Consider the following 52,404-nt stretch of genomic DNA (forward strand, 5'->3'; position numbering starts at 1 on the left):
CGTCGGCGTGCTGCTGCGCGGCATCGACCGTGAGGGCGTGGAACGTGGCCAGGTGCTGTGCAAGCCGAAATCGGTGAACCCGCACACCCATTTCGAAGCCGAGGCCTATATCCTGACCAAGGAAGAGGGCGGCCGCCACACTCCGTTCTTCGCGAACTACCGCCCGCAGTTCTACTTCCGCACGACGGACGTGACCGGGACCGTGAAGCTGCCGGAAGGCACCGAGATGGTGATGCCGGGCGACAACCTGAAGTTCGAAGTCGAACTGATCGCCCCGATCGCCATGGAAGAAAAACTGCGCTTCGCCATCCGCGAAGGCGGCCGCACCGTCGGCGCCGGCGTCGTGTCGAAAATCCTGAAGTAAGCACTTCGGGAAGTATTTCGGGGGCCCGGCTGGTCCGGGCCCCTAATGCTCTTGTACTACGGATCCGCGCGGTGTAATGCCGCGCCTTCCGCTGACGACGGTTCGATGCAGGCCGAGCATGAGGCCCGGCCTGCCTCTCAACCAAGCCCCTCTGAGAGGCATACAAATGCAAGGTACCAACATCCGCATCCGGCTGAAGGCCTTCGACTTCCGCGTTCTGGACGCCAGCACGCAGGAAATCGTGAACACGGCCAAACGGACCGGCGCGCAGGTGCGCGGCCCGATTCCGCTGCCGAACAAGATCGAGAAATTCACGGTTCTCCGTGGTCCGCACATCGACAAGAAGTCGCGCGACCAGTGGGAAATCCGCACGCACAAGCGCCTGCTCGATATCGTCAACCCGACGCCGCAAACCGTGGACGCGCTGATGAAGCTCGATCTGGCTGCCGGCGTCGATGTCGAGATCAAGGTCTGAGGAGGATCCACGGATGTTGCGCTCTGGTATTATCGCCAAGAAGCTGGGCATGACCCGGCTGTTCCTCGAGGATGGCAAGCAGGTCCCGGTGACCGTGCTGCAACTCGACAATCTGCAAGTCGTGGCACAGCGCACGGCCGAGAAGGATGGCTACACCGCCGTTCAGCTGGGCGCGGGCACGGCCAAGGCCAAGCGGACCACCGCCGCCATGCGCGGCCACTTCGCCAAGGCGAACGTGGCCCCCAAGCGCAAGATCGCCGAGTTCCGCGTGTCGCCTGACGCGCTGATCGGTGTGGGCGAGGAAATCACTGCTGACCACTATTTCGCGGGTCAGTTCGTGGACGTCGCCGGTGTGTCGATCGGTAAGGGTTTTGCCGGTGCGATGAAGCGGCACAACTTCGGCGGCCTCCGGGCCTCGCACGGCGTGTCGGTCAGCCACCGTTCGCACGGGTCGACTGGTCAGTGCCAGGATCCGGGCAAGGTGTTCAAGGGCAAGAAGATGGCCGGTCACCTCGGTGCCGTCCGCGTCACGACCCAGAACATCCAGGTTGTCCGCACCGACAGCGACCGTGGCCTGATCATGGTCAAGGGTTCGGTTCCGGGTTCGAAAGGTGGTTGGGTGACGGTCAAGGATGCGGTGAAGAAGCCGCTTCCCGAGAACGTGATCCTGCCGGCCGCGCTGCGCAGCCACGCCGAAGAAGCCAAGCGTCTGGCCGAAGAAGCCGCTGCCGCTGCTGCTGCCGAGGCTGAAGCCGCCGCCGCCGCCGCTGCCGAAGCCCAAGCCGCTGCCGAAGCTGCTGCCATGGCCGAAGCGGAAGCTTCGATCCAGGCTGACAAGGATGGCACTGCGGATCAGGCTGACGAAGCCGCATCCGACGCGCCGGAAGGGGACAAACAATGAAACTCGACGTGATCAAGCTCGACGCCGGCAAAGCTGGCCAGATCGACCTGTCCGACGACATCTTCGGTCTCGACCCGCGCGCGGACATCCTGCACCGCGTCGTGCGCTGGCAGCGCGCGAAGGCACAGCAGGGTACCCACTCGACCCTGGGCAAGTCCGACGTGTCCTACTCGACCAAGAAGATCTATCGCCAGAAGGGCACCGGCGGCGCACGCCACGGTTCCCGCAAGGCGCCGATCTTCCGGAAGGGTGGCGTCTACAAGGGCCCGACCCCGCGCAGCCATGCGCATGATCTGCCCAAGAAGTTCCGTGCCCTCGGGCTCAAGCACGCGCTGTCGGCCAAGGCCATCGCGGGTCATCTGATGATCCTCGATGACGCGGTGATGGCCGAGGCCAAGACGGGCATGCTCGCGAAGATGGCCAAGGAGCTTGGCTGGAAGCGTGTGCTGATCATCGACGGCGCCGCCGTCGACGAGAACTTCGCCCGTGCCGCGCGCAACATCGAAGGCATCGATGTGCTGCCGTCGATGGGCGCCAACGTCTATGACATCCTCAAGCGTGACACTCTGGTGATCACGAAGGCGGGCGTCGAAGCACTGGAGGCTCGCCTGAAATGAGCACGAAACCCGAGCACTACGACGTGATCGTCAAGCCGATCATCACCGAGAAAGCCACCCTGGCCTCCGAGGCCAATGCCGTGGTGTTCCAGGTGCGGCGTGACGCGACCAAGCCGCTGATCAAGGAGGCCGTCGAGGCCCTGTTCGGCGTCAAGGTGAAGGCGGTCAACACCACCATCACCAAGGGCAAGGTCAAGAAGTTCCGCGGCAAGATCGGCCAGCGGAGCGACGTGAAGAAAGCCTATGTCACGCTCGAGGCTGGAAACACCATCGACGTGGCCACCGGCCTCTGATAGACAGCGCCGAATCTCGCGGCCCCGGTTTTCCGGGGCCGCGGATCATTTACGAAACCGGGTCAGGGCGTCTTCGGACGCTGGGGCCCAGAAGCTGACGGAAGACAGAAAGCATGGCACTCAAGTCGTACAAACCGACGACGCCTGGCCAGCGAGGGCTGGTTCTGATCGACCGTTCGGAGCTTTGGAAAGGTCGTCCGGTCAAGTCCCTTACGCAGGGTTTGACCAAGAATGGCGGCCGGAACAACACCGGACGGATCACCGCGTTCCGCATTGGCGGCGGCGCGAAGCGTCTTTATCGCATCGTCGATTTCCGTCGCCGGAAACACGACATCCCGGCGACCGTGGAACGGATCGAGTATGACCCGAACCGGACCGCCTTCATCGCGCTGATCCGCTACAACGACGGCGAGCAGGCCTATATCCTCGCTCCGCAGCGTCTGGCCATTGGCGACAGCGTGATCGCTGGCGCCAAGACCGACGTGAAGCCGGGCAACGCGATGCCGTTCTCGGGTATGCCGATCGGCACCATCGTCCACAACGTCGAGCTGAAAGCCGGCAAGGGTGGCCAGCTGGCCCGCGCCGCTGGCACCTATGCCCAGTTCGTCGGCCGTGACGGTGGCTACGCCCAGATCCGCCTGTCCTCGGGCGAGCTGCGGATGGTGCGCCAGGAATGCATGGCGACGGTGGGGGCTGTTTCCAACGCCGACCACTCGAACCAGAACCTCGGCAAAGCCGGCCGGACCCGCCACCTTGGCAAGCGTCCTGCGGTTCGCGGTGTTGCCATGAACCCGATCGACCACCCGCATGGTGGTGGTGAAGGCCGGACCTCGGGTGGTCGTCACCCGGTTACCCCCTGGGGTAAAGGGACCAAGGGCAACAAGACCCGCAAGAACAAGGCAACGGACAAGTATATCGTTCGTTCGCGCAACGCGAAGAAGGGGCGCTGATCCATGGCACGTTCTATCTGGAAGGGCCCCTTTGTCGACGCTTACGTCCTGAAGAAGGCCGAAAAGTCGCGCGAGTCTGGCAAGTCGGAAGTGATCAAGATCTGGTCGCGCCGGTCTACGATCCTGCCGCAATTCGTCGGCCTCACCTTCGGCGTCTACAACGGGCAGAAGCACATCCCCGTTGCCGTCACCGAAGAGATGATCGGCCAGAAGTTCGGTGAATACTCGCCGACCCGTACCTATTACGGCCATGCCGCCGACAAGAAAGCCAAGAGGAAGTAATCGCCATGGGTAAGGAAAAGAATCCGCGCCGCGTGGCGGACAACGAAGCACAGGCGATCTCGCGCATGCTTCGCACCTCGCCGCAGAAACTGAACCTCGTCGCCTCGATGATCCGCGGCAAGAAGGTCGAGAAGGCGCTTGCCGATCTCACCTTCTCCAAGCGCCGCATCGCCGGTGACGTGAAGAAGTGCCTGCAGTCGGCCATCGCCAACGCCGAGAACAACCACAACCTCGACGTTGACACGCTTGTCGTCGCCGAGGCCTGGGTCGGCAAGAACCTGGTCATGAAGCGCGGTCGCCCGCGTGCCCGTGGCCGGTTCGGCAAGATCATGAAGCCGTTTTCCGAGCTGACCATCAAGGTCCGGCAGATCGAGGAGCAAGCATAATGGGTCAGAAGGTCAATCCGATCGGTATGCGCCTCCAGGTCAACCGCACCTGGGACAGCCGCTGGTTCGCTGAATCGAAGGACTACGGGAACCTGCTTCTCGAAGACCTGAAGATGCGCGACTTCATCCATGACTATGCCAAGCAGGCCGGCGTCTCGAAGGTCATCATCGAGCGTCCCCACAAGAAGTGCCGTGTGACCATTCACACTGCGCGTCCGGGCGTGATCATCGGCAAGAAAGGCGCGGACATTGAAACGCTGCGCAAGAAGCTGGCCGCGTTCACCAAGTCCGAGCTGCACCTGAACATCGTCGAGGTCCGCAAGCCGGAGCTTGACGCGCAGCTGGTGGCCGAGTCGATCGCTCAGCAGCTGGAGCGCCGCGTGTCCTTCCGCCGTGCCATGAAGCGCGCCGTGCAGAACGCGATGCGCATCGGGGCCCTCGGGATCCGTGTCAACGTCGGTGGCCGTCTTGGCGGCGCCGAGATTGCCCGGACCGAATGGTACCGTGAAGGCCGCGTGCCGCTGCACACGCTCCGTGCCGACATCGACTATGCGCTGTCGGAAGCCACGACCCCCTATGGGATCATCGGCGTCAAGGTCTGGATCTTCAAAGGCGAGATCATGGAACACGACCCGCAGGCCCATGACCGCCGTCATGCGGAAGCGCAGGAAGGGGCAGCCCCCCGTCCTCCGCGCCGCAACGATCGCTGAGGAGTAACCAGCTATGATGCAACCGAAACGGACCAAGTTCCGCAAGCTGCACAAGGGCCGTATCCACGGCGAGGCGAAGGGCGGGTTCCTCCTGAACTTCGGCTCCTTCGCGCTGAAAGCCACGGAACCCGAGCGCGTCACGGCGCGGCAGATCGAAGCGGCTCGCCGCGCGATCACCCGCCACATGAAGCGTCAGGGCCGGGTCTGGATCCGGATCTTCCCGGACACCCCGGTCACCTCGAAGCCCACCGAAGTTCGGATGGGTAAGGGTAAAGGCTCCGTCGACTTCTGGGCCGCCAAGGTAAAACCGGGCCGGATCATGTTCGAGATTGACGGCGTGGCCGAATCTGTGGCAAGGGAAGCTCTCCGCCTCGGCGCGAACAAGCTTCCGGTCATGACCCGGATCGTCGCCAAAGAGGACTGGTAAGGAATTTAGCTTGGACCCCCGGTTCCGCCGGGGGTTCTGGTTTTTGTTGGAAAAGCGTCGGCCCGGGGCCACCTGGTAGTCCGGCGACTTCTGATGAGAGGATGAGGCGCATGAACGCCCAAGAACTGAAGACCAAGACGCCCGATCAGCTCCGCGAGGATCTGGTTGCGCTGAAGAAAGAAGCCTTCAACCTGCGTTTCCAGCAGGCCACCGGCCAACTCGAAAACACCGCCCGCATGCGTGTCGTCCGTCGTGACGTTGCCCGCGTGAAGACGGTTCTGAACCACAAGGCCGCGGAAGCGGCGGCGAAGTAAGGAGCACGCACATGCCCAGACGTATCTTGCAAGGCGTTGTGACGAGCGACAAGAACGAGCAGACCATCACGGTTCTGGTCGAGCGCCGCTTCAAGCACCCGCTGCTGAAAAAGACCGTTCGTTCGTCCAAGAAGTACCGGGCGCATGACGAGGCCAACCAGTTCAAGACCGGGGATGCCGTTCGTATCATCGAATGCGCGCCGGTCTCGAAATCCAAACGCTGGACCGTGGTGACCGAAGCCTCTGCTTGAGGCGCACCACGTTCCAGTTCTGATCGAAACCCTGGGGCAGCCGCCATGCGGTGAAGTCCCCAAAGGTCGGGAGAAACCAAATGATCCAGATGCAGACCAATCTGGATGTAGCTGACAACTCCGGCGCTCGCCGAGTTCAGTGCATCAAGGTTCTGGGTGGTTCCCACCGCCGCTACGCCAGCGTCGGCGACATCATCGTGGTGTCGGTGAAGGAAGCCATCCCGCGCGGTCGCGTGAAGAAAGGTGACGTCCGCAAGGCCGTCGTCGTGCGCACCGCCAAAGAAGTCCGCCGTGAAGACGGCACCGCGATCCGTTTTGACCGCAACGCTGCCGTCATCCTGAACAACCAGGGTGAACCGGTCGGCACGCGTATCTTCGGGCCGGTGGTGCGCGAGCTGCGCGCCAAGAACTTCATGAAGATCATCTCGCTTGCGCCGGAGGTGCTGTAATGGCTGCCAAACTTCGCAAGGGTGACAAGGTCGTCGTTCTGACCGGCAAGGACAAGGGCAAGCAGGGCGAGATCGCCAGCGTGAACCCGAAGGCCAACAAAGCCGTCGTCGAAGGCGTCAACGTCGCCATCCGTCACGTCAAGCAATCGCAGACCGCCCAGGGCGGCCGCCAGCCGAAGGCCATGCCTATCGAGCTGTCGAACCTCGCGCTGCTCGATGCCAACGGCAAGGCAACCCGCGTCGGCTTCCGCATGGATGGCGACAAGAAGGTGCGCTTCGCCAAGACAACCGGGGAGGCGATCTGATGCTCGACGCAACCACCTATACCCCCCGCCTGAAGGCGATGTACAAGGGCCCGATCCGCGACGCCTTGAAGGAGGAATTCTCCTACAAGAACGGCATGCAGATCCCGCGGCTCGACAAGATCGTGCTGAACATGGGCGTTGGTGAAGCCGTCAAGGACACCAAGAAGGTCAAGCAGGCTGCCGAAGAGCTGACGCTCATCGCCGGTCAGAAGGCTGTCATCACCAAGGCCAAGAAGTCGATCGCCGGCTTCCGCGTCCGTGAAGAAATGCCGCTTGGCTGCAAGGTGACCCTGCGCGGCGACCGGATGTATGAATTCCTGGACCGTCTGATCACCATCGCACTGCCCCGCGTCCGCGACTTCCGCGGCGTGAAAGGCACAGCGTTCGACGGCCGTGGCAACTATGCCATGGGCCTGAAGGAACAGATCGTCTTCCCGGAAATCGACTTCGATAAAGTCGACGAAGTTCTGGGCATGGACATCATCATCTGCACCACCGCGAAAACCGACGCGGAAGCGAAAGCGCTGTTGAAGCAATTCAACATGCCTTTCAACAGCTGATCGCGGGAGGAGAGAAACACATGGCAAAAGTTTCCATGGTCGAACGCGAGAAGAAGCGCGCCAAGCTGGTCAAGCAATATGCCGGCAAGCGCGTCGCGTTGAAAGCGATCATCGAAGATCAGTCCCGCCCGATGGAAGAGCGCTTCAAGGCGACTCTGAAACTGGCGCAACTGCCCCGCAATTCGTCGGCAACCCGGCTGCACAATCGGTGCCAGCTGACCGGCCGTCCGCATGCGTATTATCGCAAGCTCAAACTCTCGCGGATCATGCTTCGTGAACTGGCCTCGTTCGGCCAGATCCCGGGCATGGTCAAGTCGAGCTGGTAAGGAGGCCCGGACATGTCGATGAACGATCCTCTCGGCGATATGCTGACCCGCATCCGCAACGCGCAAATGCGCGGCAAGTCCACCGTCAAGACGCCGGCTTCCAAGCTGCGCGCCTGGGTGCTGGATGTGCTCAAGGATGAAGGCTACATTCGCGGCTATGAAAAGCAGACGGCGGCCACTGGCCTGCCGGAGCTGGAAATCAGCCTGAAATACTTCGAAGGCACCCCGGTGATCCGCGAGCTGAAGCGTATCTCGAAGCCTGGCCGCCGTGTTTACATGTCGGTCAAGGATATCCCGAGCCCGCGTAACGGCCTCGGTGTCTCGATCGTCTCCACGCCGAAAGGCGTCATGTCGGACGCAAATGCACGCACTGCCAATGTTGGCGGCGAAGTGCTTTGCACCGTGTTCTGAGGAGGGCAAGATGTCTCGTATTGGCAAAAAACCGGTCGAGCTGCCCCAGGGGGTTACCGCCTCCATCTCGGGACAGACCGTCGAAGTGAAGGGGCCGAAAGGCACCCGCAGCTTCAAGGCGACCGACGACGTTACCCTAGCCCTCGACGAGGGCAAGCTGACGGTGACTCCGCGCGGCACGTCCAAACGTGCCCGCCAGCAATGGGGCATGTCCCGGTCGATGGTGTCGAACCTCGTGACCGGCGTGTCCACGGGCTTCCGCAAGGAGCTGGAGATCCAGGGCGTGGGTTACCGCGCTGCTGTCGCCGGCAACGTGCTGAAACTCTCGCTCGGTTATTCGCATGAAGTGAACTTCGAGGTGCCGGCCGGTGTGACCGTCACGACCCCGAAGCAGACCGAAATTGTGGTGGAAGGGATCGACCAGCAGCTGGTCGGCCAGGTCGCCGCGAACATCCGCGAGTGGCGCGCTCCCGAGCCCTACAAGGGCAAAGGGATCCGCTACAAGGGCGAATTCATCTTCCGCAAGGAAGGCAAGAAGAAGTAAGGGGCGCAAGAAATGGCGAACAACAAGAGAGAGCTGTTCCTCAAGCGCCGCCTGCGCGTCCGGAACAAACTTCGCAAGCTTGCGAATGGCCGTGCCCGCCTGTCGGTGCATCGGTCCAGCAAGAACATCAGCGTGCAGCTGATCGACGACGTCAAAGGTGTGACGCTTGCCGCAGCCTCGACCCTGGAAAAAGACCTGGGTCTGGTTGGCAAGAACAACATCGATGCGGCGGCCAAGATCGGCGCGGCAATTGCCGAGCGCGCGAAAAAGGCCGGGGTCGAAGAATGCTATTTCGATCGTGGTGGTTTCCTCTTTCACGGGAAGATCAAGGCTCTCGCCGACGCTGCCCGTGAAGGTGGCCTGAAGTTCTAGGAGACGGATATGGCAGAACGTGACAACCGCCGGGACAATCGCCGCGACGACCGTCGTGATGAGAACCCGGAATTCGCCGAACGTCTCGTGGCAATCAACCGCGTGTCGAAAACGGTAAAGGGCGGCAAGCGCTTTGGCTTCGCAGCGCTCGTGGTGGTCGGTGACCAGCGCGGCCGCGTGGGCTTTGGCAAGGGCAAGGCCAAGGAAGTGCCGGAGGCAATCCGCAAGGCAACCGAACAGGCGAAACGCTCGCTGGTTCGTGTGCCGCTGCGCGACGGCCGCACCCTGCACCACGACATGGAAGGTCGCCACGGCGCCGGCAAGGTCGTGATGCGGACGGCAACCGCCGGTACCGGCATCATCGCGGGCGGTCCGATGCGGGCCGTGTTCGAGATGCTGGGCATTCAGGACGTGGTCGCCAAGTCGATGGGGTCGCAAAACCCCTACAACATGATCCGCGCCACCATCGATGGCCTGAAGCATGAAGCCAGCCCCCGTCAGGTCGCGCAGCGTCGCGGCAAGAAAGTGGCTGACATCCTGCGCAAGCCCGAGGCCGCGGAAGCGGTCGAAGCGTAAGGAGCGCAGATCATGGCAAAAACCATCGTCGTCAAACAGATCGGCTCGCCGATCCGTCGCCCGGCCAGCCAGCGTGCAACGCTGGTCGGTCTCGGCCTCAACAAGATGAACCGGACCCGCGAGCTGGAAGATACCCCTTCCGTCCGCGGCATGGTCAACGCGATCCCGCACCTGGTGCAGATCATCGAAGAACGCGGCTGAGGCTGCGGGGTTCGCCCTGCAACCCGTCCGGAATGGAAGCGCCCCGGCCTGCCGGGGCGCTTTGCGTTTGGCAAGAGCTTTTGCGCGCGAAATCTGTTAACACTCGTTAACGCTAAGCCCTGCGGAGGAGCCCAGATGCCCCATTCGACGCGTGTGCTGCTTGCTGGCCTGTGGATGGCCATCGGTGCAACTCCCGCCATGGCGGTGCCGGTCTTTACCGACGGGGTCACCGTCGAACATGGCGGTGGCTGCCGCAAAAGCTCGCCTCCCGGCCAGTGCTGCCATATGCAGACCTCGACCGGCACCGTTCACTGCCACTAGGCTTGATTGCGAACCCCGCTGCGTCTATACGCGCCCGGTGGCGGTTCGCCCCCACGAGAATCAACAAGAAACGCCGTGTGCCCCCATCCGTCGCTGGCGGGGGTCTTCCGGCATAGGAGATAGCGACATGAAACTGAATGAACTCCGCGACAATCCCGGCGCAGCCAAGAAGCAAAAGCGCGTGGCGCGCGGCCCGGGTTCGGGCAAGGGCAAGACCGCAGGCCGCGGTATCAAGGGCCAGTCCTCGCGTTCGGGCGTGGCGCTTGGCGGCTACGAAGGCGGCCAGATGCCGCTGTATCGCCGCCTGCCGAAGCGCGGCTTCACCAAGCCGAATGCCAAGCATTATGCGGTCATCAACCTGGGCCTGATCCAGAAATTCATCGACGCAGGCAAGATCGACGCTTCGGTGGAAATCACCGAGGATCTGCTGGTCGCGTCTGGCCTCGTGCGTCGCAAGCTGGACGGTATCCGCGTTCTGGCCAAGGGTGAGGCGACCACCGCGCTGAACCTGTCGGTCACCGGCGCGTCGAAATCGGCGATCGAGGCGGTCGAGAAGGCCGGCGGTTCGCTGAAAGTGTCGGCACCCGTGGCGGCAGCGGCTGAATAAGGTGTTGTGGGCGGCTGGTGTGCCGCTTACATAGACCTCAAGTTTTTCCAGGCGCCGCCGACCGGAAGACCGGTTCGGCGGCGCTGTCCATGAAAGAGACCGGACATGGCATCTGCTGCAGAGCAAATGGCGGCGAACCTATCCTGGGGCGCGCTCGGGAAGGCGACCGATCTTCGCCAACGCATCTTGTTCACCATCGGCCTGCTGATCGTCTATCGCCTTGGCACCTATATTCCGGTGCCCGGGATCGACGGTTTGGCGCTGCGTCAGTTCATGGACGACGCAGCCGCGGGCCTTGGCGGCATCCTGACGATGTTCACCGGCGGCGCGCTTGGCCGGATGGGGATCTTCGCGCTGGGGATTATGCCGTATATCTCGGCCTCGATCATCATCCAGCTGCTGACCTCGATGCTGCCCGCGCTGGAGCAGCTGAAGAAGGAAGGCGAGCAGGGCCGCAAGAAGATCAACCAGTATACCCGCTACGCCACGGTCGGCCTCGCGCTGTTCCAGGCCTGGGGTCTGGCCGTCAGCCTCGAGGCGGGCGACCTTGCGCATGACCCGGGGCTGTTCTTCCGGCTTTCGGTCGTGGTCACGCTGGTCGGCGGCACCATGTTCCTGATGTGGCTGGGCGAGCAGATCACCGCCCGCGGCATCGGCAATGGCATCAGCCTCATCATCTTCGTCGGCATCGTGGCCGAGATCCCGGCCGCCATGGCACAGTTCTTCAGCCAGGGCCGCGCCGGCACCATCTCTCCGATCGTCATCATCGGCGTGATCCTGATGGTCGTTGTGACCATCGGCTTCGTGGTGTTCATGGAACGCGCCCTGCGCAAGATCCATATCCAGTATCCGCGGCGCCAGGTGGGGATGAAGGTCTATGACGGCGGGTCGAGCCATCTGCCGATCAAGGTCAACCCGGCGGGCGTGATCCCGGCGATCTTCGCCTCGTCGCTGCTGCTGCTGCCGACCACGATTGCCACCTTCTCGGGTGGGCAGACCGGCCCGGTGATGTCGACGATCCTTGCCTATTTCGGGCCGGGGCAGCCGCTCTACCTGTTGTTCTTCACGGCGATGATCGTGTTCTTTGCGTATTTCTACACCGCCAACGTCGCTTTCAAGACCGAGGATGTTGCCGACAACCTGAAGAACCAGGGCGGCTTCGTGCCCGGGATCCGTCCGGGCAAGCGCACCGAGGAGTATCTCGACTACGTGGTGAACCGCGTTCTGGTTCTGGGCTCGGGCTACCTCGCCCTCGTCTGCCTGATGCCGGAAATCCTGCGCTCGCAACTGGCGATCCCGTTCTACTTTGGCGGCACCTCGGTGCTGATCGTGGTCTCGGTGACGATGGACACGATCAACCAGGTGCAGTCGCATCTGCTGGCCCACCAGTATGAAGGTCTGATCGAGAAATCGCAGCTGCGCGGCAAGAAGCGGCCCGGCACCAAGAAGCCGCCTGCGCGGCGCTAAAAAAACGGCGGGGGGACAAGCCAATGGTCAACATCATTCTTCTGGGGCCTCCGGGCGCCGGCAAGGGCACGCAGGCCCGCCGTCTGGTCGAAGAGCGGGGCATGGTGCAGCTGTCGACGGGTGACATGCTGCGCGAGGCCCGCACCAGCGGCACCGACATGGGCAAGCGCGTTGCCGAGGTCATGGACCGCGGCGAGCTTGTCACTGACGAGATCGTGATCGGCCTCATCGAAGAAAAGATCGCGGCCGATACGGGGCAGGGCGGGGGTTTCATCTTCGACGGCTTCCCGCGCACCCTTCCGCAGGCCGACGCGCTTGGCGCGATGCTGACCCGCATGGGGCAGCGGCTGGACGCGGTCATCGAGATGCGGGTCGAGGATGAGGCGCTGGTCAGCCGCGTCTCTGGCCGCTTCACCTGCGGCAATTGCGGCGAGGTTTACCACGACGAAACCCGCCCGACGAAGGTTTCCGGCACCTGCGACGTGTGCGGGTCCACCGATCTGCGCCGCCGCGCCGATGACAATGCCGAAAGCCTCAAGCAGCGGCTGATGGAATATTACAAGAAGACCTCGCCGCTGATCGGCTATTACTATGCTCAGGGTGATCTCTTCACCGTCGATGGCCTCGCCGAGATCGAGGAGGTCGCCAGCAAGATCGCGGGCGTCCTGGCGCAATCCGCCAGCAGCTGACCCCGGGGCCGGCATCGCCGATCCCAGGCTACCTGCCTTGACGGCACTGAAAAATACCTCTAGGTCACGGCGTCTCGTAAGAGAATCGTCTTGATCCGGCGGAATTTTCTTTTCACCGAATCAGGAAGACCAGATGCGGCCCGGTGGCACGATGCCTTCGGGCCTGCGTTGTGAAAAAAGGTTCCGGGGCTACGGAACCGCAACGAAAGGACAGAACGCGTGGCACGTATTGCTGGCGTAAACATTCCCACCTCCAAGCGCGTCCCGATTGCGCTCACCTACATCACCGGCATCGGCAATAACATTGCCGAGCAGATCTGCGAAGCCGTCAGCATCGACCGCACCCGCCGGGTGAACGAGCTGTCGGACGCAGAAGTGCTGGCGATCCGTGAGTATATCGACGCCAACATCACCGTGGAAGGCGACCTGCGTCGTGCGACCACGATGAACATCAAGCGTCTGATGGACCTTGGCTGCTACCGCGGCCTGCGTCACCGCAAGAACCTGCCGGTTCGCGGCCAGCGCACCCACACCAATGCTCGCACCCGCAAAGGCCCCGCAAAGGCCATCGCCGGCAAGAAGAAGTAAGGGGAGGGTTCAGATATGGCTCGTGACAAGACCCGCATGAAGCGGAAAGAGCGCAAGAACATCGCCGCCGGCGTTGCGCATGTGAACTCGTCCTTCAACAACACCAAGATCCTGATCTCGGACGTGCAGGGCAACGCGATTGCGTGGTCCTCCGCCGGCACGATGGGCTTCAAGGGCTCGCGTAAATCGACGCCCTATGCCGCCCAGATGGCTGCCGAGGATGCCGGCCGCAAGGCGCAGGAACATGGCGTGAAGACGATCGAAGTGGAAGTCCAAGGTCCGGGTTCGGGCCGCGAATCGGCGCTGCGTGCGCTGGCCGCCGTTGGCTTCAACATAACCTCGATCCGCGACGTGACCCCGATTGCCCACAATGGCTGCCGCCCGCCGAAACGCCGCCGGGTCTGACAACCAGTTGCAAGCCCGGGCCGCGCGATCCAGCGCGGCCCGGGTTGCTTTCGTTTTTATCCTCGGGCGTTCCGGGCAAGCGGACATGGGTCCGGAACAAGTATGGAGGCAGAACGCATGATCCACAAAAATTGGGCCGAACTGATCAAGCCCGCGCAGCTTGACGTGAAGGCTGGCAATGATCCGGCCCGCAAGGCAACCGTCATCGCCGAACCGCTGGAGCGGGGCTTCGGCCTGACGCTCGGCAACGCGCTGCGCCGGGTGCTGCTGTCCTCGCTGCAAGGCGCGGCGATCACCAGCGTGCAGATCGACAACGTGCTGCACGAGTTCTCCTCGGTCGCCGGTGTGCGTGAAGACGTCACCGATATCGTGCTGAACCTCAAGGGCGTCGCCCTGCGCATGGAGGTCGAGGGTCCGAAGCGCCTGTCGATCTCGGCCAAGGGGCCCGGCATCGTCACCGCCGGCGACATCTCGGAATCGAATGGTATCGAGGTCCTGAACAAGGATCACGTGATCTGCCACCTCGACGACGGTGCCGACCTCTTCATGGAACTGACGGTCAACACCGGCAAGGGCTATGTCGCGGCCGACAAGAACCGTCCGGAAGATGCGCCCATCGGCCTGATCCCGATCGACGCGATCTACTCGCCGGTCAAGAAGGTCAGCTACGAAGTGCAGCCCACCCGCGAGGGCCAGGTGCTGGACTATGACAAGCTGACCATCAAGCTGGAAACCGATGGCTCGCTGACCCCCGAAGATGCGGTGGCCTATGCCGCCCGCATCCTGCAGGACCAGCTGGCGGTGTTCGTGAACTTCGACGAGCCGGAATCGGCCACCCGCCATGACGTGGAAGACGGGCTGGAGTTCAACCCGCTGCTGCTCAAGAAGGTGGACGAGCTGGAACTGTCGGTGCGTTCGGCGAACTGCCTGAAGAACGACAACATCGTCTATATCGGCGATCTGATCCAGAAGACCGAAGCCGAGATGCTGCGCACCCCGAACTTCGGCCGCAAGTCGCTGAACGAGATCAAGGAAGTCCTGTCCTCGATGGGTCTGCACCTTGGCATGGAAGTCGAAGACTGGCCGCCGGAAAACATCGAAGACCTGGCCAAGCGCTTCGAAGACCAGTTCTGATCTGGACAATTCCGGGGGCCGTCGCTAGATGGCCCCCACTAAAGACAAATGCCCGGAATGCCGGGGAATGACTGGGCCCAAAGCCCCAAGGTGAGCCGCCCGAACGCAGGGTGAGCCGGACAAAGCAAAACAGAAGATAGGAGACACATCATGCGTCACGCCAGTGGCTACCGCAAACTGAACCGCACCCATGAACACCGCAAGGCGATGTTCTCGAACATGTGCGGCTCGCTGATCGAGCACGAGCAGATCAAGACGACCCTGCCGAAGGCCAAGGAACTGCGCCCGATCATCGAGAAGATGATCACGCTTGCCAAGCGCGGCGACCTGCACGCCCGCCGTCAGGCCGCGTCCATGCTCAAGCAGGACAAGGACGTCATCAAGCTGTTCGACGTTCTGGCAGCCCGCTACAAGGACCGCGCCGGCGGCTATACCCGTGTGCTGAAAGCGGGCTTCCGCTATGGCGACATGGCCCCGATGGCGATCATCGAATTCGTGGAACGCGACACCTCGGCCAAGGGCGCCGCGGACCGCGCCCGCGTCGAAGCCGAGGAAGCCGCGAACGCCTAAGCGCTTCCCCGCTGACCGAATAAGCAAAGACCCCGCCGATTGGCGGGGTCTTTTGCATTACGGAGGGCTTAGTTGACGCAACGATACCCGCGTGCAGCGGGGCCTCAGTTCGGCTCCGCGCGCAGTGGGCGCAGCTCGCCCTCGACCCGCGTAGCAACGCGCTCGATCATCTCGGCAAGCTGGGCATCGCCAACCGGCGTTGCCCCCAGAAATTCCAGCAGATCGCCGCGGGCGGCATCGGGCAGTCGCATCAGTCGGGTAAACAGGCTTGGATCAATCATACGCACGGGGTGATTCCATAAGTTTTGGGTGTAGCGCGCTTCACAATTTACGGTTGACGGGGTTCCGGGCAACTTGTCTAAAAAGACATGTCCAAAGGATTAACCGAGATGTCCGTCAAGTCGGGAATCGACCTGCAACTTCAACATCTCACGCGGCTTGCCACGTCGGGGTATTTCGTCGGGCTGCATATCCGCTTCGCTGCGCCGCTCATGCTGTTCCAGACCTACCGGCAGGACTGGACCGACCATTACACCGACAATGGCTATGCGCTGCGCGACCCGATGATCGCCTGGGGCTTCTCCACCACCGGCGCGACAAGGTGGAGCGAGATGCCCGTTCCCGACACGTTCGGGATTCTCAAAGAGGCGGCCAGCTTTGGACTGGTCTATGGCGCCGCTGTATCTTGCGGCGAAATTTCGTCGCGCACGATCGCCGGCATTGCCCGCGATGATCGGGAATTCACCGATGACGAGCTGACCCGGATCGAAACGATCGTGTTGCAATTGCACGATATGACCGAACCGCCGGAAAGCCTGACGCCGGCCCAGATTCAAGCCCTGCGGCTGATCGCGGCAGGAGACAGGCACGCGGCCGCAGCTGCAAAGTTGGGAATCTCGGAAAGTGCGCTGAAAGCCCGCCTCAACGCGGCTCGGCAGCGGCTTCTGGCGCGGACAACTGCCGAGGCGATCCAGCGGGCCAAGGACTACCGGCTGCTCTGATCGCTTTACCGTCTCCTCCGATTGGCTGCAGGAACACCAAGTTCCTCAACCCCAACCTGGAGACTATGACGATGCAGACCACGACCCTTTCTTTTGCGAACATGCACACCCACGGCGAACTTCTGGCCAACATCCTGCGGGCCCGGCGCCAGTCCTTCATCGTGCAGAACAAATGGGATCTGCCCGAGGCGATGGGCATGGAGTACGACCAGTACGACACCCCCGCCAGCCGCTGGATCGCGGTGCATGAATTTGGCGAGGTGCTGGCCGGGATCCGGCTGACCCCGACCACCGCCCGCTGCGGGATCTACAGCTACATGATCCGTGACGCGCAGCGCGGGCTGCTTGATTCCATCCCGTCGGACCTTCTCTATTACGAAGCGCCCGTGCAGGAGAACGTCTGGGAATCGAGCCGGGTGTTCGTGTCCCACAGCACCCCGATGAACCTGCGGCGCCGGGTGCACGCCCATCTCATCACCGAGATGACCAAATCGGCGCGTGAGCTTGGGGCAACCCGGGTGCTGGGGCTGATCCCGGCAAACTGGCCGCGTTGGGCACCGCGTTGCGGGCTCGACATGCAGGCGGCGGGCCGGGTGATGAACATCGACGCGCTGGATAACCAATGCGTGTCGATCGACCTGACCACCAACCTGCACTGAACCCCTCGGCGCCCCCGGTTGCAGCTCCGGGGGCCCCGCCTCCCCATCGCCCGCTTTTCCTCGCCCCCTTGCGGGCGTAGGGTGCGGCCATGGCCGATCTCTTCGACACCCCAGACACTGTCCCATCCTCCGGCAAGCCCGCCCCGCGGCCGCTGGCCGACCGTATCCGCCCGGCGAGCATTGCCGAGGTGATCGGTCAGGCGCATGTGCTTGGCCCCGAAGGCCCGCTGGGGGCGATGCTGAATGCGGGCTCGCTGTCTTCGCTGATCCTCTGGGGCCCGCCCGGCGTCGGCAAGACCACCATCGCCCGGTTGCTGGCCGACCGCACCGACCTGCATTTCATCCAGATCAGCGCCATCTTCACCGGCGTGCCCGACCTGAAGAAGGTGTTCGAGGCCGCCCGCCTGCGCCGGTCCCAAGGCCGTGGGACGTTGCTGTTCGTCGATGAGATCCACCGCTTCAACAAGGCGCAGCAGGACGGCTTCCTGCCCTATATGGAGGATGGCACCATCCTTCTGGTCGGCGCCACCACCGAGAACCCGAGCTTCGAGCTGAACGCCGCGCTTCTCAGCCGCGCGCAGGTGATCGTGCTGGAACGGCTGTCGCTGGCCGATCTCGAACGCCTCGCGCAGCGCGCCGAGCAGGTGCTGGCCCGCCCGCTGCCGCTGACCGCACATGCCCGCGAGGCGCTGCTGGAGATGGCCGATGGCGATGGCCGCGCGCTCCTGAACCTCGTCGAGCAGGTCATGGCCTGGAAACTGCCCGCCCCGCTCGATACCGAGGCGCTGGCGGCGCGGCTGATGCGGCGTGCGGCGAAATACGACAAGTCGGGGGATGAGCATTACAACCTCATCTCCGCCCTGCACAAATCGGTGCGCGGCTCCGATCCCGATGCCGCGCTCTACTGGTTCGCCCGGATGCTGGAGGGCGGCGAGGATCCGCGCTTCCTCGCCCGTCGGCTGGTGCGGATGTCGGTCGAGGATATCGGGCTTGCCGATCCGCAATGCCAGACCGTCTGCCTGCATGCCTGGGAGACGTTCGAGCGCCTTGGCAGCCCCGAGGGCGAGCTGGCGTTGGCGCAGGCGGTGATCTACCTCGCGCTCGCGCCCAAGTCGAACGCCGGCTACGTCGCCTACAAGGCGGCAAGGGCCGAGGCGCGGCGCACCGGGTCGGAGCCGCCGCCCAAGCATATCCTGAACGCGCCCACCAAGCTGATGAAGGGGCAGGGCTATGGCGAGGGCTATGCCTATGACCATGACGCCGAGGACGGGTTTTCCGGGCAGAACTACTTCCCCGAAACCATGCGCCGCCCGGTCCTCTATCAGCCGGTCGAGCGCGGGTTCGAGCGTGACCTGAAGAAGCGGCTGGAGTGGTTCACCAAGCTGCGGGAGAAGCGGGGGAGCTGAGCCACCCCGCTCGACACTCGCGCCCCTTTTCCCACCTCTCATGTCGGGCGGAAACAGGCGAGGCACTGCCTCGCCCCGCCCGCGCGCAACGGATGCACCCAGAGCCACCGGCAACAAGAGACCGAATGAGGACAGCGCCCGACCTGGCGGGCGAGAAGCGCCCGCCGAGGGCGGGGCGGGCGCTGGCCGGGCCCTTGAGGCCCGTCCGGTGTGGTTGAAAGGGCGCGACGTGGCGAAGGCGATAGCCTTCGCCAATGGGAGGGTGTCAGAAGAGAGCCAGCCGAAGCCCCCCCCCTCGCCATTCCCACCCACACAACCAACCCCTCCCCGCCCTTGCCCGGTTGACTTTCCCACCGTTCCACATGACAGAGACGCCATGATCCAGACCCTTTTCCAGGTGGCGCTCGGCGGCGCCCTCGGTGCTTCGGCCCGCTATCTGACCAATGTCGGCGTCTTGAGGCTGGCCGGCCCCGGTTTCCCCTGGGCCACCATCACCGTCAACGTCGTGGGCTCGTTCCTGATGGGCGTGCTGGTGATCGCGCTGGCCGAGACCCTTGGCAACCGCTACGCGCCCTTCCTGATGACCGGCATCCTCGGCGGCTTCACCACCTTCTCGGCCTTCTCGCTCGATGCGGTTACCCTCTGGGAAGGCGGGCGGCCCGAACTGGCCGCCGCCTATGTCGGCGGCTCGGTTCTCCTCTCCATCGCGGCGCTGGTCGCCGGTCTCTTCATCGCACGCGGGGTATTGGCATGAGCGGCGTCCAGACGATTGCCGTCGGCGCGGACGAAGGCGAGACCCGCCTCGACCGCTGGCTGAAGAAGAAATTCCCGCAAGTGACGCAGGGCGCCGTCGAGAAGATGTGCCGCACCGGCCAGCTGCGCGTCGATGGTGGCCGCGTCAAGGCTTCCACCCGGCTCGAACCTGGCATGGAGGTGCGCATCCCGCCGCTGCCCGATCTGCCGGCCGAACCCGCGCCCCGCGCCCCGCGCCCACGCGGCCCCGGCGTGATCGAGGCGGATGCCGAGATGATCCAGTCCTGCGTGCTGTGGAAGGACGAGCATATCATCGCCCTCAACAAGCCCGCCGGCCTGCCCAGCCAGGGCGGCTCCGGCCAGGGCGACCGGCATGTGGACGGCCTGACCGAGGCGCTGATGTTCGGCTACAAGGACCGGCCCAAGCTGGTCCATCGGCTCGACAAGGACACCTCGGGCGTCTTGCTGCTGGCCCGCACCGACCGCATCGCACGGGCGCTGTCCGAGGCGTTCCGCCTGCGCTCCACCCGCAAGATCTACTGGGCCGTTGTTGCCGGCGTCCCCAGCCCGCGCAAGGGCACCATCCGCTTCGGCCTCGTGAAGGCCGGCGGGCGCGGCCATCTGGGCGAGGGCGAGAAAATGATCGCCGTCCATCCCTCGAAGGTCGACCAGACCGAAGGCGCCAAGCGCGCGACCACCGATTTCGCCGTGCTCTCGGCGCTGGCGACCCGCGCCGCCTGGGTGGCGCTGGTGCCGATCACCGGGCGCACCCATCAGCTGCGCGCGCATATGGCCGAGATCGGCCACCCGATCATCGGCGATGGCAAATATGGCGGCTCCGGCCAGGAAAACCTCGGCGATGGCTGGGGCGCGCAACTGGGCGGCGATATCAGCCGCAAGCTGCACCTGCATGCCCGCCAGATCAGCTTTGACCACCCGATCACCAAGAAGCGCGTCACCATCGTGGCCCCGCTGCCGCCGCATATGGACAAGACCTGGAAGACGCTCGGCTGGCATGAAAACGACGTGCCCGCCGATCCCTTCGAGGATGAGGCATGATCCCCCGCCTTGTCATCTTTGACGTGGATGGCACCCTGGTCGACAGCCAGCGCCAGATCCACACCTCGATGACCGAGGCGTTCCTGCTGCAAGGCCATGTCGCGCCCGAACTCGCCGCGGTCCTGTCCATCGTCGGCCTGTCGCTGCCCGAAGCGGTGGCGCGGCTGGCGCCCGACCTGCCCGAGGGCGAGCGCGGCCATATCGTCGCCGGCTACAAGGCCACCTTCAACGGCTTGCGCGCCGCCGGTATCGCGCCGCTCTACCCGGGCATTGCCGAGGCGCTGCAGGCCCTCGCCGCGCGTGACGATCTGCTGCTGGGGGTCGCCACCGGCAAGTCGCGCCGCGGCCTCGTGCATCTGCTGCAGGCCTACGGGATCGAGGATCTGTTCGTCACCCGTCAGGTGGCTGACGATCATCCCTCCAAACCGCACCCCTCGATGCTGCTGGCGGCGCTGGCCGAAACCGGCATCGCGCCGCAAGACGCGGTGATGATCGGCGACACGACCTTTGATATCGAGATGGCCGGCGCCGCCGGCATCACCGCGCTTGGCGTCGCCTGGGGCTATCACCCGGCAGAGGCGCTGCTGGCCGCCGGGGCAGGGGACGTCATCGCCTCGTCTGCCGACTTGATGCCCGCACTGGATGCGCTGTGGGATGCGGTGGCGTAATGGCGGACTGGGCCCCCAAACGCTTCTGGACCGCCGCTGGTGTGACTGCCGTCGAAACCGGCTTCGCCGTCCAGCTCGATGGCCGCCCGGTGAAGACCCCGGCCAAGGCGCCGCTGGTGGTGCCGAACGCCGCGCTGGCCACCGCCATCGCCGCCGAATGGGACGCGCAGGCCAAGCTGGTCGATCCGCGCACCATGCCGGTGACCCGCGCCGCGAACTCTGCCATCGACACCGTCGTCCCCAACCGCGCCACCGTGCTGGGGATGATCGCGGCCTATGGCGGCTCCGACCTTCTGTGCTACCGCGCCGAATCTCCGCCGCCGCTGATCGAGCGTCAGGCCGCCGCCTGGGATCCACTACTGAACTGGGCGGCGAGCGCACATGGCGCCCCGTTGCGCGTCACCGCTGGCATCGTCCATGTCGCGCAGCCCCCCGAAAGCCTTGCACGGCTCAACGCCCACCTGGACTCCTTCTCCGATTTCGAACTCGTCGCCCTGCATGATCTGGTGGCCCTCTCCGGCTCGCTGGTGATCGGCCTCGCCGCCGCCGCAGACCTCGCCCCTGCCGATGATCTGTGGCGAACCTCCCGAATCGACGAGGAATTTCAGGCAGAGCTGTGGGGGCAGGACGAAGAGGCCGCCGAGGTTGTGGCCTTGAAGCGAAATGACTTTCTGCAGGCCCGCGCCTTCCTCGATCTGGCCCGCGCGCCCGGTTCCTAGGCCGCCACCTTTCGCCCCCATCTTTGCATGGTCTGCCCAATTCACAGGCGGATGCCGCACCGCTGTGCAGCAGGCCCGATGCGCCCTTGACGGGTTAATTCGATTTGGCCCACACTCCTGTCATTGGGGACCACTCCCCAAACAAACGCACCCGGCTACAGGGCGCGCAATTTCCCCCCGAATGGGGTGGCAACTCAGGAAGAGGTAAGCATGAAGAATACCGTATTTCTCGGCACGCTGGCGGCGGCCGGTCTGGCCGCAGGCTTCGTTTCGGCAGCAACGCTGGACGACGTCAAGGCGCGCGGCGAGCTGAACTGCGGCGTGAACACCGGCCTCGTGGGCTTCGCCGCACCGGATGCCAACGGCAACTGGTCGGGCTTTGACGTCGCGATCTGCAAGGCCGTCGCTGCTGCCGTTCTGGGCGACGCCAGCAAGGTCAAATACGTGCCGACAACCGGCCAGACCCGCTTTACCGCGCTGGCCTCGGGCGAAGTCGATATCCTGTCGCGCAACACGACCTGGACCTTCTCGCGCGATGCCGACCTGAAGTTCACCTTCATCGGCGTGAACTACTATGACGGCCAGGGCTTCATGGTGAACAAGGCTCTGGGCGTGACCTCGGCCAAGGAACTCGATGGCGCCACCGTCTGCATCCAGACCGGCACCACGACCGAGCTCAACCTCGCCGACTTCTTCAAGGTCAACAACATGACCTACTCGCCGGTCACGATCGAGACCAACGCCGAGGGCGAGCAGCAATTCCTCGCCGGCGCCTGCGATGCCTACACCACCGACGCTTCGGGCCTTGCAGCTACCCGCGCCGCCTTTGCCAACCCGGAGGACTATGTGATCCTGCCGGAAATCATCTCGAAAGAGCCGCTGGGGCCGCTGGTCCGTCACGGCGATGACCAGTGGGCCGACATCACCCGCTGGGCGATGAACGCGCTGATCGCTGCCGAAGAATACGGCGTGACCTCGGCGAACATCGAAGAGCTGTCCAAAGGCACCGAGAACCCCGAGATCAACCGTCTGCTCGGGGCCGGCGAAGACAACCTCGGCGCGATGATCGGTCTTGAAAAAGACTGGGGCAAGAAGGCCATCGTCGGCGCTGGCGGCAATTATGGCGAGATCTTCGCTGCCACCATCGGCGAATCCACTCCGATCGGTCTGGCCCGCGGGCTGAACGCACAATGGACCCAAGGCGGCCTGCTCTACACGCCGCCGTTCCGTTGATCTGAAGCTACCAAAAGGGGGCGCCGTCTGGCGCCCCCTGTTCCAACATCGGGGTGGAAACCGGACCGCTGGGGCGACAGCCCCGACAAACAAGGCCAAAGGCCGCGCGGGACCGGGATCAGGGGAATATACATATGGCAACCGTCACGGATGCGCCGAAAGCTAGCTTTCGGCTCAGTATGCTCATTTACGATACGCGCTATCGGTCGATAACCATTCAGATCGTGGTGCTGCTGCTGTTCATGGCCGGCGCCGCCTGGCTGGTGGACAACACCGTGCGCAACCTTGCGGCGCTGGGCAAGGATTTCAGCTTCGGCTTCCTGTGGAACCGCGCCGGCTACGACATCAACCAGATGCTCGTGCAATATACCAATGACAGCACGCATGGCCGCGCCATGCTCATCGGGCTGCTGAACACCCTGCTGGTGGCGTTCATGTCCTGTGTGGCTGCCACCGTGCTGGGCGTGATCATCGGCGTGCTGCGCCTGTCGCCGAACTGGATCGTCGGCCGGCTGACCACCGTCTATGTCGAGATGTTCCGCAACATCCCGGTGCTGCTGTGGATCCTGGTCGCCTACGCGATCTTCACCGAGGTGCTGCCCGCGCCGAACGCCTTCCGCGGCGAGAATCCCACCGCTTCGATGATCCTTTTCGACAGCGTGGCGCTGACCAACCGCTACACCGCGATCCCCGACCCGCTGTTCTACCGCTCGCTTGGCAATATCGATGTCGGGCTGTTCCTGATCAGCCTCGACCTTCTGGCGATCATCGCAGTCATCACCGGCAGCGTGTTGGTGAACCGCAAGCTGCTGGCCCATGCCACTGCCGTGCAGAACGCCACGGGCGTGCGGCCGGTGACCTGGTGGAAGAGCATCCTCGTGCTGCTGGTGCCGCTCGCCCTGCTGCTGATCGCGCTTGGCTTTCATGCCGAACGCCCGGTGCTGCGCGGCTTCAACTTCACCGGCGGGCTTGACGTGTCCAACTCGCTGATGGCGCTATGGCTGGGGCTGACGCTCTACACCGCCGCCTTCATCGCCGAGATTGTACGCGCCGGCATCGGCGCCGTGTCCCGCGGCCAGACCGAGGCGGCCTTCGCCCTTGGCCTGCGCCCGAACCGCACGATGAGCCTCGTGATCCTGCCGCAGGCGCTGCGGGTGATCGTGCCGCCGCTGATCTCGCAATACCTCAACATCACCAAGAACTCCTCGCTTGCCATCGCGGTCGGCTACATGGACCTGCGCGGCACGCTGGGGGGCATCACCCTCAACCAGACGGGACGCGAGTTGGAATGCGTGCTTCTGATGATGCTGATCTACCTGGCGATCAGCCTGATGATCTCGGGCGCGATGAACGTCTACAACAACTCCGTCAAGCTGAAGGAGCGTTGAGATGAGCGACACCCATTCCGAAACCGTCGCCTATGTCCGCGAGACGATGCTGCCGCAAGCGACGCCGCCTGCCTCCGAGGTTGGCGCAATCAAGTGGCTGCGCGAGAACCTGTTCTCGGGCGTACTCAACACTATCCTGACCCTTGTCGGCATTGCTGCGGTGGTCTGGCTGGTGCAGGCTGCGTTGCCCTGGTTCCTGCACGGCGTCTGGAACGCCAACTCCCTGCCCGAATGCCGGCAGATCATCGCCGAAACCTGGGGCGAGGGCGCCCATGGCGCCTGCTGGGCCGTGATCCGCGAACGCTGGAACCAGTTCCTGTTCGGCTTCTACCCGTCAGACCTCTACTGGCGCCCGGTGCTGGCGCTGGCGCTGTTCTTCGCCGCCGTGGCCCCGGTGCTGTTCACCGAACTGCCGCGCAAGCTCCTGTGGGGCAGCGCGTTTTATCCCGCCGTCGCTTATATCCTGCTCTGGGGCGGATCGCTCTGGGTGCCGATCTCGGTGATGGCCGGCTTCGGCGTTGGCTGGCTGGGCCTTGTGGCGGCGCGCCGCACGAACCTGCCGCTGCTGGGGCCGTTGGCCGCCGTGCTGCTGCCGCTGATCTGGTGGCTGTTCCTCGCCGGCCCGGTGGCCGGGATGCTGGAAGACATCATCCCGCTTGGGGTTGAGGAAGTCCGGTCCGACAAGTTCGGCGGCTTCGTCCTCTCGCTCACCATCGGCATCGCGGCCATCGTGCTGTCGCTGCCGCTGGGCATCGTGCTGGCGCTTGGCCGCCGGTCCGACATGCTGCTGGTCAAGGCGCTGTCGGTCGGGTTCATCGAGTTCATCCGCGGCGTGCCGCTGATCACCCTGCTGTTCACCGCCTCGCTTCTGCTGAACTACTTCCTGCCGCCGGGCACGAACTTCGACATCATCCTGCGCGTCATCATCATGGTGACCCTCTTCGCTGCGGCCTATATCGCCGAGGTGATCCGTGGGGGGCTTGCCGCCCTGCCGCGCGGCCAGTACGAGGCCGCCGACAGCCTTGGCCTTGATTACTGGAAGGCCATGCAGCTGATCGTGCTGCCGCAGGCGCTCAAGATCTCGATCCCGGGCATCGTGTCCACCTTCATCGGCCTCTTCAAGGACACCACGCTGGTGATCTTCGTCGGCCTTCTGGACCCGCTGAAAGGCATCACCGACGCCGTCCGCGCCGCCATCGAATGGAAGGGCGTCTACTGGGAGCCCTTCATCTTCGTCGGCGCCATCTTCTTTGTCTTCAACTTCGGCATGTCGCGGTACTCGATGTATCTCGAGAACAAGCTGAAACGCGACCATCGCTAAGGAGCAGCCCCATGTCGGACACTCAAATCGCGCGTGAAGTCGACCGCAGCCATATGCAGGTTTCGGACGAGATCGCCATCCAGATCACCAGCATGAACAAATGGTTCGGCAGCTTCCACGTGCTGCGGGACATCAACCTGACCGTGATGCGCGGCGAGCGCATCGTGGTCTGCGGCCCCTCGGGATCCGGCAAGTCCACGCTGATCCGCTGCATCAACCGGCTGGAAGAACACCAGTCGGGGCGGATCATCGTCGATGGCACCGAACTGACCAGCGACCTCAAGAACATCGACAAGGTGCGCTCCGAGGTCGGCATGGTGTTCCAGCACTTCAACCTCTTCCCGCATCTGACCATCCTCGAGAACCTCACCCTCGCGCCGATCTGGGTCCGCAAGGTGCCCAAGCGCGAGGCCGAGGAGACGGCGATGTATTTCCTCGACAAGGTGAAGATTCCGGAACAGGCGCTGAAATATCCCGGCCAGCTGTCGGGCGGCCAGCAGCAGCGCGTCGCCATCGCCCGCAGCCTGTGCATGAAGCCGCGGATCATGCTGTTCGACGAGCCGACCTCGGCGCTTGATCCCGAAATGATCAAGGAAGTGCTGGATACGATGATCGGCCTTGCCGAAGAAGGCATGACGATGATCTGCGTGACCCATGAGATGGGCTTTGCCCAAGCCGTGGCGAACCGGGTGATCTTCATGGATCAGGGCCAGATCGTGGAGCAGAACGAGCCCTACGAGTTCTTCAACAACCCCAAGAGCGAGCGGACGAAACTGTTCCTCAGCCAGATTCTGGGGCACTGACGGAAGCGGCCGGGGGGCCAGCCCCCCGGACCGTGCCAAAGCCGGGGGGCCAGCCCCCCGGACCCCCCGGGATATTTGGACCAAAACGAAGGGGCGGGCCGGTGGCGCGCCCCTTTTGGCTGTCAGTCGCGGCCCGAGGGGACGAAGAAGTCCAGCGCCGATCCGCGATGCGGTTCCAACTCGCCCCAGCTTGCGATCTCGAAATCCACCACCAGCGTGGCGGCGGTCGGGTAGCGCGCGAAATCGGCATGGTGCGGCGGCTCGGCCGGCAGCAGCGCCGCGAAGGCCGCGATCCCGGGATTGTGGCCCAGCATCATCACCACCTGCCCGGTCGCCGCCTTCAGCGCCGCCAGCATCGTGGCGGGTTCGGCATGATACAGCGCCTTGACCAGCTCCGGCTCCGGCGCGCCCTCCAGCCCCAGCGCGGCAAAGGTCTCACGGGTGCGGGCCGCGGTCGAGCACAGCACCTGATCCGGCAGGTAATCGCGCGAGCCAAGCCATTGCCCCAGTTCCGCCGAGGCGCGACGGCCGCGCGGGTTCAGCGGGCGGTCATGGTCCGGCATCTCGGCATCGTCCCAGGACGATTTGGCATGGCGGATCAGGATCAGGCGGCGGTGTCCATCAGGTGTCATCGGTGAAAAAGCCTCATATGATAGGCCGATTGGACCTGCAGCCTTGCATGACCGGCACTCACGGGGCAAGCCCGACGCACGGCGCAGCCCCGATCGAGGCAATCTGCCCCACTTGGCCCCGACAGGAACTCATGGCAGGCGGGCACGTCATAGCCCCTGCCGGTCAGGGCCCCGGCCGGGCAGGCGGTCAGGCAGGGGCGCGCTTCGCAAGCCTCACAGGGCGGCACCGCAGGCCCGGGCAGCACAAGCCGCTCGCGCAGGGCAATCGCCCCGCGATAGGAGGCGAAGAGCCCCATTTCCTCATGCACCAGAAACACCACCGGTGAGGCCCAGGCCCGGCCAGACCGCAGGGCCCAGGCCTGAAACGGCCGCCAGGGCGGCCCGCCGAAGGGGAAATAGGCTTTGCCACCAAGGGCGCAGGCCATCTTGCCGATCACCCGCCGCGACCAGCGGTCAATGGGATTGGCGCGCCCGTCCAGCCATTCCGGCTGCGCCGTCAGATGCGCCCAGAAGCCCGGCTCGGCCGGGGACAGCAGCAGCAAGGTGCCCGTCCCCTCTGGCAGCCCATCCCCGGGTTCGGGATGAAACGCCCCCGACACCGCCAGCGCATGGCCCGCCGCCTCAGCCGCGATCCCCTCAAGCGTCACTTCACCCGCGGCTTCACCCGCGGCTCGGTCGAGCGGATCAGGCTGCCCGCGCCATGTTCGGTGAACAGCTCCAGCAGGCAGGCGTTCGGCACGCGGCCATCGAGGATGACCACGGCCCGCACGCCCTCTTCCAGCGCCTTCAGCGCGGTCTCGGCCTTGGGAATCATCCCGCCCGCGATCACGCCGCTTTCGATCATCTCTTCCACTTCGCCCGGCGTCATCGCCGTCACGATCTCGCCGGCGGCATTCTTCACCCCCGACACATCGGTCAGCAGCAGCAGCCGGTCGGCCTGCAACGCGCCGGCAATCGCCCCCGCCGCGGTATCGCCATTCACGTTGAAGGTCTCGTTCGGGCCCATCCCCGTTGCCACCGGTGCCACCACCGGGATGATCCCGGCGGCGAACAGGTCGCGCAGCACCTGCACGTTCATCTCCACCGGCTTGCCGACGAAGCCAAGCTCCGGGTCATCGGCGACGCAGACCATCATGTCATCGTCCTTGCCCGACAGGCCCACGGCCCGGCCGCCCTCATCCATGATCGCCTGCACGATGCGCTTGTTCACAAGGCCGGTCAGCACCATCTCGACCACCTCGACCGTGGCCTTGTCCGTCACCCGCTTGCCGCGCAGAAATTTCGATTCGATCCCCAGCTTGCCCAGCAGGTCATTGATCATCGGCCCGCCGCCATGCACCACGACCGGGTTCACCCCCACCTGCCGCATCAGCACCACGTCGCGCGCGAAATCGGCCATCGCGTCTTCGTCGCCCATCGCATTGCCGCCGAATTTCACGACGACAATCGAACCCGCATAGCGCTGCAGATAGGGAAGCGCCTCGGACAGGGTCCGGGCGGTGGCGATCCAGTCACGGTTCATGGTCTGCTTTCTCATCTGGCAAGGCTCCGGGGATTGCTGCCAAAGTGTTAGACGCATCGCGCCCCCCTGCCAAGGCCGCGGTGCCGCGGGCGGCGCGCCGTTGCCAATGTCCGGAAAATGGCTAGGGTCTGCGCGGCGGGGCGGGGTGCGCCGCGGGATCACGGCGGAGACGGATATGGCACGCGACGGCGAACAGAAGGTGATGCTGCTGACCGGGGCCAGCCGGGGTATCGGCCATGCCACCGTCAAGCGCTTCGCGCGCGAAGGCTGGCGGGTGCTGACCTGCTCGCGCCACGCCTTCCCCGAGGGCTGCCCCTGGGGCGGCGGGCGCGACGATCACATCCAGATCGACCTGTCCGACCCCGCCGACACCATCAACGTGATCGAGGCGATCCGCGAGCGGCTCGACGGGCGGCTTGACGCGCTGGTCAACAATGCCGGCATCTCGCCCAAGGGGCCGGAGGGCGCGCGGCTCTCGACCCTCTCCACCGACCTGATGACCTGGGGCCATGTGTTCCATGTGAACTTCTTCGCGCCCATCGTGCTGGCCCGCGGCTTTAAGGATGAGCTGTCGGCGGCCAAGGGCGCGGTTGTCAATGTCACCTCCATCGCCGGGGCCCGGGTACATCCTTTCGCCGGTGCCGCCTATGCGACGTCGAAGGCCGCGCTGGCCGCGCTGACGCGCGAGATGGCGCATGACTTCGGCCCGCTGGGGGTGCGTGTGAATGCGATTGCACCCGGAGAGATCGAGACCTCGATCCTCTCGCCCGGCACCGAGAAAATCGTCGAGACCCTGCCACTGCGCCGCCTTGGCCAGCCAAGCGAGGTGGCAGATGTGGTGTGGTTCCTGTGCTCGGATCAGGCCAGCTACGTCACCGGGACCGAGATCGAGGTGAACGCCGGCCAGCACGTCTGAGGCCGCAATCCGGGCCGGGGCAGGGGGTGTCAGCCCCTCGCGCGCCGGAAATCCCGAGTCATTCACTTTACATATGACATATGTATGGGTTCTGCATGCATTCCACATGCGCAGAACCCGGGCCCATTTACTCCAGCGTGGCGATGATCGCGCGCAGCGTCTCGATGCCGTCGCCCTTCTCGGAACTGGTCATCACAAGTTCGGGATAGGCCGCCGGATGCTTCGCCATCGCCCCCCGCACCTGGCCCAGAATCCGCTCCTGCTCGACCTTGCCGACCTTGTCGGCCTTGGTCAGCACCACCTGGAATGCCACGGCAGAGCGGTCCAGCAGCGCCATGATCTCTTCATCGACGGCCTTCACCCCGTGCCGCGTGTCGATCAGCACAAAGGCCCGCCGCAGCGTCTGGCGGCCCGACAGATAGCTCTTCAGCAGCCGCTGCCACTTCTCGACAATCGCCACCGGCGCCTCGGCATAGCCATAGCCCGGAAGGTCGACGAGGTACTGATCGCCAGCGGTGAAGTAGTTGATCTCCTGCGTCCGCCCCGGCGTGTTCGACGCGCGCGCGAGGTTCTTTCGGCCGGTCAAGGCATTGATGAGGCTGGACTTCCCCACGTTCGACCGGCCTGCAAAGCACACCTCCATCCGGTCGGCGGGCGGCAGCCCATCCATCGCCACGACGCCCTTCAGGAAGTCGATCTCGCCGGCAAACATCAGCCGGCCCTTCTCGCGCGCCTCGATCGTCGGCTCGGGGGAAAGCGGGAAACCCAGCTGCATCACAGCACCTCTATCTTGTCGCCCGGCGCGATGCGCCCCGGCGAAATCACCACGGCGTAAACGCCAAAATCCTGCGCCCCGACCAGGCCCCGCAACCCGGCCAGCGTATCGGCATCGACCTCGCCCGTCGCGGGATTCGCGGTGGTCGCCTTGCAACGCCCGATCCGCTCCTCGACCCGCAGCAGCGCCTCGCCAATGCGGACCTCGCGCCCGATCCACTCCATCTCGGCGAAGGGCTCAAACCCCTCCAGCCACAGATTGCCGCGCCAGCGGTGGATCGACAGGTCCACCGCCATATGCTGTGCCAGCGCCGCGTTCGAGCTCAAACTGTTGAGCGAGATTGACGGAAAATCGCTATCCGTCATCCCCCGCCCCGGCGCCGACACCAGCGCCACGGGGCGAAAATCCCCCTCCGGGCTGATCGGCCCCAGCCACTCAACCAGCACCGCCCCCTCGCTTTCAGGGCGGAACTCCAGCGGCGAAAGCGCCGGATGCGTCAGCACCATCACGCCCGTCGCCTCGTCAAACCGCGCCTCGATGGCCATCAGCCCCGCGGTCCGCGCCCCTCGTTGGAACTGGCCGCAAGGCGTCCACTCCGGCGCGCCCGCGTCGAACTTCGACCGCCCATGCGTCACCGCCCAATGCCGGTCCCAGGGCAGGCACGCCCCCGCAGAAAGCAGCACGGACGCGAGAGCCTCGCGTCCGTGTGCCTTGATCGGGTGGCGGAAGATATGGGCCAGCGTGCCGGTCATGCCTTCGGGCCGGGCTTCCCCTTGCGGGGTTTGGGCGAAGTCGGTGCCTTTTCAACCACTTCCGTGGTCTGCACCGGCGCTGCCTTGGCTGCCTTCTCGGCCTCAGCCTTTGCCGCCGCCTCGGCCTTCTTCTTCTTGCTGAAGCCCGTGATGATGTTGCCAAACAGGTCCGGCCGGTGCCCGTGCATCGACATGATCAGGTATTGCTGCACGAAGGTGATGGTGTTGTTCGCAATCCAGTAGACCACCAGACCCGAGGCAAAGCCGCCCAGCATGAACATGAACACCCAGGGCATCCAGGCAAAGATCATCTGCTGCGTCGGGTCGGTCGGCGCCGGGTTCAGCTTCTGCTGGAACCACATCGAGATGCCGAGCAGGATCGGCAGGATCCCCAGCGAGAAGATGAAGAACAGCGATCCGGGCTCTGGTGTCGCATAGGGCAGCAGGCCGAACAGGTTCAGGATAGAGGACGGATCGGGGGCCGAGAGGTCACGGATCCAGCCGAACCATGGCGCATGGCGCAGCTCCAGCGTGACGAAGATCACCTTGTAAAGAGAGAAGAAAATTGGGATCTGCAGGAAGATCGGCAGGCAGCCCGAGGCCGGGTTGACCTTTTCCTTCTTGTACAGCGCCATCATCTCTTGCTGGAACTTGGCTTTGTCCTCGCCGGTCTTTTCCTTCAGCTTTTCAACCTCGGGCTGCAGCTCCTTCATCTTCGCCATCGAGATGTAGGATTTGCGGGCCAGCGGGAAGACCATCGCCTTGATGATCAGCGTCAGCAGGATGATCGACCAGCCCATGTTGCCGATGATGCCGTGCAGCCAGTGCAGCAGCATGAAGATCGGCTTGGTCAGGAAGAAGAACCAGCCCCAGTCGATCGAGTCCACAAAGCCCTCGATGCCGGTATCGTTCTGGTAATGGCGGATCGCCTCCCACTCCTTGGCGCCGGCAAACAGCATCGTCTGCACTTCGGCAGTGGCGCCAGGGCCCACCTCCATCACTGGCAGGCGGGATTCGGTCTGGTAGATCTCGGCGCCCGGCACGTATTTCACCACCGAGGTGAAGGCCTGCCCCGGCATCGGCGCCAGCGTCGTCATCCAGTATTTGTCGGTGAAGCCGATCCAGCCGTTTTCTGTGACCTCGGCCACCTCGGCATTGCCGGCCTCGCGCTCGATCCGTTCCAGATCGGGCATGTTGTCATAGTCCATTTCCTGCAGCGCGCCGTCGGTCATCCGCACGACGCCTTCGTGCAGCACCCAGATATTCTGGGTCTGTGGCTCGCCGTGGCGGGCGACGATGCCGTAGGGGGCCATGCGCACGGCGGCCTCGGTCGCGTTGCTGACCGACTGGGTGATGGTGAAGAGGTAATCCTCGTCCACCGTGATCACCCGGCGGAAGGTCAGGCCCGCGCCATTGTCCCAGGCCAGCGTCACCGGCGTTTCGGGTGACAGCGTCTCGCCGCTTTCCACCGACCAGACGGTGCGCGCATCGGGCACTGCGGTCGCGGCCAGCCCGCCCGCGGGGGCCCAGCCATAGACGGCGTAATAGGGCTGCGAAGCGCTCGCGCCGCCAACGGGCGAGAGCAGTCGCACAAGGCCCGAGTTCGGGTCGAGCGTATCCTTGTAATCCTTCATCGACAGATCATCGATGCGGCCACCCGCCAGCGACAGCGAGCCTGTCAGGCGCGGCGTCTCGATGGCAACCCGCGGCGCTGCGGCCGCTTCGGTCGCGGCCTCGGCGGCTTCGGCCACAGCCGGGGTATCGCCCGGCACCGCAGGCGGGGTGCCGCCATCGGCCTGCGTCACCGCAACGGGTGCGTTCGGGTCGGTCGGCGGCACGGCCGGCGCGAACACCGTGTACCAGACCAGGATCACCACGAAGGAGAGCACGGTCGCCAGAATGAGATTCTTGTTCTGATTATCCATCAGGGAGACACCGCCAGTGCTGCCAAGGTTCGCGGAGGTTCAACAGAAGGGGGCGGGAAAGGTCAAGCGGTTTTGCGGAAACGCCCGGTTGCAGGAGGTAACGGGGCGGGTGCTGTGGGGAGGAATAGGCACCGTCCGCGCCCGTCTGCGCCGAAGGCATGACGGCAGCGGCCGAGCCCTGACGGCGCTGGAGGAGAGCCCCGCCGCGTGGCGGCGATGACAATCGACGCCTTCACGCGGGGGAGGCATCGCCGGGACCAGACACAGCTATCTCCATCCCCGCCCCACCCCCGAAGCGCGCTCACTGGCGGGCATGAGCCTTGCCGCGCCTTGCCTGGGCCTCTCGCCTCCGCCGCCCCTTATCCCGTCCGCCGTCCGATCCGGGGCGGGTGGGCAAGCTTTGCCTTGTGGCGCGACAGCCAGGCCAGGGAGTCGTCGAAGGGCATCGGCCGGGCGATGCCGAAACCCTGCACATGGCCGCAACCGAGTTGGGCCAGCAGCGCGTGCTCGCCGGTGGTCTCCACCCCCTCGGCCAGGGTCTGCAGGTCCAGCCGCTCTGCCATCGACAGGATTGCGGCCACCATCCGCTGCTGGCTGGGGTCGCTGTCGACCTTCGCCACGAAGCTGCGGTCGATCTTCAGGCGGTGCACGTCAAAGCGGCGGATATTGGCGATTGAGGCATGGCCGGTGCCGAAATCGTCCAGGTCGATGCCACAGCCCAGCCGGGCCAAGGCCGAGATGTTGCGCACGATCACCTCATTGGCGGTATCGGCGACGACGGATTCCAGGATTTCCACGGTCAGCCGCCGCGGTGCCAGTTCGAACCGGTCCAGCTCCCATCTGATCCGGTCGGCAAGCCGGGGGTTGCGCAGATCCTCTTTCGAGAAGTTGACGGCGACGACCGGTACCGACATCCCGGCCTTGTCCCAGCTGCGCAGCGCGGTCAGGGCCTGGAACAGCATCACCTCGGTCAGCCGGCCTGACAGCCCTGCATCCTGCATCAAGGGGATGAATTCCGACGGCGGCAGCAGGCCGCGCTCAGGGTGCTGCCAGCGGGCTAGCGCCTCAAAGCCCGAAACCTCGCCGGTGTCGGTGGACAGCTGTGGCTGAAAATAGGCGATGATCTGCCCGCTCTCCAGCGCCGCTTCGGCGTCGGTTGCCAGCGCATCTCTGGCAACCGAGGCCCGCTGCGACTCGGCGGAATAGGCGCGGATGGCGCCGGGGCCGTGCTGATGCGCCTCTTCCAGCGCAGATTCGGCGGCGCGCAGCAGCGACTCGCCCGTGCCATGCGGGGCGCGGCTGGCCAGGCAGAAGCCGACAGAGGCGCGCACATAGATGGTGGAGGCGTCGATGGACAGCGGCAGTTCCGCAACTGCCTGCAGGCGTGCGGCGATCTGGACCAGGCTTTCCAGATCGGCCTGGCGCACGGGGCCAAGCGTCACGGCAAAGCGGGCGCCATCAAGGCGCATCACGCGGTCCTCGTCGCGCAAGGTGCCCAGCAACCGCTCGCCCGTGCGGCGCAGGATCTGCGTCCAGGCGGCATGGCCATGGCGTTCCAGCAGCAGGTCCGCCTCGTCAAGGCAGAGCACGACGCAAGCCGTGGTGCGGCCGTCCAGACGGCAGATGGCAAGCGCGTGGTCCAGCGCGCTGACGGCAGTATCGCGCAGCGGGAGGCCGGTAATGTGGTCGCGTCCTCCGGCGCCTGTGGTGCCCGGCGGCGCCGGGTCGGCGCGCATGATGGCAACGGCAATGGGCAGGGCCAGAGCCGCCGCCAGCAGGGCGCCCTGGCCGCCGAACCAGAAGGCCGCAAGCATCACCGCCGGGACGAAGGCCAGCATCTCGGGCCGGCGAAGATGCGCCGCGATCCGGATGCTCAGCCCCGCCGCCGCTGCGTCCCTGCCTGCCATGCTGCCTGCCTCCCAAGGTCCAGGCACTGACGAGCGCCCTTCTGCAGGCCAGATTAGGCAAGGACTGTCAGCGGGAGGTTAATCCGGATCGCCAAAGTGTGGGGGATCCTGGGCCAAATCCGTGATTTCTGGCCCCGATGTGCGGCTCAGCCCAACAAAATCGAAGATCGACGGGTCGAGCAAGTGCGAGGGACGGGTGTTCATCAGAGACCGGAACATCACCTGACGGCGCCCGGGGCTGCGCGCCTCCCAACCGTCAAGGATCTGCTTGACCTGCTGGCGCTGCAGCCCGTCCTGGCTGCCGCACAGGTCGCAAGGGATGATCGGATAGGCCATCGCGCGGGCGAATTTCTCGCAATCGGCCTCGGCCACGAAGGCCAGCGGGCGATAGACAAAGAGGTCGCCATCCTCGTTCAGCAGCTTGGGCGGCATCGTCGCCAGCCGGCCGCCGAAGAAGAGGTTCATGAAGAAGGTCTCAAGGATATCGTCGCGGTGATGGCCCAGAACCACCGCCGAGCACCCCTCTTCCCGCGCGATGCGGTAGAGGTTGCCGCGCCGCAGCCGCGAACACAGCGCGCAATAGGTGCGGCCCGCGGGCACCTTGTCCATCACGATGGAATAGGTGTCCTTGTATTCGATCCGGTGCGGCACGCCCATCCTGGCCAGAAACTCCGGCAGCACCGTCGCCGGAAAGCCCGGCTGGCCCTGATCGAGGTTGCAGGCCAGCAGATCCACCGGCAGCAGCCCGCGCCATTGCAGCTCATGCAGCACCGCCAGCAGGGTGTAGCTGTCCTTGCCGCCCGACAGGCAGACCAGCCAGCGGGCGCCGCGCTCGATCATGCCATAGGTCTGGGTCGCCTCTCGCACCTCGCGCACGATGCGCTTGCGCAGCTTCTTGAACTCGGTCGTCGCCGGCGCGCCGTGGAACAGCGGGTGGATGTCGTCGGGCTCGTCCAGCATGGCTACTCCTGCGCGGGCGCGGATTTGGTGCCTGTCTTCTTGGGCGGGACCGGGTCGAAGCCCTCGCCACCCCAGGGATGGCAGCGGCAGATCCGGTGCGCCGCCAGGTAGCCGCCCTTCACCCCGCCATGCACGCGCAAGGCGTCCAGCGCATATTCCGAGCAGGTGGGCTGAAACCGGCAGGAGCGCCCGACCCAGGGGCTGAGCACCAGCCGGTAGGCGCGCACCGGCAACGACAGAAGATGGGCAAGCGGCGTCATCGGCGGTGGTCCTTCGGCGGCTCCCGGAGCGGGCCGCCGGGATCGGGGGATCGGGCATTGCCGCGCGGGGCAGGGGCGGCGTGGATCTGCGTCAGGGCGCGGGTCAGGTCGGCCAGCAGATCGGCAAACAGCCGGTCTGCGGTGGCCCCGGGGCGCCCCACAAGAACATAGTCCCATCCGGGCCGTCCCGCCAGCGGCAGCACCGCGCGGGCGATCTCGCGCAGCCGGCGCTTGGCGCGGTTGCGGGCGACGGCATTGCCAAGCTTCTTGGAGCAGGTATAGCCGATGCGGATCATCTCGGCCGGCACCGGCTCGTCGCCGCGCCGCTGCCGGGCCTGCAGCAAGAAACCGGGCGCACCTTGCCGACGGGCCTGCGCCGCGCGCAGGAAATCCGGCCGGCGGGCCAGAACCTCGATCCGCGCTGAGGCCTTGGTCGTCACAGTCGCATCCTCCGGGCAAACGGAAACCGCCGGTTGCGGCCCCGATTTCCGATCCGTTGGATCGGGTGCGGGCGCGACCGGCGGCATAATCTGTCCAGCCTTGCGGCGGGCGATCAGGCGCTGAGCGACTTGCGGCCTTGGGCGCGCCGGGCGTTCAGGATGCGACGGCCGCCCTTGGTCGCCATGCGCGCACGAAAGCCGTGGCGGCGCTTGCGGACAAGGTTCGACGGTTGGTAGGTGCGCTTCATGGCGGTAACTCCGTTCCGGGCAGCACAAGACCCATCCGGGATTCGAGCGCCGTGTCATTCGAAGCCCGTCCTTTAGAGGCCGAGGCCGGGCAAGTCAACGCGCCGGGGCGGATTTTTTACCTTGCCGTCGCACTGCCGCCGCCGCCGCGAGGTATCAACCCCGCGTGATGCCACTGGCCGCCTGTCCCCATACCGCGCATGGTGGCCGTGAGCAATCCAGAGGGGCCGCGCGTGACCGAAGAGCAGCAGGGCAACACGGGGCGCAGCGTCCCGCGGCTGGCGGTTCTGGCGGGGCTGCTGGTGCTGGCCTTGGCGGGCGCGTTGCTGCTGGGGGACAGGCTGAGCCTCGAGGCGCTGGCAGCGCGGCGGCAGGAGCTGACCGGCTTCCGCGATTCGCATTACGGGCTGGCGGTGGCGGGGTTCATGGCGGTCTATGCCGGGCTGGTGACCCTCTCGCTGCCCGGCGCCACGGTAATGACGCTGACCGGCGGCCTGCTGTTCGGGGTTTTTCCCGGCACCTTCATCAATGTCGGCGCGGCAGGGACGGGGGCAGTGGCGCTGTTCCTTCTGGCCCGCTGGGGCGCAGGCAATGCGGCGGAGCGGCTGGCCGCTGCCGGTCCCTCAGCCCACAAGCTGGTGGCGAGGCTGAAGGAGAATGAGTGGTCGGTACTGTTCGTGATGCGGTTGGTGCCGCTGGTGCCGTTCTTCGTGACCAACCTTGCCGCGGCCACGCTGGACGTGCGTCTGCATCGCTTCGTCATCTCCACCTTCCTCGGCATCTTGCCGGGGGCTTGGGTCTATACCTCGGTCGGGGCCGGTCTGGGCGAGGTGTTCGCCGCGGGCGGCCAGCCGGATCTGGGCGCGATCTTCCGGCCCGGCGTGCTGATCCCGCTGCTGGCCTTGGCCACGCTGGCGGCGCTGCCGATGCTGCTGCGCTCCCGCCAGAGAGGCGGTGCCGCATGACCGGGCAGATCAAGGCGGACATCTGCATCATTGGTGCCGGATCGGGTGGCCTCTCGGTCGCCGCTGGCGCCGCGCAGATGGGCGCACGCGTGGTGCTGGTCGAGGGCGCCGAGATGGGGGGCGATTGCTTGAATGTCGGCTGCGTGCCCTCCAAGGCGCTGCTGGCCGCCGCCGCGCGGGCGCAGACAGTGCGGGCGGGCGGCATGGGTGTTGCACCCATGGAGCCGCAGGTGGATTACGCCGCCGCGATGGCCCATGTCACCGCGACCATCGCCGCGATTGCTCCGCATGACAGCCAAGCGCGGTTCGAGGGCCTCGGCGTCCACGTCATCCGCGCCTGGGGCCGTTTCGTTGGCCCCGATGCGCTGGAGGCTGGGAACACCCTGATCGCCGCCCGCCGCTTCGTGGTCGCCACCGGCTCGCGCCCCGCCGTGCCCGGCATCCCCGGCCTGAAGGGCATGCCCTTCCTGACCAATGAGACGCTGTGGGCCCTGCGCGAGCTGCCCGCGCATCTGCTGGTTCTGGGGGGCGGTCCGCTGGGGATGGAGATGGCGCAGGCGCATCGCCGGCTGGGCTCGCGCGTCACCGTGCTCGACGGCGGCCACGCCCTTGGCCGCGATGACCCCGAGGCGGCGACGGTGGTGCTGGCCGCCCTGCGTGCCGAGGGGGTGGAGATCGTGGAGGGGGCAGAGGTCACCCGCGCCTCGGGCCGCGCCGGGGCGATCACGCTGCAGACGGCGGACGGGCGCAGCTTCGAGGGCTCGCACCTGCTGGTCGCCACTGGCCGCGCCCCGAATGTCGAGCGGCTGAACCTGCCTGCAGCGGGCGTGCGCACCGATGCGCGCGGCATCGTCACCGACAGCCGCCTGCGCAGCAGCAACCGCCGCATCTTCGCCATCGGGGACATTGCCGGGCGCGGGCAGTTCACGCATCTCGCAGGCTATCACGCCGGCCTCGTGGTGCGGCAGGCGCTGTTCGGGCTGCCCTCCCGTCTCCGGGACGATCACATCCCCCGCGCCACCTATACCGACCCGGGCCTCGCGCAGATCGGCCTGACCGAGGCCGAGGCGCGCGAGAAGCATGGCAAAAAGATCACCGTGGTGAAGGTGCCGGTCTCGGGCAATGACCGGGCGATGGCGCAGGGGCATAAGGACGGCTTCCTCAAGCTGATCGTGCATCGCGGCCGCCCGGTGGGCGTGACCATCGCCGCCCCCGATGCTGGCGAAGTCATCGCGCCCTTCGCGCTCGGGCTCGCCGCCAGGCTTAAACTTTCTGCCTATACATCGGCGGTTTACCCCTATCCGACCCTTTCCGAGCTTTCAAAGCGGGCGGCGAGCGCCTATTTCTCTCCGAAGCTTTTCGAAAACCCTTGGGTGAAGCGGGGGGTGCGGCTGATTCAACGGCTGCTGCCCTGACGACCCCGCCAAGACGTGAGGCCACAGGGCGAGGAATGGCGCGCGCGCATTTCCTGAACACACTTTCGGGCCGGTTCCTGATGCTGACGACAGTGTTCGTCATGCTGGCCGAAGTGCTGATCTTCGTTCCGTCGGTGGCCGGGTTCCGCGAGGACTATCTTCGGCTGCGGCTGGAACGGGCGCAGATCGCCTCGCTCGCCCTCCTCGCCTCGGAGGAAATGATCTCGGAGGATCTGGAGCGTGAGCTGCTGGCCAATGCCGGCGTCTTCAACGTGGTCCTGCGCCGCGACGAGATGCGCCAGCTGGTGCTGTCCTCGCCGATCCCCAGCCCGGTCGATGCCAGCTATGACCTGCGCGATCCCACCGGCTTCAGCCTGGTGCGCGATGCCTTCACCGACCTCACCGACAGCCGCAACCGGGTGATCCGGGTCATCGGTGAGCCGGTGCGGCAGGCGGGGCTGCTGATCGAGGTGACCATCGAAAGCGGCCCGATGCGGCGCGAGATGATCGAATATGGCCTGCGCATCCTTGGCCTGTCGGCGGTGATCTCGGTGTTGACGGCGCTCTTGCTGTTCCTTGCCGTGCAACGGCTGCTGGTCGCCCCGATCCGCCGGGTGGTCGCCCACATGTCCTCCTATGCCGAGGCGCCCGAGGATGCGCGGCGCTTCATCGAGCCGACGGCGCGGGTGGTAGAGCTGCGCGAGGCCGAGGATGCGCTGCAAAGCCTGCAGACCCAGCTGACCGGCGCGCTGCGGCAGAAAGAACGGCTGGCGCAGCTTGGCAGTGCCGTCGCCAAGATCAGCCACGACCTGCGCAACATCCTGACCACGGCGCAGCTGTTTGCCGACCGGATGGAGGCTTCCGAGGATCCGGCGGTGAAACGCGCCGCACCCAAGCTGGTGAACTCCATCGCCCGCGCGGTGAACCTGTGCGAGAGCACGCTGACCTTCGGCCGCGCCGAGGAGCCCCCGCCGCGGCTGGCGCGGTTCATGCTGGCGGGCCTCGTGACCGAGGTTCTGGAAGGCGAGCGCCCGGCGGCCGAGGCGGGCGAGATCGAGTTCGTGATCGACGTGGCCCCGAACCTGACTATCCGCGCCGATTCCGAACAGTTGCACCGGGTGCTGCTGAACCTCGTGCGAAATGCCCGCCAGGCGATCGAGGCGACCAAGAAGGCCGGCACGGTCGAGGTGGGCGCGGGCGAGGATGACGGCTTCTGGTGGATCCGGGTCGGCGATACCGGCCCCGGCCTGCCCGACCGGGCCAAGGCGCACCTGTTCCAGCCCTTCCAGGGCGGCACCCGCAAGGGCGGCACCGGCCTTGGCCTTGCGATTTCGGCCGAGCTGGTGCGCGGCCATGGTGGGCGGCTGGAGCTGGTGCGGTCGGATGAGGACGGCACCGAGTTCATGATCCGCCTGCCCAAGACCGTGACACAGACCGAGGTGGCCGCCTGAGCCGGATTTTCGCACATCGCGGAAGATAGTCCCGTTTTCGCGCTTGCATGTCCCCGCCGCCCTCGCTAAATGCCACTTCCACAGTGCACCCGTAGCTCAGCTGGATAGAGCATCAGACTACGAATCTGAGGGTCGGGCGTTCGAATCGCTCCGGGTGCACCATTTTTCCTGACAGTTTGATCGGCGCCTTGAAAGGCCCGGTATTTTCGCTGCCGGCATCACCTGCCTTCGCCCGTTCGGGCCGCGCGGGCTTGATCCGTAGCTGGCGCACCGCGCCACACGCTCCCTCACCTCACATCCGCTCACGAAACCGGCATCGTCCAATGGTGCGATGGCACCTTTCGCCAATTCCGGTGGGGCGAGTCTCTCATGCACAACCTAAGGGCCTGACGCAGGGACAACCGCGCAGGCGCCGGAAGTCGGCGCTTTTTGGGGAAAGCGGTCTTTTCGGTCGGATGGTGGCTCCGGGTTGCAGCTCTCGGGGTCGCTGGAACGACGGCAACGCATTGGAGACTGAGATGAACAGAAATTCACGCAACCGGGCCGCAACCGCGCTGGCCCTGACCTCGGCCCTCGCCCTGATGGCGGCGCAGGGGGATTTCACGGCCAAAGCCCTCGACCTTGACCTTGGCGTGGGCAAAGTGTCGGTCGGCCGCGATGACAGCGGCGGGCTTGGCGTCGGTGTGGGCCTCGGCCGTGACGATACCGTGGATGTCGGCGTCAGCATCGGCGGCAGCGGCGGCCTTGTCGATGCCGATGTGAATGTCGGCGGCGATGACGGCATCAACGTCGACGCCAATGTCGGGTCCGATGAGGGTGTGGCCAATGTCGGCGTCGACATCGGCGGCGGCACCGGGGGGCAATCCTCTGGTGGCCAATCCGGGGGCGGTGGGCTTCTGGGGGGCGGCAGTACCGGTGGCCTTCTTGGGGGCGGCACAGGCGGCGGTCTAGCTGGCGGCGGTCTGGCTGGTGGTGGCTTGCTGGGCGGCACCAGTGGCGGTCTTGTCGGCGGCGGCGCCACTGGCGGCGGCATCAACATCACCGCAGATCTGCTCAGCTCGGGCGAGTTGCTGACCGTGGGCGCCGATGTGGCCGACGTGGTCTCGGCCGATGTGGACCTTGGCACCGACTCGGGGCTGCTGGGGGTGGATGCCTCCGTCGCCGGGCTCGATATCGGGGCCGATGTCTTGAATGACGACAGCGTCGTAGATGTCTGCGTCGGCAATTGCGGCGGCGGCTCCGGGTCTTCAGGCACCTCTGGGACGTCGGGCACTTCCGGCACCTCTGGCACCTCTGGCACGTCGGGAACCTCCGGCACTTCGGGCACCTCGGGGACTTCCGGCACGTCCGGCACCTCGGGTTCTTCGGGCACCTCTGGCACGTCGGGAACCTCCGGCGCCTCGGGCTCCTCCGGGTCTTCCGGCAGCTCGTCCGGCGGACAGATGGTGATCTCTAACCCCGGCCTCGGGCTCTTCGGCCAGATCTGTGACCGCGGTCAGGGCAACACTTCTGCCTATTCCAACGTGCCGGTCGTTGACCGCTCGGGCGTGCGCATCGGCACCGTTCACCAGGCCACGGTGGGCGGCGACCTGCGTCTGGTCTCGGTTCGCTTCGCCACCACGAACAATGTGGCAAGCCCTGCCAAGTGCATCCAGATGACCAACGTCCCCTTCACCCAGGCTGGCGGCTCCATCGCGGTGCCGGTAACGATGACCGGCCTGCACCAGGCGGTGATGTCGGCCAAGAACTGAGGGCCCAAGCCCTCCCGGAACCGGGGCGCTCGCGCCTGCTGCCAACTCGTGGCGCGGGGGGAGCCCCGGTTCCGGTCAGGGGCGGCGGGTCGCGCCGCCGCCCCGCTTTCGGCCACGCTTTCGACCTCGGGGCCGAAACCCTTCCGCAGGGCCGCTGCGGCCGCCCGCAACACCGGATCCCCGCCATGACATCCGCGTCCCCGCGCCGCCTCGGGCGGCATTTGTCCCCCCGCCGCCTCGGGCGGCATCTGTTCCCCCGCCGCCTCGGGCGGCATTTCGTGAACTCCCCGCCGCTCACCACCGGGCTTGTCGGTCTCGCGGTGCTGCTGACGGCGCTGGCGCTGTGGCCCACCGGCTTCGCGCGCAACCCGGTGACTGAGTTCAACCTCTTCGTGCTGCTGGTCGCGCTGGCGATGGGCGCCGTCGATCTGGCCGTTCACCGCACCTGGCGCCAGCCCGAGGCGGGCATCGTGCAGCCGCTGCGGCTGATCCCGGGGCGCATCCTCAGCCGGACCCTGATGAACAAGCTGGCGGGCACACTTGGCGTGGTGGCGCTGGCGCTGATCCTCTACCGCGGCGCCGATATTTACCGCGCGCCTTGGTACGGCACCTTTCTGGATCAGTTCCATATGGCGCTGCCCTGGCTGGTGCCGCTGTCGCTGGTCTATGTCGCGGCCCTGCACTGCATCTCGGTCAAGGCCGGCGACCACTTGGAAAGCTTCGGCCGCGTGCTGCTGACCCTCGGGCGCGAGGGCGACCGGGCGCAGGCGGCGGATTTCGCGCTGATCTGGCTGGTGAAGCTGTTCTTCCTGCCGCTGATGTATGGCTATGCGGTGGATGACTGGCTGTTCTTCTTCCGCGAGCCCTTCCCGGATGGCTCCTTCCGCACGGTCTATGAATACCTCTATCGCTTCGTGTTCTTCGTCGACGTGATCTTTGCCATCATCGGCTACGCGCTGTCGCTGCGGCTGACCAATGCCCATGTCCGCTGGCCTGAGCGGACCTTCCGCGGATGGGCGGTCTGCCTGATGTGCTACATGCCGTTCTGGCAGGTGATCGGGCGCGATTTCCTGGCCTATGAGGACAGCATCGTCTGGGGCCTGCTGCTGGAGGCGCACCCGGTGCTCTATGTCGCCTGGGGCTCGACCATCCTCGCGCTGCTCATGGTCTATGTCGGCAGCACGGTCTGCTTCGGGATGCGCTTTTCGAACCTCACCTATCGCGGCACCGTCTGGCAGGGGCCCTATGCGCTGGTCCGGCACCCGGCCTATATCTGCAAGAACGCCTCGATGTGGATGGTGCAGCTGCCGTTCCTGGCTGCGGCACCGGGCGAGGCAATGGCCAACACGCTGGCGTTGGCCGGCATCGGGCTGCTGTATTTCCTGCGCGCCCGGCACGAGGAGGCCTGCTGCGCAGAGGCGCGGGACTACCGGCTCTATCGCCGGTTCATGGACAGGCACGGGCTGCGGCCAAGGCTGATCCGGGCGGTCCGCGGTTGGCGGCCTGCACCGGCCTTTACCAGCGCGCTTGGCCCGAGGGGAACAGGCGCCGGGTGATATCCCGCGCCTGCGGCGAGGCTGGCGGCACGGGTGCCGAGGCCCAGGGGCGTAGCTGGCCTCCGGGGAACAGGGCGGCGGTGATGTCACGGGCGTCGCCCGCAGCGGCCATCGGCGCGGGCTGGACGGCGCAACCGGCAGCGCCCGGGCAGACCACCGTCGCCGTCACGTTGCGTGGGGTAGGCGGGGCAGGCTCTGTCGCCTGGGCGAGGAAGATATCCGCTGCGGAAGGCGCCATCTCAGCAGGCGTAAGCCGTGTGGCGAGACCCGGAGTGTCCGGCGGCAGCTCGGCAGGCTGCATTCCGAACCACTCGCCGGACCCGCGGCTCGACATCGATGGCGGGAACTCCAGCGATCCAACGGCGTCTCCGGGTGCGTTTGTGGGCGCGGCACTGGCACGGACAATCACCGTCCGCCGCACCGCCGCCCATGAGCGTGGCGGCAGCGGCACGGCCCGCCCGGCCGTCCGCAGCGGTGCCGGTTCTACTGCCGGTTTCGCCGCTGCGTCGTCCTGCCCGTCGCCCAGACCATCAGCCCCGGCGGGCAGGAGCGGCGCGACGGGACCGGCTATGGGCCCCGTCACGACCGCGGGTTCAGAGGGCTCCGGCGCCTGCCAGGTCAGCCCGATCAGGCCCGGCGCGGCAATGGCAAGGGCGGCAGCGACGGCAATCGTCCCCAGCCCCCCGCCCCGGCGCTTTGCCCCGCCTTGTGCGCCTCGTGCCCGTCTTGCCTGCAGTGACTTGGTCGTCATCTCGCCCTCCGAAGCGATGCCTCATGCGCCAACCCTATTGCCGCGGCGCAGTGCAGCAATCGGAGGAGGGTGCGATCATGCCAAAGGACGATGCCGACCAGGCGCGATTCTGGGCGCGGATCGGGCCTCAATCGACCTTCAGCGCTACCAGAATGTCCTCGATCACGCAGGACACCAGCTGTTGGCGGCTGCTGAGGCCGGACTTGCGGAAGATCGCCGTCAGCTGCGACTTTACCGTGGATTCGGAGGTGCCGCGCAGTCCGGCAATCTCGGGGTTGCTGAAGCCCTTGATGACCAGCAGCGCCACATGCCGCTCGGTCGGGGTCAGCGCCCATTCGGTGAACTGGCTTGCCACCAGATCCTCGAACTGCCCTGCCGTGGCGTTCAGCTGGCTCTGGATCCGGTTCACCCGCCGGAAGCTGAGCCGCAGCAGCACCACGCTGCTGACGACACCCGCCAGCAGGCCGACGCTGCACAAGATCTCCAGCGTCTCCTGCAACTCCCACGGGATCAGCGGGGCCTGCCAGTAGAACACCTCGGACAGCAGCTTGAAGATGAAGAACACGGTGCTGAGCACCTGGATCAGCGTCACCAGCATGAACAGGGCAAGCGCGGGCCCCCGCAGCCCGAAACTGGTCATCGCGGTGCCTCGGGGCCTGTCATTGCCCGGCCCGGTCGCCTTGCGGGGGCAGGTTCAGCAGCATCATGTCCAGCGAACGCTCCTGCCCCGCGGGTCGGTAATCATAGGTCTCGATGACCGCATCGCGCAGGATCTGCCCCGAGGCGCGGCTGACCACGATCTCGCGCAGGTGCTGGTTGTTGCGGGCGCGGATCTTCACGCGGTTCAGCAGGGTGTCGGTGACGCTGACGATGGTGTAGCCCTCGCTATCCAGCGCCTCGAGCACGTCGATATAGCGCCATTGCGGGCTGTGCTGCACGCGAAACACATCCATGCCCGTCCCGCGCGACGCCGGATCGGCGTGGCTGGCAAGCGGGATCAGTGCCAGCCCAAGCGCGGCGGCAAGCGCGCCGCTGCGGAGCGTGATGCACAAGGCCGTCACCCTGCCGCCGCCCCCGAACCGGATCGGCCGGGGGGGCCCATCGGGCGTGGCGAGAAGATGGCGGGCCTGAGCATCGGAGTGCACCAGAGGTCAGAAGGGGCTGTCAGCGCGAACGGATCACCCGATTATTGTGGATCGCACTCGACATGGCCAGCGCGAATGCAATGCGCCGGGCCGGCAGCCGCAGCGAGGCATCGGCGATCAGCGCCCGTTCGCAGCTGAAATCGTTGCGCGCAAAGCGGCGCGAGCCGATCACCACCGCGATATCCGGGTAGCGGTCGCGGAAGGCCTGCAGGGCCGTGACGGCATCGGCGCGCAGGGCGTCGATATCCACCACCAGCAGCCCTGTGTCAGGGGCCAAGGGTGCCACCATTCCGGCTGCGTGGCCCAGATCTGGCGCGCTTTGCAGGTCCGCTACCTGGTCTTCCAGCCACAGCGTGTGGTCAAGCAGGCTCTTGTCCCCGCTGCCGCCCACCAGCACGACATGGCGCTTTGCCAGAAGCGCGCGTTCGACAAGGTCGAAATCGGTGGCCTGTGCGCCCGCGGGGTCGAAGGCCGCGGCGCGCCGTACCAGCGGCTCTGGCAGGGCGGGGTCGCGGGCGTTTTGCCGGGGCGCTGCTGGCGGCCGATGTGCGGGGATCGGGGCAGCGCGAAAACCTGCCGCGAAACGACGCAGCCAGTCACCCGCCATGCCCTGCACGGTTCCGGTGTCGAGGTTGTCCTGCATTGCCATTCGTGCCTCCTCCTGCTGACTGTGGCTCAGGCCGCTATAGCTTGGCCCCATTCCAGCACGCTGCAGGTTGGCGCGGCGCAGAGCCATTGGAGGTTGTGGCGAAACGGGGCCCGTCGCACCAATGGACGATGCGGGCTACGTTCGGTCGGGGGCTGGCGTGGCGCTCGGCAATGCCGATCAGGCCGGCGCAGACAGTGTGGCGCCGGAACAGAGACGCGGAGACGATTGCAGGCGTCTTCCGGGTCCTGCGCCGTGCCCGGAATGCAGCGATAGTGCGATGAAATTGCGGCGGCTGAAACCCTGACGGCGCTGTTTCGGATCCTGGCCGTCATGTTCAATGCATCTGCAGCATTAGTCTTTGCTTGACCGAACCTCCCCCGAAAGTTGATGCGGCTTTTAGTCGGAGGGCTGCTCTGGGTATTTGTCTATTCGACCAGAACTGGTTTGCATGCGGCCTATGAGCGCCCGAGGCCACCTCACCTGGAGATCATCGGCACAACATGATGGGTGTGCAGCGTTGATCGGTCTAAATAATAGGTATAGCAGCGATGCATAAAAACGTGTTGCCGGGCCACCGGCCGTCGGTATCATAGCCAGACATGGCTTTGGGTCGAGCGATGTGAAAAGCTATGGCTTATTATTCGAGAGCAAGCCAGTCGGCGCCGCGAACGTGAAGCTTCGGGTGGAGTTATTTTGAGTGTGGCCCGCGCCGTTTTTTTGGGCCTTGGCAGTGAACAGCGTTTGATGCGGCACGGTTTGGCTTGGTCATTGATCTTGAAGAGGGAGGTTATCACCATGACGAATTTTGCAGTTAAACTCGCGCTGGTTTCGACCGTGATCCTGCCGATGATGGCGCCAAGTCTGTTTGCGCTCAGTCTCGGGATCGGCGGTGACGATGGCATCGGCGTCGATATCGGGGGCGGCGACGGCGGCGGGCTTGGCGTGGATGTTGGCATTGGCGGTGACGACGGAGTTGGCGTCGGTGTGGGCGTCGGAGGTGGCAGCGGGATCGGCGCTGGTGTGAGTGTCGGCGGCGCGGTGGATGTCGGCGTCTCGATCGGCGGCAGCACCCCCGGAACAGATCCAGGCACCAATCCGGGTACCAACCCCTCCAACCCATCGACCAATGTCGCGGCGGCCTCCATGCCCGGCCGGGCCGAAGTGGCCAAGGCCAAGCGGCTGGTCTGCCGGAACGATGGCAACAGCGAGGTCTATGCCGACTATCTGGTCTTTGATCGCCATGGCCGGCCGGTGGGCGTGGTCGCCTCGGCTTGGGTTGGCCCGGACCTGAAGATCGACACGCTGCGCTTTGCCACGCTGGACAGCTTCGCCTCCCCGGCCAAATGCCTGACGGTGAAGGCTGCCGGGGCGCGGATCGGGCAGGGGGCCATCGGGCTGCCCCATGCCGGTAACGATCTGCAAAAGGCCATTGCGCTGCGCTGAGCGTTGGCCGGGTCGGGCCGGGATCTCTCCCGGCCCCACGGTTCAGTAAGTAGGGATCAGTCAGTGCGGCCAATCGCGGTGATGCGGGCCCGGTCACCCTCTGCGGCCCTTGCATAGTAGATCTCGATCCGGCGGATAGCGCGGGCACGGTCACCCGGAAGTTCCATGAACCGCGTTTCGCCGTTGCGGCGGATGCGTTCGCGCACCGGCAGCTCTGCCACGTCGCCATTGGCGTAATGCACCAGCACCCGTTCGAGGAAGACCGGGCTCTCCTGCACCGCCAGCTTAAGATGGGTGAACCGGCCCTCGCCGCGGCCGACCTGGATCACGTCGCGCTGTTCGTTGAAGCCGACGGTCTTCTCGCCCAGAACCACCTCCTGATCGGCCAGCGCCTGCAGCGGCATCAGGGCGACAAGCCCCAAGGCGGCGGCGCCCACCAGAACGTCTCGTCTGCTGATCATCCTGAAATCTCCTTGTCTGAATACACAAGTGCCGTTTGGCAGAGCGCGGCCCGCCTGGGCGATTCGAAGGAATAGTGCTAAAAAGGCCTCCGCCAAGCCATATTCGTGCCCCGCTTGCAGACCAGCTTGCAAGCAGGAAAACACAGCTCGACGAGGTTGCCCCATGAGGTACGCCGTGGCCCTTCTGACCCGTATCGGCCTTGGACCCGCCCGACCCGCCGAGGACGTGTTCGAGATACGCCTTGCGCAGATGATCGCCACCGAACGCCCGCGCCTGCGGCTGCGCCAAGGGCCGCGGCCCGCGCTGTTCAGAAATCGGGCGAGACGCCTGGCAGCTTGATCTCTTTGATCAGGTCGCGCAGTTCCTGCCGGGCGGCGACGTTCGACAGGTTCAGGCTTTCGACGCCGACATCCTTCAGATCCAGCAGCGTCAGCCCGCGCGGGAACAGCTCACGGAAGATCACCCGTTCCGAAAAGCCCGGCGCCACGCGAAAGCCGATGCGGCGCGACAGGCTGGTCAGCGCCTCGCCCACCTTCTTCTTGTTATGCATGTGCTGTGCGCCAAGGCGGTTACGCAGCACGATCCAGTCGATGGGCTTCAGCCCGGCCTTGGCGCGCAACTGGCGGGCATTCCAGACCATCTCGGCATAGATCGAGGGGCCAAGCACGCGGCCCGTCTCGGGGTCGGTGCGGGCCAGCAGATCGAAGTCGATGAAGCTGTCGTTCAGCGGGGTGATCAGCGTATCGGCCAGCGAATGCGCGACCTGGCTGAGGCGGGTATGCGAGCCGGGGCAGTCGATCAGGATGAAGTCGCAATCGGCATCCAACGCCGCGACGGCGGCGGAGAGGCGGTGGTCGAAGACATTCTCGTTGGGCCCCAAGGAGGCTGCGTCAATCTCGGGCAACTCGCGGTAGTCGGGCATCGGTAGGGTGATGCCCTGCCGCGCCGCAAAGGCGCGCCGGTTCTCCAGATAGCGTCCGAAGCTCTTCTGCCGGACGTCGAGGTCAAGTGCACCCACGCGCCAGCCCATGCGGCACAGCGCTGTTGCCACATGCATGCAGGTCGTGGATTTCCCCGACCCGCCCTTCTCGTTTCCGGTGACGATGATATGTGCCAAGTCGCTTCCCCGCCCGCAGTCCCCAGCCCGGGCTCCCGGGCGCAAGAACCTATATGTTGCGGTCCGCGCCAAGTGAAGCGCGAGGGCAGGCTCGCCCGCGATTTTCCGGTGGATGTTGCCTGCGTGTGGCGCCGGAATGCAAAAGGGGCGCAGCCCTGCGGCGCGCCCCTCCCGTATCGTCCGTAGCCAGATCTCAGAGAGTGAGGCCGGCGTACTTGTTCTTGAACTTCGTCACGCGGCCGCCGGTATCCATCAGCTTGGCGTTGCCGCCCGTCCAGGCCGGGTGGGCCAGCGGGTCGATGTCCAGCGCCATCTGGTCGCCTTCTTTGCCCCAGGTCGAACGGACCTGATACACGCTGCCATCCGTCATCTTCACGTTGATGATGTGATAGTCGGGGTGAATTCCTTGTCTCATGATCCCGCTCCTTACGCGCCTGCGCCGTCTTTGGCTTTGTAATTGGTGACTTCCGCGATCCGGGCCTTTTTGCCGCGGCGGTCACGGAGGTAATACAGCTTGGCGCGGCGAACGCGGCCACGGCGCACGACCTCGATGGCGTCGATGTTGGTCGAATAGAGCGGGAACACCCGTTCCACGCCTTCACCGAACGAAATCTTGCGCACGGTGAACGACGCGGCGATGGTGCTGCCTCCCTTGCGGGCGATCACGACGCCTTCGTAGTTCTGCACGCGCGAGCGGGTGCCCTCGGTCACTTTGTAGCCGACGCGAACGGTGTCGCCGGCCTTGAAGTCCGGGATGGTCTTGCCAAGCGCAGCGATCTGCTCGGCTTCGAGTTGTGCGATAAGGTTCATCGCAAGTCCTTTGCTCTGCTCGCGGTGTTTTCCGCGAAGGTGATGCGTCCTCAGAGCTCTCGGTCTTCATCCGGGTCCGCGCTGTGCTGTGCACACCACGCCCGCCAGAGATCAGGACGGCGTTCTTTTGTCAGCCTTTCGGCCTCGGCCCGTCGCCAGTCGGCAATTCGTCCGTGATGCCCGGATTGAAGAATTTCCGGTATCGCGCGGCCTTCCCAGACGGTGGGTCTTGTATACTGGGGATGTTCCAGAAGTCCGTCCGAGAAGGATTCTTCCTCGGTGGACGCCTGATTCCCAAGCACGCGGGGTATAAGTCGAACTGTCGCGTCGATCAAGGCCTGTGCTGCAATCTCGCCCCCGGTAAGGACGAAATCGCCAAGGCTGATCTCTTCAACGCCATAAGCCTCCAGCACGCGTTCGTCCACCCCCTCGAAGCGGCCGCAAAGGAGGGTGATCCCGTCAGACTGGCTGAGCCGCCTTGCGGTGGCCTGATCGAAGGGTTTCCCGCGGGGTGACAGGTAGATCACCGGCCAGCGGGCGCGGTCTGGCGGGGTGCCGATGGCGGCCTGGTCCAGCGCCTTGGCGACCACGTCGGCGCGCAGCACCATGCCCGCGCCGCCGCCTGCCGGGTTGTCATCGACATTGCGGTGCTTGCCCTCGCCGAAGGGGCGCAGGTCGATGGTTTCCAGCGCCCAGAGGCCCATGTCCAGCGCCTTGCCGGTCAGGCTGAGGCCCAGGGTGCCGGGGAAGGCATCGGGGAGCAGCGTGACGATCTTGGCGGCCCAGGCCCCCTTCAGGCGGGGGTTATGGTCCATCAGCTCGCGCGGCTTGATCGAGGCCGAGATGGCGAGGCGGCCATGCGAGCGGGGGGCGTCGTCCGCCATCTCAGGCCTCTTCCGGCAGGTCGACGATGATCCGGCCGGCGGTCAGGTCCACGGTCGGCACCGCGGCAAGCGTGAAGGGCAGCAGCAGCGCGTTGCGCTGGCCGGGGGCGAGGATTTCAAGGATGTCGCCCGCGCCGTGGTTGTGGACGGCATGGACCGTGCCCATAGGCGCGCCGCCGGTGTCGAGCACCGTCAGGCCGATCAGGTCGGCATGGTAGAACTCGTCATCCGGCAGGGACGGCAGCTTTGTCCTTTCGGCCCAGAGGGTTGCGCCCTTAAGCTCATCCGCCTGTTCCTTGGTGGTGATGCCGGTCATCCGTGCCGCAAGACCACCCGCAACCGCGCGGGTGATCTTGAGCGTGAAGCTGCGCTTGCCGTCTTCGGAGGTCAGCGGCGCGTAATCGGCAATTGCGGCGGGGTCGGCGCAGAAGCTTTTCAGCCGCACCTCGCCCTGCACGCCGAAGGCGCCGGCAATCGCGCCCACGCAGACCTTGTCGCTTGCGGCCATGATCGCTCCATCAAGGCGGGCGGAAACGCCCCGCGCCAGACCCAAAAGGCGGGCGGCATCACGCCACCCGCCGCATATTCTGCGGCAATCCGGCGCCGTTGCAAGCGCCGGAATTACCGTGGCAGCCCAGGGGCTTACTCGGTGGCTTCTGCGGCCGAGGCAGCTTTCTTCGCACGCTCTTCGGCGCGCTTCTTGGCCTTGGCGCCGGGTTCGGCTTGCTTGGGGTTGTTGCGGACGGCTTTTTCCAGCACGCCAGCGGTTTCCAGCATCCGCGCGACGCGGTCGGTCGGCTGGGCGCCGTGCGAGAGCCAGTATTTCACCCGGTCGAGATCCATCTTCACGCGCTCTTCGCTGTCCTTGGCCAGCAGCGGGTTGTAGGTGCCGAGCTTTTCGAGGAAGCGGCCGTCGCGCGGCATCCGGCTGTCGGAGGCGACGATGGAATAGTGCGGGCGCTTGTTGGAGCCACCACGGGCGAGGCGGATTTTCATGGACATGTCAGTTTCTCCTTGGTCTTTTGGAAGTTCGGGCAAGTGCCCGTTATTTCTGCAGTTTCTCGTGATGCCTGATGACTTCAGAAATGATGAAGGTCAGGAATTTGCGGGCGAATTCGGGGTCGAGATCAGCCTCTTGCGAGAGCCGTTCCAGACGGGCGATCTG

At 65.5% G+C, this 52,404-nt stretch carries 70 protein-coding genes, 1 tRNA gene and 1 pseudogene (1 of these 72 only partly in view); 48 read left to right on the plus strand and 24 right to left on the minus strand.

Annotated elements, in window-relative coordinates; genetic code table 11:
• From tuf to rplQ, 29 genes and pseudogenes are all read left to right on the plus strand, one after another.
• Positions 1–364: pseudogene (tuf, locus tag Q8S30_RS01020) on the plus strand (elongation factor Tu); the annotation flags it as partial.
• Between the two features lie 166 nt (positions 365–530).
• Positions 531–839: a 30S ribosomal protein S10 gene (rpsJ, locus tag Q8S30_RS01025; protein ID WP_066809219.1), complete on the plus strand. Its 309-nt coding sequence runs from the start codon at positions 531–533 to the stop codon at positions 837–839.
• A gap of 13 nt (positions 840–852) precedes the next feature.
• Positions 853–1,740: a 50S ribosomal protein L3 gene (gene rplC, locus Q8S30_RS01030; protein ID WP_305664194.1), complete on the plus strand. Its 888-nt coding sequence runs from the start codon at positions 853–855 to the stop codon at positions 1,738–1,740.
• Complete coding sequence (rplD, locus tag Q8S30_RS01035; protein ID WP_161347770.1) at positions 1,737–2,357, plus strand: 50S ribosomal protein L4; 621 nt, start codon at positions 1,737–1,739, stop codon at positions 2,355–2,357. The genes rplC and rplD overlap by 4 nt, the downstream gene beginning before the upstream one ends.
• Positions 2,354–2,650, plus strand: coding sequence for a 50S ribosomal protein L23 (locus Q8S30_RS01040; RefSeq protein WP_305664195.1), 297 nt, complete (start codon positions 2,354–2,356; stop codon positions 2,648–2,650). Before rplD ends, Q8S30_RS01040 begins: the two co-directional genes overlap by 4 nt.
• A gap of 113 nt (positions 2,651–2,763) precedes the next feature.
• Entirely contained in the window at positions 2,764–3,600 is an 837-nt protein-coding gene (rplB, locus tag Q8S30_RS01045; protein ID WP_305664196.1) for a 50S ribosomal protein L2, read from the plus strand.
• A gap of 3 nt (positions 3,601–3,603) precedes the next feature.
• Positions 3,604–3,882, plus strand: coding sequence for a 30S ribosomal protein S19 (gene rpsS, locus Q8S30_RS01050; RefSeq protein WP_066809233.1), 279 nt, complete (start codon positions 3,604–3,606; stop codon positions 3,880–3,882).
• A gap of 5 nt (positions 3,883–3,887) precedes the next feature.
• Complete coding sequence (rplV, locus tag Q8S30_RS01055) at positions 3,888–4,268, plus strand: 50S ribosomal protein L22 (RefSeq protein WP_161347767.1); 381 nt, start codon at positions 3,888–3,890, stop codon at positions 4,266–4,268.
• Positions 4,268–4,978 (plus strand): 30S ribosomal protein S3, encoded by a 711-nt coding sequence (gene rpsC / locus Q8S30_RS01060; RefSeq protein ID WP_161347766.1) that lies wholly within the window; start codon positions 4,268–4,270, stop codon positions 4,976–4,978. The genes rplV and rpsC overlap by 1 nt, the downstream gene beginning before the upstream one ends.
• A 13-nt stretch (positions 4,979–4,991) precedes the next feature.
• Positions 4,992–5,405, plus strand: coding sequence for a 50S ribosomal protein L16 (gene rplP, locus Q8S30_RS01065; RefSeq protein WP_161347765.1), 414 nt, complete (start codon positions 4,992–4,994; stop codon positions 5,403–5,405).
• Positions 5,406–5,515: 110 nt separating this feature from the next.
• Positions 5,516–5,719, plus strand: a complete 204-nt coding sequence (gene rpmC, locus Q8S30_RS01070) for a 50S ribosomal protein L29 (protein ID WP_161347764.1) — start codon at positions 5,516–5,518, stop codon at positions 5,717–5,719.
• Between the two features lie 11 nt (positions 5,720–5,730).
• On the plus strand, positions 5,731–5,970 hold the full coding sequence (rpsQ, locus tag Q8S30_RS01075; RefSeq protein WP_305664197.1) for a 30S ribosomal protein S17: 240 nt from the start codon (positions 5,731–5,733) through the stop codon (positions 5,968–5,970).
• 80 nt (positions 5,971–6,050) lie between these two features.
• A complete protein-coding gene (gene rplN, locus Q8S30_RS01080) occupies positions 6,051–6,419 on the plus strand; it encodes a 50S ribosomal protein L14 (RefSeq protein ID WP_022705624.1) in 369 nt (122 codons plus the stop codon).
• On the plus strand, positions 6,419–6,724 hold the full coding sequence (rplX, locus tag Q8S30_RS01085) for a 50S ribosomal protein L24 (protein WP_066809248.1): 306 nt from the start codon (positions 6,419–6,421) through the stop codon (positions 6,722–6,724). Before rplN ends, rplX begins: the two co-directional genes overlap by 1 nt.
• On the plus strand, positions 6,724–7,284 hold the full coding sequence (gene rplE, locus Q8S30_RS01090; protein ID WP_161347761.1) for a 50S ribosomal protein L5: 561 nt from the start codon (positions 6,724–6,726) through the stop codon (positions 7,282–7,284). Before rplX ends, rplE begins: the two co-directional genes overlap by 1 nt.
• A 20-nt stretch (positions 7,285–7,304) precedes the next feature.
• Complete coding sequence (gene rpsN / locus Q8S30_RS01095) at positions 7,305–7,610, plus strand: 30S ribosomal protein S14 (protein ID WP_161347760.1); 306 nt, start codon at positions 7,305–7,307, stop codon at positions 7,608–7,610.
• A gap of 12 nt (positions 7,611–7,622) precedes the next feature.
• Positions 7,623–8,021 (plus strand): 30S ribosomal protein S8, encoded by a 399-nt coding sequence (rpsH, locus tag Q8S30_RS01100; protein ID WP_305664198.1) that lies wholly within the window; start codon positions 7,623–7,625, stop codon positions 8,019–8,021.
• Between the two features lie 10 nt (positions 8,022–8,031).
• The gene (gene rplF, locus Q8S30_RS01105) at positions 8,032–8,565 is read left to right on the plus strand and encodes a 50S ribosomal protein L6 (protein ID WP_305664199.1); all 534 of its coding nucleotides are present in this window, start codon (positions 8,032–8,034) and stop codon (positions 8,563–8,565) included.
• 12 nt (positions 8,566–8,577) lie between these two features.
• Positions 8,578–8,937, plus strand: a complete 360-nt coding sequence (rplR, locus tag Q8S30_RS01110; RefSeq protein ID WP_161347758.1) for a 50S ribosomal protein L18 — start codon at positions 8,578–8,580, stop codon at positions 8,935–8,937.
• A gap of 9 nt (positions 8,938–8,946) precedes the next feature.
• Positions 8,947–9,513 (plus strand): 30S ribosomal protein S5, encoded by a 567-nt coding sequence (gene rpsE / locus Q8S30_RS01115; RefSeq protein ID WP_161347757.1) that lies wholly within the window; start codon positions 8,947–8,949, stop codon positions 9,511–9,513.
• A gap of 12 nt (positions 9,514–9,525) precedes the next feature.
• Complete coding sequence (rpmD, locus tag Q8S30_RS01120; protein WP_161347756.1) at positions 9,526–9,714, plus strand: 50S ribosomal protein L30; 189 nt, start codon at positions 9,526–9,528, stop codon at positions 9,712–9,714.
• A 135-nt stretch (positions 9,715–9,849) separates the two neighbouring features.
• Positions 9,850–10,035, plus strand: coding sequence for a hypothetical protein (locus Q8S30_RS01125; protein WP_305664200.1), 186 nt, complete (start codon positions 9,850–9,852; stop codon positions 10,033–10,035).
• 127 nt (positions 10,036–10,162) lie between these two features.
• The gene (rplO, locus tag Q8S30_RS01130; protein ID WP_305664201.1) at positions 10,163–10,642 is read left to right on the plus strand and encodes a 50S ribosomal protein L15; all 480 of its coding nucleotides are present in this window, start codon (positions 10,163–10,165) and stop codon (positions 10,640–10,642) included.
• Between the two features lie 105 nt (positions 10,643–10,747).
• Complete coding sequence (gene secY, locus Q8S30_RS01135; protein ID WP_305664202.1) at positions 10,748–12,109, plus strand: preprotein translocase subunit SecY; 1,362 nt, start codon at positions 10,748–10,750, stop codon at positions 12,107–12,109.
• Between the two features lie 23 nt (positions 12,110–12,132).
• Positions 12,133–12,798 carry an adenylate kinase gene (locus Q8S30_RS01140; RefSeq protein WP_305664203.1) on the plus strand — a complete coding sequence of 222 codons (666 nt, stop codon included), beginning with the start codon at positions 12,133–12,135 and terminating at the stop codon, positions 12,796–12,798.
• Between the two features lie 219 nt (positions 12,799–13,017).
• The gene (gene rpsM / locus Q8S30_RS01145; protein ID WP_305664204.1) at positions 13,018–13,386 is read left to right on the plus strand and encodes a 30S ribosomal protein S13; all 369 of its coding nucleotides are present in this window, start codon (positions 13,018–13,020) and stop codon (positions 13,384–13,386) included.
• Between the two features lie 15 nt (positions 13,387–13,401).
• A complete protein-coding gene (rpsK, locus tag Q8S30_RS01150; protein WP_066809277.1) occupies positions 13,402–13,791 on the plus strand; it encodes a 30S ribosomal protein S11 in 390 nt (129 codons plus the stop codon).
• 117 nt (positions 13,792–13,908) lie between these two features.
• Positions 13,909–14,925: a DNA-directed RNA polymerase subunit alpha gene (locus tag Q8S30_RS01155; protein ID WP_305664205.1), complete on the plus strand. Its 1,017-nt coding sequence runs from the start codon at positions 13,909–13,911 to the stop codon at positions 14,923–14,925.
• Positions 14,926–15,075: 150 nt separating this feature from the next.
• Positions 15,076–15,495, plus strand: a complete 420-nt coding sequence (gene rplQ / locus Q8S30_RS01160) for a 50S ribosomal protein L17 (protein WP_305664206.1) — start codon at positions 15,076–15,078, stop codon at positions 15,493–15,495.
• A 104-nt stretch (positions 15,496–15,599) separates the two neighbouring features.
• Here rplQ and Q8S30_RS01165 read toward each other — a convergent pair whose 3' ends face one another.
• A complete protein-coding gene (locus tag Q8S30_RS01165) occupies positions 15,600–15,746 on the minus strand; it encodes a hypothetical protein (RefSeq protein ID WP_305664207.1) in 147 nt (48 codons plus the stop codon).
• A 138-nt stretch (positions 15,747–15,884) separates the two neighbouring features.
• On the opposite strand from Q8S30_RS01165, the gene Q8S30_RS01170 reads away from it, so the two are divergent.
• From Q8S30_RS01170 to Q8S30_RS01220, 11 genes are all read left to right on the plus strand, one after another.
• On the plus strand, positions 15,885–16,496 hold the full coding sequence (locus Q8S30_RS01170; protein ID WP_305664208.1) for an autoinducer binding domain-containing protein: 612 nt from the start codon (positions 15,885–15,887) through the stop codon (positions 16,494–16,496).
• A 71-nt stretch (positions 16,497–16,567) separates the two neighbouring features.
• Positions 16,568–17,155 carry an acyl-homoserine-lactone synthase gene (locus Q8S30_RS01175; RefSeq protein WP_305664357.1) on the plus strand — a complete coding sequence of 196 codons (588 nt, stop codon included), beginning with the start codon at positions 16,568–16,570 and terminating at the stop codon, positions 17,153–17,155.
• An 89-nt stretch (positions 17,156–17,244) separates the two neighbouring features.
• Entirely contained in the window at positions 17,245–18,561 is a 1,317-nt protein-coding gene (locus tag Q8S30_RS01180; RefSeq protein WP_305664209.1) for a replication-associated recombination protein A, read from the plus strand.
• Positions 18,562–18,937: 376 nt separating this feature from the next.
• Complete coding sequence (crcB, locus tag Q8S30_RS01185) at positions 18,938–19,315, plus strand: fluoride efflux transporter CrcB (RefSeq protein ID WP_305664210.1); 378 nt, start codon at positions 18,938–18,940, stop codon at positions 19,313–19,315.
• Entirely contained in the window at positions 19,312–20,373 is a 1,062-nt protein-coding gene (locus tag Q8S30_RS01190) for an RluA family pseudouridine synthase (protein ID WP_305664211.1), read from the plus strand. The genes crcB and Q8S30_RS01190 overlap by 4 nt, the downstream gene beginning before the upstream one ends.
• Positions 20,370–21,041 (plus strand): HAD-IA family hydrolase, encoded by a 672-nt coding sequence (locus Q8S30_RS01195; protein WP_305664212.1) that lies wholly within the window; start codon positions 20,370–20,372, stop codon positions 21,039–21,041. The genes Q8S30_RS01190 and Q8S30_RS01195 overlap by 4 nt, the downstream gene beginning before the upstream one ends.
• A complete protein-coding gene (locus Q8S30_RS01200; protein WP_305664213.1) occupies positions 21,041–21,760 on the plus strand; it encodes an ATP12 family chaperone protein in 720 nt (239 codons plus the stop codon). The genes Q8S30_RS01195 and Q8S30_RS01200 overlap by 1 nt, the downstream gene beginning before the upstream one ends.
• Before the next feature lie 210 nt (positions 21,761–21,970).
• The gene (locus Q8S30_RS01205; RefSeq protein WP_305664214.1) at positions 21,971–22,993 is read left to right on the plus strand and encodes an amino acid ABC transporter substrate-binding protein; all 1,023 of its coding nucleotides are present in this window, start codon (positions 21,971–21,973) and stop codon (positions 22,991–22,993) included.
• 134 nt (positions 22,994–23,127) lie between these two features.
• A complete protein-coding gene (locus Q8S30_RS01210) occupies positions 23,128–24,381 on the plus strand; it encodes an amino acid ABC transporter permease (RefSeq protein ID WP_305664215.1) in 1,254 nt (417 codons plus the stop codon).
• 1 nt (position 24,382) lies between these two features.
• Positions 24,383–25,702, plus strand: a complete 1,320-nt coding sequence (locus Q8S30_RS01215; protein WP_305664216.1) for an amino acid ABC transporter permease — start codon at positions 24,383–24,385, stop codon at positions 25,700–25,702.
• A gap of 11 nt (positions 25,703–25,713) precedes the next feature.
• A complete protein-coding gene (locus Q8S30_RS01220) occupies positions 25,714–26,505 on the plus strand; it encodes an amino acid ABC transporter ATP-binding protein (RefSeq protein WP_305664217.1) in 792 nt (263 codons plus the stop codon).
• 122 nt (positions 26,506–26,627) lie between these two features.
• Here the strand turns inward: Q8S30_RS01220 and Q8S30_RS01225 are convergent, their stop codons facing one another.
• The 3 genes from Q8S30_RS01225 to argB are packed head-to-tail and all read right to left on the minus strand — an operon-like array spanning position 26,628 to position 28,659.
• Positions 26,628–27,137, minus strand: a complete 510-nt coding sequence (locus Q8S30_RS01225; protein WP_305664218.1) for a histidine phosphatase family protein — start codon at positions 27,135–27,137, stop codon at positions 26,628–26,630.
• Positions 27,134–27,784 (minus strand): ferredoxin, encoded by a 651-nt coding sequence (locus tag Q8S30_RS01230; protein ID WP_371135414.1) that lies wholly within the window; start codon positions 27,782–27,784, stop codon positions 27,134–27,136. The genes Q8S30_RS01225 and Q8S30_RS01230 overlap by 4 nt, the downstream gene beginning before the upstream one ends.
• Positions 27,781–28,659: an acetylglutamate kinase gene (argB, locus tag Q8S30_RS01235; RefSeq protein ID WP_305664359.1), complete on the minus strand. Its 879-nt coding sequence runs from the start codon at positions 28,657–28,659 to the stop codon at positions 27,781–27,783. Before argB ends, Q8S30_RS01230 begins: the two co-directional genes overlap by 4 nt.
• A gap of 175 nt (positions 28,660–28,834) precedes the next feature.
• On the opposite strand from argB, the gene Q8S30_RS01240 reads away from it, so the two are divergent.
• Entirely contained in the window at positions 28,835–29,575 is a 741-nt protein-coding gene (locus tag Q8S30_RS01240) for an SDR family NAD(P)-dependent oxidoreductase (RefSeq protein ID WP_305664219.1), read from the plus strand.
• A gap of 127 nt (positions 29,576–29,702) precedes the next feature.
• Here the strand turns inward: Q8S30_RS01240 and yihA are convergent, their stop codons facing one another.
• The 8 genes from yihA to rpmH all read right to left on the minus strand — a co-directional run bounded on the left by yihA (position 29,703) and on the right by rpmH (position 36,842).
• On the minus strand, positions 29,703–30,353 hold the full coding sequence (gene yihA, locus Q8S30_RS01245; RefSeq protein WP_305664220.1) for a ribosome biogenesis GTP-binding protein YihA/YsxC: 651 nt from the start codon (positions 30,351–30,353) through the stop codon (positions 29,703–29,705).
• Complete coding sequence (locus Q8S30_RS01250; RefSeq protein WP_305664221.1) at positions 30,350–31,102, minus strand: MOSC domain-containing protein; 753 nt, start codon at positions 31,100–31,102, stop codon at positions 30,350–30,352. Before Q8S30_RS01250 ends, yihA begins: the two co-directional genes overlap by 4 nt.
• A complete protein-coding gene (gene yidC, locus Q8S30_RS01255) occupies positions 31,099–33,027 on the minus strand; it encodes a membrane protein insertase YidC (protein ID WP_305664222.1) in 1,929 nt (642 codons plus the stop codon). Before yidC ends, Q8S30_RS01250 begins: the two co-directional genes overlap by 4 nt.
• Before the next feature lie 359 nt (positions 33,028–33,386).
• On the minus strand, positions 33,387–34,934 hold the full coding sequence (locus tag Q8S30_RS01260; RefSeq protein WP_305664223.1) for a bifunctional diguanylate cyclase/phosphodiesterase: 1,548 nt from the start codon (positions 34,932–34,934) through the stop codon (positions 33,387–33,389).
• A gap of 78 nt (positions 34,935–35,012) precedes the next feature.
• Positions 35,013–35,894 (minus strand): tRNA 2-thiocytidine(32) synthetase TtcA, encoded by an 882-nt coding sequence (gene ttcA, locus Q8S30_RS01265; RefSeq protein ID WP_305664224.1) that lies wholly within the window; start codon positions 35,892–35,894, stop codon positions 35,013–35,015.
• A gap of 2 nt (positions 35,895–35,896) precedes the next feature.
• Entirely contained in the window at positions 35,897–36,154 is a 258-nt protein-coding gene (gene yidD / locus Q8S30_RS01270) for a membrane protein insertion efficiency factor YidD (RefSeq protein ID WP_305664225.1), read from the minus strand.
• A complete protein-coding gene (gene rnpA, locus Q8S30_RS01275; protein WP_371135415.1) occupies positions 36,151–36,594 on the minus strand; it encodes a ribonuclease P protein component in 444 nt (147 codons plus the stop codon). Before rnpA ends, yidD begins: the two co-directional genes overlap by 4 nt.
• 113 nt (positions 36,595–36,707) lie before the next feature.
• On the minus strand, positions 36,708–36,842 hold the full coding sequence (gene rpmH / locus Q8S30_RS01280) for a 50S ribosomal protein L34 (RefSeq protein WP_066809333.1): 135 nt from the start codon (positions 36,840–36,842) through the stop codon (positions 36,708–36,710).
• 231 nt (positions 36,843–37,073) lie between these two features.
• Between rpmH and Q8S30_RS01285 the strand changes: the two genes are divergently transcribed.
• The 6 genes from Q8S30_RS01285 (at position 37,074) to Q8S30_RS01310 (ending at position 43,978) form a co-directional block, all read left to right on the plus strand.
• Positions 37,074–37,805 carry a TVP38/TMEM64 family protein gene (locus Q8S30_RS01285; RefSeq protein ID WP_305664226.1) on the plus strand — a complete coding sequence of 244 codons (732 nt, stop codon included), beginning with the start codon at positions 37,074–37,076 and terminating at the stop codon, positions 37,803–37,805.
• Complete coding sequence (locus tag Q8S30_RS01290; RefSeq protein ID WP_305664227.1) at positions 37,802–39,220, plus strand: NAD(P)/FAD-dependent oxidoreductase; 1,419 nt, start codon at positions 37,802–37,804, stop codon at positions 39,218–39,220. The genes Q8S30_RS01285 and Q8S30_RS01290 overlap by 4 nt, the downstream gene beginning before the upstream one ends.
• Positions 39,221–39,255: 35 nt before the next feature.
• A complete protein-coding gene (locus tag Q8S30_RS01295; RefSeq protein WP_305664228.1) occupies positions 39,256–40,671 on the plus strand; it encodes a HAMP domain-containing sensor histidine kinase in 1,416 nt (471 codons plus the stop codon).
• An 85-nt stretch (positions 40,672–40,756) separates the two neighbouring features.
• A tRNA-Arg gene (locus Q8S30_RS01300) sits at positions 40,757–40,833 on the plus strand.
• 356 nt (positions 40,834–41,189) lie between these two features.
• Complete coding sequence (locus Q8S30_RS01305) at positions 41,190–42,422, plus strand: hypothetical protein (RefSeq protein ID WP_305664229.1); 1,233 nt, start codon at positions 41,190–41,192, stop codon at positions 42,420–42,422.
• A gap of 185 nt (positions 42,423–42,607) precedes the next feature.
• Positions 42,608–43,978: a hypothetical protein gene (locus tag Q8S30_RS01310; RefSeq protein WP_305664230.1), complete on the plus strand. Its 1,371-nt coding sequence runs from the start codon at positions 42,608–42,610 to the stop codon at positions 43,976–43,978.
• Here Q8S30_RS01310 and Q8S30_RS01315 read toward each other — a convergent pair.
• The 4 genes from Q8S30_RS01315 to Q8S30_RS01330 all read right to left on the minus strand — a co-directional run bounded on the left by Q8S30_RS01315 (position 43,938) and on the right by Q8S30_RS01330 (position 46,523).
• On the minus strand, positions 43,938–44,729 hold the full coding sequence (locus Q8S30_RS01315; RefSeq protein ID WP_305664231.1) for a hypothetical protein: 792 nt from the start codon (positions 44,727–44,729) through the stop codon (positions 43,938–43,940). The genes Q8S30_RS01310 and Q8S30_RS01315 overlap by 41 nt on opposite strands.
• A gap of 127 nt (positions 44,730–44,856) precedes the next feature.
• The gene (locus Q8S30_RS01320; RefSeq protein ID WP_305664232.1) at positions 44,857–45,369 is read right to left on the minus strand and encodes a helix-turn-helix transcriptional regulator; all 513 of its coding nucleotides are present in this window, start codon (positions 45,367–45,369) and stop codon (positions 44,857–44,859) included.
• Between the two features lie 19 nt (positions 45,370–45,388).
• Positions 45,389–45,781, minus strand: a complete 393-nt coding sequence (locus tag Q8S30_RS01325) for a hypothetical protein (RefSeq protein ID WP_305664233.1) — start codon at positions 45,779–45,781, stop codon at positions 45,389–45,391.
• Positions 45,782–45,893: 112 nt separating this feature from the next.
• Complete coding sequence (locus Q8S30_RS01330) at positions 45,894–46,523, minus strand: hypothetical protein (RefSeq protein ID WP_305664234.1); 630 nt, start codon at positions 46,521–46,523, stop codon at positions 45,894–45,896.
• Positions 46,524–47,318: 795 nt separating this feature from the next.
• On the opposite strand from Q8S30_RS01330, the gene Q8S30_RS01335 reads away from it, so the two are divergent.
• Positions 47,319–47,966, plus strand: a complete 648-nt coding sequence (locus Q8S30_RS01335; RefSeq protein ID WP_305664235.1) for a hypothetical protein — start codon at positions 47,319–47,321, stop codon at positions 47,964–47,966.
• Between the two features lie 56 nt (positions 47,967–48,022).
• On the opposite strand, the gene Q8S30_RS01340 is transcribed toward Q8S30_RS01335, so the two are convergent.
• The 8 genes from Q8S30_RS01340 to Q8S30_RS01375 all read right to left on the minus strand — a co-directional run.
• The gene (locus tag Q8S30_RS01340; RefSeq protein ID WP_305664236.1) at positions 48,023–48,427 is read right to left on the minus strand and encodes a DUF2541 family protein; all 405 of its coding nucleotides are present in this window, start codon (positions 48,425–48,427) and stop codon (positions 48,023–48,025) included.
• Between the two features lie 308 nt (positions 48,428–48,735).
• Positions 48,736–49,545, minus strand: coding sequence for a division plane positioning ATPase MipZ (locus tag Q8S30_RS01345; RefSeq protein WP_305664237.1), 810 nt, complete (start codon positions 49,543–49,545; stop codon positions 48,736–48,738).
• 193 nt (positions 49,546–49,738) lie between these two features.
• Entirely contained in the window at positions 49,739–49,960 is a 222-nt protein-coding gene (gene rpmE / locus Q8S30_RS01350; protein ID WP_305664238.1) for a 50S ribosomal protein L31, read from the minus strand.
• 11 nt (positions 49,961–49,971) lie between these two features.
• On the minus strand, positions 49,972–50,355 hold the full coding sequence (rplS, locus tag Q8S30_RS01355; RefSeq protein ID WP_305664239.1) for a 50S ribosomal protein L19: 384 nt from the start codon (positions 50,353–50,355) through the stop codon (positions 49,972–49,974).
• 50 nt (positions 50,356–50,405) lie between these two features.
• A complete protein-coding gene (gene trmD / locus Q8S30_RS01360; RefSeq protein ID WP_371135418.1) occupies positions 50,406–51,170 on the minus strand; it encodes a tRNA (guanosine(37)-N1)-methyltransferase TrmD in 765 nt (254 codons plus the stop codon).
• Positions 51,171–51,240: 70 nt separating this feature from the next.
• Complete coding sequence (gene rimM / locus Q8S30_RS01365; protein WP_305664241.1) at positions 51,241–51,747, minus strand: ribosome maturation factor RimM; 507 nt, start codon at positions 51,745–51,747, stop codon at positions 51,241–51,243.
• A gap of 134 nt (positions 51,748–51,881) precedes the next feature.
• Positions 51,882–52,241: a 30S ribosomal protein S16 gene (gene rpsP / locus Q8S30_RS01370; RefSeq protein ID WP_161344642.1), complete on the minus strand. Its 360-nt coding sequence runs from the start codon at positions 52,239–52,241 to the stop codon at positions 51,882–51,884.
• A 43-nt stretch (positions 52,242–52,284) separates the two neighbouring features.
• Positions 52,285–52,404: the final stretch of a chorismate mutase gene (locus Q8S30_RS01375; protein ID WP_161344640.1), read on the minus strand. Its footprint extends 177 nt past the window's final position; only the last 120 of its 297 coding nucleotides appear in the window; its start codon lies off the right edge, out of view — the gene reads right to left on this strand; its stop codon occupies positions 52,285–52,287.

This window comes from Frigidibacter sp., from assembly GCF_030695035.1.
Classification (GTDB): domain Bacteria; phylum Pseudomonadota; class Alphaproteobacteria; order Rhodobacterales; family Rhodobacteraceae; genus Frigidibacter.

Coding starts and splice junctions, on each gene's coding strand:
- Q8S30_RS01290 (WP_305664227.1), top strand. CDS start 37,802: ATGACCGGGCAGATCAAGGCGGACATCTGCATCATTGGTGCCGGATCG.
- rplS (WP_305664239.1), bottom strand. CDS start 50,355: ATGAACCTTATCGCACAACTCGAAGCCGAGCAGATCGCTGCGCTTGGC.
- argB (WP_305664359.1), bottom strand. CDS start 28,659: ATGAACCGTGACTGGATCGCCACCGCCCGGACCCTGTCCGAGGCGCTT.
- Q8S30_RS01155 (WP_305664205.1), top strand. CDS start 13,909: ATGATCCACAAAAATTGGGCCGAACTGATCAAGCCCGCGCAGCTTGAC.
- Q8S30_RS01215 (WP_305664216.1), top strand. CDS start 24,383: ATGAGCGACACCCATTCCGAAACCGTCGCCTATGTCCGCGAGACGATG.
- Q8S30_RS01315 (WP_305664231.1), bottom strand. CDS start 44,729: ATGACGACCAAGTCACTGCAGGCAAGACGGGCACGAGGCGCACAAGGC.
- rplB (WP_305664196.1), top strand. CDS start 2,764: ATGGCACTCAAGTCGTACAAACCGACGACGCCTGGCCAGCGAGGGCTG.
- yidC (WP_305664222.1), bottom strand. CDS start 33,027: ATGGATAATCAGAACAAGAATCTCATTCTGGCGACCGTGCTCTCCTTC.
- rimM (WP_305664241.1), bottom strand. CDS start 51,747: ATGGCCGCAAGCGACAAGGTCTGCGTGGGCGCGATTGCCGGCGCCTTC.
- Q8S30_RS01305 (WP_305664229.1), top strand. CDS start 41,190: ATGAACAGAAATTCACGCAACCGGGCCGCAACCGCGCTGGCCCTGACC.
- crcB (WP_305664210.1), top strand. CDS start 18,938: ATGATCCAGACCCTTTTCCAGGTGGCGCTCGGCGGCGCCCTCGGTGCT.
- rplE (WP_161347761.1), top strand. CDS start 6,724: ATGCTCGACGCAACCACCTATACCCCCCGCCTGAAGGCGATGTACAAG.
- Q8S30_RS01220 (WP_305664217.1), top strand. CDS start 25,714: ATGTCGGACACTCAAATCGCGCGTGAAGTCGACCGCAGCCATATGCAG.
- rpsS (WP_066809233.1), top strand. CDS start 3,604: ATGGCACGTTCTATCTGGAAGGGCCCCTTTGTCGACGCTTACGTCCTG.
- rpmC (WP_161347764.1), top strand. CDS start 5,516: ATGAACGCCCAAGAACTGAAGACCAAGACGCCCGATCAGCTCCGCGAG.
- rplF (WP_305664199.1), top strand. CDS start 8,032: ATGTCTCGTATTGGCAAAAAACCGGTCGAGCTGCCCCAGGGGGTTACC.
- rplX (WP_066809248.1), top strand. CDS start 6,419: ATGGCTGCCAAACTTCGCAAGGGTGACAAGGTCGTCGTTCTGACCGGC.
- rpmD (WP_161347756.1), top strand. CDS start 9,526: ATGGCAAAAACCATCGTCGTCAAACAGATCGGCTCGCCGATCCGTCGC.
- Q8S30_RS01340 (WP_305664236.1), bottom strand. CDS start 48,427: ATGATCAGCAGACGAGACGTTCTGGTGGGCGCCGCCGCCTTGGGGCTT.
- Q8S30_RS01180 (WP_305664209.1), top strand. CDS start 17,245: ATGGCCGATCTCTTCGACACCCCAGACACTGTCCCATCCTCCGGCAAG.
- Q8S30_RS01225 (WP_305664218.1), bottom strand. CDS start 27,137: ATGACACCTGATGGACACCGCCGCCTGATCCTGATCCGCCATGCCAAA.
- Q8S30_RS01330 (WP_305664234.1), bottom strand. CDS start 46,523: ATGGCAATGCAGGACAACCTCGACACCGGAACCGTGCAGGGCATGGCG.
- Q8S30_RS01250 (WP_305664221.1), bottom strand. CDS start 31,102: ATGACCGGCACGCTGGCCCATATCTTCCGCCACCCGATCAAGGCACAC.
- Q8S30_RS01320 (WP_305664232.1), bottom strand. CDS start 45,369: ATGACCAGTTTCGGGCTGCGGGGGCCCGCGCTTGCCCTGTTCATGCTG.
- secY (WP_305664202.1), top strand. CDS start 10,748: ATGGCATCTGCTGCAGAGCAAATGGCGGCGAACCTATCCTGGGGCGCG.
- rplV (WP_161347767.1), top strand. CDS start 3,888: ATGGGTAAGGAAAAGAATCCGCGCCGCGTGGCGGACAACGAAGCACAG.
- rpsN (WP_161347760.1), top strand. CDS start 7,305: ATGGCAAAAGTTTCCATGGTCGAACGCGAGAAGAAGCGCGCCAAGCTG.
- Q8S30_RS01205 (WP_305664214.1), top strand. CDS start 21,971: ATGAAGAATACCGTATTTCTCGGCACGCTGGCGGCGGCCGGTCTGGCC.
- Q8S30_RS01190 (WP_305664211.1), top strand. CDS start 19,312: ATGAGCGGCGTCCAGACGATTGCCGTCGGCGCGGACGAAGGCGAGACC.
- ttcA (WP_305664224.1), bottom strand. CDS start 35,894: ATGCTGGACGAGCCCGACGACATCCACCCGCTGTTCCACGGCGCGCCG.
- rpmH (WP_066809333.1), bottom strand. CDS start 36,842: ATGAAGCGCACCTACCAACCGTCGAACCTTGTCCGCAAGCGCCGCCAC.
- Q8S30_RS01260 (WP_305664223.1), bottom strand. CDS start 34,934: ATGGCAGGCAGGGACGCAGCGGCGGCGGGGCTGAGCATCCGGATCGCG.
- rpsJ (WP_066809219.1), top strand. CDS start 531: ATGCAAGGTACCAACATCCGCATCCGGCTGAAGGCCTTCGACTTCCGC.
- Q8S30_RS01240 (WP_305664219.1), top strand. CDS start 28,835: ATGGCACGCGACGGCGAACAGAAGGTGATGCTGCTGACCGGGGCCAGC.
- rplO (WP_305664201.1), top strand. CDS start 10,163: ATGAAACTGAATGAACTCCGCGACAATCCCGGCGCAGCCAAGAAGCAA.
- rpsE (WP_161347757.1), top strand. CDS start 8,947: ATGGCAGAACGTGACAACCGCCGGGACAATCGCCGCGACGACCGTCGT.
- Q8S30_RS01040 (WP_305664195.1), top strand. CDS start 2,354: ATGAGCACGAAACCCGAGCACTACGACGTGATCGTCAAGCCGATCATC.
- rpsP (WP_161344642.1), bottom strand. CDS start 52,241: ATGTCCATGAAAATCCGCCTCGCCCGTGGTGGCTCCAACAAGCGCCCG.
- Q8S30_RS01200 (WP_305664213.1), top strand. CDS start 21,041: ATGGCGGACTGGGCCCCCAAACGCTTCTGGACCGCCGCTGGTGTGACT.
- Q8S30_RS01175 (WP_305664357.1), top strand. CDS start 16,568: ATGCAGACCACGACCCTTTCTTTTGCGAACATGCACACCCACGGCGAA.
- Q8S30_RS01335 (WP_305664235.1), top strand. CDS start 47,319: ATGACGAATTTTGCAGTTAAACTCGCGCTGGTTTCGACCGTGATCCTG.
- rpsQ (WP_305664197.1), top strand. CDS start 5,731: ATGCCCAGACGTATCTTGCAAGGCGTTGTGACGAGCGACAAGAACGAG.
- rpsK (WP_066809277.1), top strand. CDS start 13,402: ATGGCTCGTGACAAGACCCGCATGAAGCGGAAAGAGCGCAAGAACATC.
- rplR (WP_161347758.1), top strand. CDS start 8,578: ATGGCGAACAACAAGAGAGAGCTGTTCCTCAAGCGCCGCCTGCGCGTC.
- rplN (WP_022705624.1), top strand. CDS start 6,051: ATGATCCAGATGCAGACCAATCTGGATGTAGCTGACAACTCCGGCGCT.
- Q8S30_RS01125 (WP_305664200.1), top strand. CDS start 9,850: ATGCCCCATTCGACGCGTGTGCTGCTTGCTGGCCTGTGGATGGCCATC.
- Q8S30_RS01195 (WP_305664212.1), top strand. CDS start 20,370: ATGATCCCCCGCCTTGTCATCTTTGACGTGGATGGCACCCTGGTCGAC.
- rpsC (WP_161347766.1), top strand. CDS start 4,268: ATGGGTCAGAAGGTCAATCCGATCGGTATGCGCCTCCAGGTCAACCGC.
- rpsH (WP_305664198.1), top strand. CDS start 7,623: ATGTCGATGAACGATCCTCTCGGCGATATGCTGACCCGCATCCGCAAC.
- Q8S30_RS01170 (WP_305664208.1), top strand. CDS start 15,885: ATGTCCGTCAAGTCGGGAATCGACCTGCAACTTCAACATCTCACGCGG.
- Q8S30_RS01310 (WP_305664230.1), top strand. CDS start 42,608: ATGACATCCGCGTCCCCGCGCCGCCTCGGGCGGCATTTGTCCCCCCGC.
- rplC (WP_305664194.1), top strand. CDS start 853: ATGTTGCGCTCTGGTATTATCGCCAAGAAGCTGGGCATGACCCGGCTG.
- rplP (WP_161347765.1), top strand. CDS start 4,992: ATGATGCAACCGAAACGGACCAAGTTCCGCAAGCTGCACAAGGGCCGT.
- Q8S30_RS01165 (WP_305664207.1), bottom strand. CDS start 15,746: ATGCGACTGCCCGATGCCGCCCGCGGCGATCTGCTGGAATTTCTGGGG.
- Q8S30_RS01210 (WP_305664215.1), top strand. CDS start 23,128: ATGGCAACCGTCACGGATGCGCCGAAAGCTAGCTTTCGGCTCAGTATG.
- rplD (WP_161347770.1), top strand. CDS start 1,737: ATGAAACTCGACGTGATCAAGCTCGACGCCGGCAAAGCTGGCCAGATC.
- yidD (WP_305664225.1), bottom strand. CDS start 36,154: ATGACGCCGCTTGCCCATCTTCTGTCGTTGCCGGTGCGCGCCTACCGG.
- trmD (WP_371135418.1), bottom strand. CDS start 51,170: ATGGACCATAACCCCCGCCTGAAGGGGGCCTGGGCCGCCAAGATCGTC.
- Q8S30_RS01295 (WP_305664228.1), top strand. CDS start 39,256: ATGGCGCGCGCGCATTTCCTGAACACACTTTCGGGCCGGTTCCTGATG.
- rplQ (WP_305664206.1), top strand. CDS start 15,076: ATGCGTCACGCCAGTGGCTACCGCAAACTGAACCGCACCCATGAACAC.
- rpmE (WP_305664238.1), bottom strand. CDS start 49,960: ATGAGACAAGGAATTCACCCCGACTATCACATCATCAACGTGAAGATG.
- Q8S30_RS01140 (WP_305664203.1), top strand. CDS start 12,133: ATGGTCAACATCATTCTTCTGGGGCCTCCGGGCGCCGGCAAGGGCACG.